Raw genomic sequence first — 57,671 nt, forward strand, 5'->3', positions numbered from 1 at the left:
GTGACGTCAGAGCTGAAGACCGCGTTTCAGATTGGGTTTATGCTGTTCCTGCCATTTTTGGTTATCGATCTGGTGGTCGCCTCGGTATTGATGGCCATGGGTATGATGATGTTGTCGCCAATGATCGTGTCTTTGCCGTTTAAGATTATGCTGTTCGTGTTGGTGGATGGCTGGAGCCTAGTGATGGGAACCCTTGCCGGCAGTTTTGGAATATAGCCATGACTCCTGAAGCTTTTGTTGATCTGTTTCGCCACGCCCTCTACACCATTTTGATCATCGTATCCGCCATCATTGTTCCTGGACTGGTGATCGGTTTGGTGGTGGCGGTGTTTCAGGCGGCCACCTCCATTAACGAACAAACCTTGTCCTTCCTACCGCGCCTGTTGGTGACCCTATTGACCTTGGCTTTCTTAGGCCATTGGTTGGTTCAAACCTTGATGGAATTTACCTTTGAGCTGGTGGAGCGCATTCCGGCGGTCATTGGCTGATGGAGTTGCCTCTAGACGTCATCTTCAGTTGGATGCGCAACCTGTTGTGGCCCCTGTGCCGCATTAGCGCCATGCTGATGGTGATGGTTACCATTGGGGGAAACTCTACGCCAGCACAGATTCGATTGGGGCTGGCGGTTGCGATTACCGTTGCCGTAGCGCCGGTATTGCCTCCGGCGCCGGATGTCGCCATGTTTTCGGCCGAGGGGGTTTTAATCACAGCCCATGAGGTGATTATTGGCATCAGCACCGGCTTTGTGTCCCTGCTGGTGCTCAACGTTTTTATCCTTGCGGGGCAGATCATCGGCATGCAGACTTCGTTGGGGTTTGCGTCCATGGTGGATCCCAGTAATGGCCAGCAGGTTCCCTTGGTCGGTCAGCTGTTTCTGTTGTTATCGACGTTGATTTTCTTCTTGGTTGATGGCCATTTAATGATGATTCGCATGTTGGTTGCGAGCTTCACTACCTTGCCCATTGGCCAAGGAATGCTTCCTGACAATTACTGGCAATTGGCCAACTGGGGCAGCTACATGTTTGCTGGCGCCTTGACCATGGCGCTGTCGGCTGCGACCGCACTGCTGTTAATCAACTTCTCGTTTGGAGTGATGACCCGCGCCGCGCCGCAGCTCAATATCTTCGCCATCGGTTTTCCTATCACCATGCTGTCTGGGCTACTGATTTTGTGGTTATCCCTCAGTGGATTTATGCCCCACTTTGAAGCCGCTTGGGCGGAAGGTCAAAACCAGATCTGTTCCATCCTACAACTGCCGTGTGAGGTGCCGTAATGGCAGAGAACAGCAGCGATCAGGAAAAAACAGAAGAACCCACGGAGAAACGAAAACAGCAGGCCAGAGAGAAAGGCCAAGTTCCCCGCTCGAAAGAGTTGGGCACCGCCTCGGTGCTGTTGGGAGCCGCCATCGCCATGATGATATTCGGTCAATCCATGGCGGAGAGCATCCAGTTGGTGGCTAAGGCGCTGTTTTCCCGCAGCCGTGCACAGGTGTTTGATGAGAGCCAGATGACTCACGTTTTTGGGGATATCCTCTGGGCCGTTGGTCTGCCGGTTTTGGGGTTTATTGTGTTCTTAGCGGTAGCGGCGTTTCTGGGCAATATCGCCCTTGGAGGCATGAGCTTTAGTTGGTCAGCTGCCGCGCCAAAGCTAAATAAATTTAGCCCCTTAAAAGGCTTCAAACGCATGTTTGGGATTCAGGCGTTGGTTGAACTGGTAAAAGCGGTGGCCAAATTCAGTGTGGTGGCGCTGTTCGCCTGGATGCTACTCAGTTTCTATTTCGACGACATGTTGCAGCTTTCAACGGGAACCGCGCTGACGGCCATTGCCAGTTCTGTCACCTTGCTCAATAAGTTATTTATCTTTCTCTGCTGCTCACTGATGTTGATCGTTGTGATCGATGTGCCATATCAGCTTTGGAATCACAACAAAGAGTTGAAGATGACGAAGCAAGAGATCAAAGATGAGCACAAAGACAGTGAAGGGCGCCCTGAAGTGAAAGGGCGGATCCGTCAATTGCAGCGGGAGATGTCGCAGCGGCGGATGATGAGTGAAGTGCCTCAGGCGGATGTGGTGGTGGTCAACCCAACCCACTACTCCGTGGCTCTGAAGTACGACAAAGAGAAAGCTCGGGCACCAATTGTGGTGGCCAAAGGCACCGATGAGATCGCTCTGAAAATTCGAGAGATCGCTCGGGAATACGAAGTGCCGGTGATCAGCTGTCCGCAACTGGCGCGAGCGGTGTATTACTCCACTAAGTTAGATAAACAGATCCCCGATGGCTTGTTTACTGCCGTCGCTCAGATTCTGGCTTACGTATTCCAGCTGAAACAGTTCCGCAAAGGCCGAGGTCGAAGACCGATACCTTTACCGGATCAGTTACCCATCCCTGATGAACTGCGCGTAGACAACAATGGCCAAGCCTACGATGCTGATTTGTAAAGCGGTTTTCCATAAGGCATGAAATTTGCTTTTAGCCGTAAATCACCACGCTTGGCGTCAATAATCAGTCGAATAAATGAATCTACAACTGACACTGAATAACTTCTTTTCCAAATATGGCGTTTTCCTAAAGGGCGCTGGTACGCCGGTGATGGTCTTGGCTGCCTTGGCGATGGTGACCTTGCCAATGCCTGCGCTGCTGTTGGACATGCTGTTCTCCTTTAACATCGCGTTGGCGTTGGTGGTGTTGCTGGTTTCCATCTATACCATGCGTCCACTGGATTTCGCTGCATTTCCTACCGTGCTGCTGATTGCCACATTACTCAGGTTGGCGCTCAACGTGGCGTCGACTCGATTGGTGCTGCTGGAAGGTCACAATGGTGGCGATGCGGCCGGTAAGGTGATTGAAGCCTTTGGCTCGGTGGTGATTGGCGGTAACTACGCCGTGGGTCTGGTGGTGTTTTTGATCCTAGTGATCATCAACTTCGTTGTGGTGACCAAAGGTGCCGGTCGTATCTCTGAGGTCACCGCACGTTTTACCTTGGACGCCATGCCAGGTAAGCAGATGGCCATCGATGCCGACCTGAATGCAGGTCTCATCAACCAGGAGCAGGCCCGAGAGCGCCGCGGCGAAGTGGCCAAAGAGGCAGACTTTTATGGTGCGATGGATGGTGCGTCCAAGTTCGTAAAGGGGGATGCCATTGCCGGTATCTTGATCCTCTTTATTAACATCCTTGGCGGTTTCGTCATCGGCATGAGCCAACATGGATTGGGGTTTGCCCAAGCTCTTGAGATCTACACCTTGTTGACCATCGGTGATGGTTTGGTGGCGCAGATCCCTGGGCTGCTGCTCTCCATTGCTGCGGCGATCATTATTACCCGTCAAAACGAATCTCAAAAAATGGGTGAGACCGTTGTCACCCAGATGTTTGCCGATCCCAAAGTGATGATGGTGACCTCCGGCGTACTGGTGGTCATGGGCTTGGTGCCGGGCATGCCGAAGTTGGCATTTTTGGGCTTTGGTTTATGCGGCGCAGCGCTGACCTATTTCACCTACAAGCGACGCCAAAAGGCCACGGAACTGGCAGCCGTCGAAGAGGAAGCGGCGCAGACCGAGCGTATTGAATCGGAAAGTAAGGATCTCAGTTGGGAAGACGTTAATCAGGTCGACACCATCGGCTTGGAGGTTGGCTACAGACTCATTCCGCTTGTCGATAAAGCTCAGCAGGGTGAACTGTTGTCTCGAATCAAAGGGGTTCGAAAGAAGCTGTCCCAGGAGCTGGGATTTTTGGTACCGCCAGTGCACATCAGGGATAACCTCGATTTGGCGCCCAACGCCTATCGAATCAGCATGATGGGGGTGGCCATTGGCTCGGCGGAGATTCGCCATGATTGCGAGCTGGCCATCAACCCCGGCCAGGTATTTGGTCAGCTTGAGGGCCAACAAACCACGGATCCCGCTTTTGGGCTGCAAGCGGTTTGGATTGAGCCTGAGCGTCGAGATCACGCGCAAACCTTAGGGTATACCGTGGTGGACTCCGCCACGGTGGTGGCCACACACCTAAGCCAGCTATTGAGCAACAACGCCGCTCAGCTATTGGGCTATGAAGAGGTTCAGCAACTGCTTGATATTCTCTCCAAAGAGTCGCCTAAGTTGGTGGACGGTCTGGTACCGGACATTCTGTCGTTGGGCGTTGTGGTTAAGGTGATGCAAAACCTGATGAATGAGGGCGTGTCAGTAAAAGACATCCGCACCATAGTTCAAACCTTGGTTGAGTATGGCCCTAAAAGCCAAGATGCAGACGTGTTGACTGCAGCGGTGCGAATCGCCCTGAAGCGCTTGATTGTGCAAGAGATTAACGGCTCTGAATCGGAGATTCCCGTCATAACCTTGTCACCAGAGCTGGAACAGATATTGCATCAGTCGTTGCAATCAAGTAACGGTGAAAATACCGGACTGGAGCCAGGGCTTGCAGAGCGATTGCAGAAATCGCTGTCAGAGTCGGCTCAGAAACAAGAGATGGTGGGTGAGCCCGCCGTATTATTAACCTCAGGGGTGCTCAGAACCACCTTGAGTCGTTTTGTAAAACACACGATTCCATCCCTGAGAGTACTGTCCTATCAAGAGGTGCCGGATGATAAGCAGATCAGAATTGTTCACTCTGTGGGGCAGTAACTCAAAGCGTGGGAGTGATCTGAAGTGAAGATTAAACGATTCTTTGCCAAGGATATGCGCAGTGCGTTGGCCGAGGTCAAAGAGACATTGGGCAACGATGCCGTCATCATGTCCAACAAGAAAGTCAGTGGTGGTGTCGAAATTGTGGCAGCGGTGGACTTCGATGAGAAGTCGAGCGTCAGTAATCCGTCACAAACCGTTCCAAATCAGATGCCATCTGCCCCGCAAATGGCAAAACCGGCGATGCCTCGGACGTTGTCCGAGGATACCGTCACATTAGGGCAACCCCGTCCTTCCAGTTTGGCAGCTCTAGGCATTGGCAGTGAACACAGCCAGCCTCAGTTAAATCGCCGTCCCGCCCCAGCTCAGCCACAACCTGCCGCTCCCAGTGACAGTTTACGTGGCCTTCTTGAGCGTCAGCAGAAGCGGATGCAGCAAAACAGCTTTCAGGAAGAGACACCAAAGCGACTTGAGCCTCAGCCAATGCGTCGCCGTGAAGAGGCGCTGCCTGAGTGGGCGAAAGAAGCTTTTGGCCAACCGAAAGAGAAGCCGCAGCGAGAAACGCCTCAACCTCGAAGAATGGAGACTCGCGGTCGCAGTACCGGCGGTGCCAAAGAGGAACTGCAAGCGGTTCGGGATGAGATGGCGTCCATTCGTCAACTGCTGGAACATCAGGTATCCAACTTGATGGATCAGGATCTGGCTCGCCGAGAACCAGTGAGGGCACTGTTAGTCGATAAGCTTCGTGACAGCGGCTTTCACCGCAGTGTGGCAGAGCATTTTGCCTCATTAGTGCCAGAACACTTGGATCTTCATGACGCTTTGGCTCAACTTCCTCGCTTAATTGCCGATGAACTAACACAGACATCGGAAGAAACCCTGAGTCAGGGGGGCGTAATTGCACTGGTGGGACCAACCGGTGTCGGGAAAACCACCACGGTGGCTAAGTTGGCCGCCCGATTTGCCGCCCGATATGGCGTTGACCAGGTGGCGTTGATTACCACGGATAACTATCGAATTGGCGCCAAAGAGCAGTTGGCAACTTACGGCAAGATCATGGGCTGTCCTGTACGTGGCGCCAGCAATGTTAAAGAGCTGGAAAATGTACTTTATCAGCTTCGCAGTCGCCGCTTGATTCTGATTGATACCGCAGGCATGGGCCAACGAGACATGCGTTTAGTGGAGCAGTTAGACAACTTGGTGGCGGCAACTCGGTTGCCTATTCGTCCCTATTTGGTGTTGTCCTCCACCGCTCAGTATCGAGTGTTAGAGGAGACCGTAGAACAGTTTAAAAGAATCTCTCTAGCTGGTTGTATTTTCACTAAGTTAGACGAGGCTCATAACATCGGCGAGGCATTAAGCGTTTTGATTCAAAACTCTTTACCGATCAGTTACCTTACTGACGGACAACGGGTACCGGAAGATCTACGTATCGCCGAGCCAGAATACTTGGCTCGCCGAGCGGTGATGCTAGAGAAGCAACAGGTTTCAGCACCTGCCCAACGAATGGCAGGTAGCTATGAATAGATGGTTTTTGCAAGATCAGGCAAGCGGACTTAGAAAGATGGCACAGCAAAAGCAAAAGATGGTCAAAGTCATCGCCGTTACCGGTGGTAAGGGTGGTGTGGGTAAAACCAATGTGTCCATTAATCTGGCGGCATCTTTGGCCCAGAAAGGGCAGAAGGTGTTGGTGCTCGATGGAGACTTAGGTCTGGCCAACGTCGATGTGCTTTTAGGGCTGAGAGTTAAGTACAACCTGTCTCACGTGTTGAGTGGTGAGCGAACTTTGCAAGAGGTGTTGGTTGAGGGCCCTGAAGGGGTGTTCATCGTGCCTGCGGCCTCTGGCACTCAAGAGATGGTGGAATTGACGCCAGCCCAACATGCCGGACTAATTCGCGCCTTTAGTGAGCTTGAGCAAGAGTTTGACGTTCTTATTGTCGACACTGCTGCGGGCATCTCAGAGATGGTACTCAGTTACTCCCGCGCAGCTCAGGAAGTGATGGTCGTTGTGTGCGATGAGCCCACTTCCATTACGGACGCTTACGCCCTTATCAAAATTCTGTCTCGAGAGCACGGCGTGTTCCGTTTCCGAATTGTCGCCAACATGGTGCGAAGCCTTCGAGAGGGGATGGAGCTATTTGCCAAACTCTCCAAAGTGACCGACCGTTTCCTCGACGTGGCCTTGGAGTTGGTGGCAACGGTTCCTTTCGATGAGAACGTTCGTCAAGCGGTGCGAAAACAGCGTGTGGTTGTGGAAGCTTACCCGCGTGCTCCGGCTTCAATTGCTTACCAAGGCTTGGCCAACAAGGTTCTGAGCTGGCCAACGCCGGATAATCCGGGTGGCCACCTGGAGTTCTTTGTAGAGCGATTGGTTCGACGCAACATGTATGGAGAAGCGGTTGGTGAATAAAACTGCGGCCTATGCCCAGTTTGACAACCGGGTGTCCCTTGTGGAGCGATATGCTCCCTTGGTAAAACGCATTGCCCATCATTTGATGGCCCGATTACCCGCAAGCGTGCAATTGGATGATCTTCTTCAGTCTGGCATGCTTGGCCTGCTCGAAGCATCAAAGAACTTTGATGGCAGCAAAGGTGCCAGTTTTGAGACCTTTGCTGGCATCCGCATTCGAGGCGCCATGCTCGACGAAATTCGTCGAGGAGACTGGGTGCCTCGTTCTGTACATCGAAATTACCGCCAGGTCACCAGCGCCATCGCCGAATTGGAGAGTCGTTTAGGACGAGATCCAAGGGAGAGTGAAGTCGCAGAACACCTTGATCTGTCACTGGCTGAATATCAGCAGATGCTAAATGATGCCAGCATGGGTAAAATGGTCGGAATTGAAGATTTAGGGGTGAGTCTGGACTCCTTTGAGGATGATGGCTCCCAGCAGCGCAACTTCGAACAGGTTGCACAAGAGCGATTTCAGCGGGCTTTGGCGGAAGCAATTAAGACATTGCCCGAAAGAGAAGCCCTAGTTTTGTCGCTCTATTATGATGAAGAGTTGAACTTGAAAGAGATTGGTCAGGTGATTGGAGTTAGTGAGTCCAGAGTGAGCCAGATCAATAGCCAAGCAATGCTTCGACTTAAATCTCGCCTATCTAGTTGGCAACAATAATATTTTAGTTTAATAATGCTGGCAGCAGCGTTTCATTGGCAACGTCCAATTGGAGGATGATTTGAACACTAATATGAAGATTCTGATTGTTGATGACTTTTCAACAATGCGTCGGATCATCAAAAATCTGCTTCGTGACTTGGGCTTTAACAACACCTTGGAAGCAGACGACGGCAACACCGCGTTACCAATGTTGAAAGACGGTGACTTCGATTTCGTAGTGACCGACTGGAACATGCCTGGTATGCAGGGCATTGATCTGCTTCGTGCAATTCGAGCAGATGACAACCTTAAGCACCTTCCTGTGCTGATGGTTACTGCCGAAGCTAAACGCGAGCAGATCGTGATGGCCGCCGAGGCTGGTGTTAACGGCTATGTAGTTAAGCCTTTCACGGCCGCAACCTTGAAAGAAAAATTAGAAAAGATTTTTGAGCGACTGAATTAAGCCGCGGGGAGCCCCCATGCAGCAAGATGCATTTATCTCGTTGGAGGACGCCCGAGAGCTTGTGGCGTTACTTGAACAGGGACAAATTGAACAGGCCAATCAGATTGTACAGATGGCCACTGCGCCGCTTAGTCAACAACTATTTGATGAAGTGGGCAAGCTGACACGTCAGCTTCACGATGCCTTACAAGATTTCCACCTCGACGATCGCATTTCCGACCTAGCGAAACACGATATTCCAGATGCTAAAGAGCGCCTTAATTATGTGATTGAGCGTACCGAGCAAGCGGCGAACCGCACCATGGATGCCTTAGATGAGACTCTGCCATTGGTGCAGCGTATGCAATCGCGCATCCAAGAGGTTAATCCTGCTTGGCAAAAATTGATGGAGAAGCAGATTGAACTGACTGAGTTCAAATCTCTTTGCCATGAGTTAGATGACATACTTAAGACCTCCGCCGAAGACTCCTCTCAAGTGACCGACCTATTGACCCAGATCATGATGGCGCAAGACTTCCAAGATCTGACCGGTCAGGTAATTCGCAAGGTTATTGAACTGGTTCGTGAAGTCGAAGAGAGCTTGGTGTCTATGCTGACCGTGTTTGGTGAGCGCGCAGAAGTTAACCGCGAGGTTGACGCTGCCGTTGCGGAAGGACCGGTTGTGGCGAAAGAGAATAAAGCGGAAGTGGTGAATGGCCAAGATGAGGTTGATGATCTGCTTTCCAGCCTGGGTTTCTAGGAGTTAGACGATGGGTTTTGACATAGATGACGAGATTCTGCAGGACTTTTTAGTTGAAGCAGGCGAAATTCTAGAGCAACTGCAGGAGCAGTTGGTTGATCTAGAGAATAATCCTACAGACTCAGATCTGTTGAATGCGATTTTTCGGGGCTTTCATACCGTCAAAGGTGGCGCAGGCTTTTTGAGCTTGACCCATCTTGTGGATGCGTGTCACGGCGCGGAGAACGTTTTCGATAAGCTGAGAAATGGTGAGCTGGCGGTGACTTCCGAGCTGATGGACGTCATCTTGCAAACCCTTGATACTGTGAACGACATGTTCAGTACTGTTCAGGCTGGCGAGGAGTTGACTGAGCCTGCACCACCTGAGCTACTGGCTAAACTGGAACAGTTCCTAAATCCTGAAGCCATGGCGGCGACACCTGAGCCGGAGCCGGTTGCTGAACCTGAACCGGTGATTGAGGCTGTAGAGCCAGCTGCCCCTGCGGCTCAAGATACCTTGACCTCTGGTGGCGGCATTGACAGCCTTAATCAAGGTGAATTCGAACTGTTGGTATCGGGTCTTGACGGCCAAGCCACTCAGGCAGAGGAAGTGGCGCAAGCTGCACCTGCAGATGGTGACGATATCAGTGACGATGAGTTTGAGGCGTTACTGGACGACCTTCACGGTAAAGGCAAGTTTGGTGGTGCGGTTGAAGCGGCGCCTGAGCCTAAAGGCGATCTGATCTCCGATGACGAGTTTGAGAACCTGTTGGACGAGCTACACGGCAAAGGTGGTGCGCCAGGTAAGAGCGCACCAGCCATCGCCGAGCCTGAGTCTGATGAAATCACCGATGACGAATTTGAAGCTCTTCTGGATCAACTTCACGGCAAAGGCCAAGCACCTAAACCGGTGACTCAGCAGCCACCTAAAGTTGATGAAGAGATGAGTGCCAAGGTGGCGGCTGCTAAGGCGAAGGCCAAAGCGGATGAGCCGAAGCCAGCCGCACCGGCGAAACCGGCAGAACCTAAGCCAGCGGCGCCGGCTGCAGCGGCAAAAGCGCCAGCTAAAGCCAAACCTCAGGCCTCAGCTGACACCACAGTTCGCGTGGACACCGCTCGACTTGATGACATCATGAATATGGTGGGCGAGCTGGTATTGGTTCGAAATCGCTTGGTCAGCCTCGGGGTTGAGCGAGACGATGAAGCCATGAGCAAAGCCGTGGCTAACCTCGATCTGGTTACCGCCGACCTTCAAGGCGCGGTGATGAAAACTCGCATGCAACCGATCAAGAAGGTGTTTGGTCGCTTCCCTCGAGTGGTTCGAGATTTGGCCCGTAGCCTGCAAAAAGACATCGCCTTGACCATGGAGGGTGAAGAAACCGATCTGGATAAGAACCTGGTTGAAGCGCTGTCCGATCCTCTGGTTCACCTTGTGCGTAACTCCGTTGATCACGGCATCGAGATGCCTGATGACCGAGAAGCCGCAGGCAAACCTCGCCAAGGTAATATTTTGCTATCGGCGTCCCAAGAGGGTGATCATATCCTGCTGTGCATCCGTGATGACGGTGCCGGTATGGATGCTGAGAAGCTTAAAGGCATTGCGATTGGGCGCGGTATTCTCGATGAGGATGGCGCCGCTCGCATGACCGATCAGGAAGCTTATAACCTGATCTTCGCTCCGGGCTTTTCCACTAAGACTGAGATCTCTGATATCTCCGGTCGTGGTGTAGGCATGGACGTAGTGAAAACCCGAATTACCCAATTGAATGGCTCGGTTCATATTGACTCTGAGAAGGGCAAAGGCACCGTACTTGAGATTAAAGTACCGCTGACTCTGGCGATCATGCCAACGCTGATGGTTGAAGTTGGCCAGCAGGTCTTCGCTCTGCCTCTCTCTTGCATCAATGAAATTTTCCACCTTGATCTGAGTAAGACCAATGTGGTGGACGGCCAACTAACAGTCACTGTGCGCGAAAAGGCGATTCCGCTGTTCTATTTGGACAAGTGGTTGAAACAGGGACCGGGCCGCACCGAACGAGAAGATCAGGGGCACGTTGTTATTGTCCACATCGGCACCCTTCAGGTGGGCTTCGTGGTCGATGGCCTGATCGGTCAGGAAGAAGTTGTAATTAAACCATTGGGATCTCTGCTGCACGGCACGCCAGGAATGGCAGGTGCCACAATCACCTCTGACGGTGGTTGCGCACTGATTCTCGATGTGCCGGGATTACTGAAGCATTACGCGAAACGCCAGTAGTCTCTGCTGATTAAAGGAAAGGTATGTCGATCAAAGTATTAGTGGTAGATGATTCCAGTTTTTTTCGTCGCCGCGTTTCAGAAATAATTAATGCTGATCCACTACTGGAAGTAGTGGGTACCGCAGCCAATGGCAAAGAGGCCATTGAGCAGGTTCGACGTTTGCGCCCTCAAGTTGTCACCATGGACATCGAGATGCCTCAGATGAATGGCATCGACGCAGTTCGTGAGATTATGCGCACTAACCCAGTGCCAGTGCTGATGTTTTCTTCACTGACCTATGAAGGTGCGCGTTCGACTCTAGAGGCGTTAGAGGCAGGAGCCGCAGACTTTCTCCCTAAACGGTTTGAAGACATCGCGAACGACAAGGCTCACGCCATAGCTTTACTGCAGCAACGGGTTCGAGCCATCGCTTCCCGTCGTACTAGTTTAGCGTCTACGCGAACCACCGCGACTCGCCCGACCACCACCGCGACAACCTCAGTGTCCAAGCCGACCTTGAACACGCAGTTCTCCTCTTCACGTCCGGCGGTTAAGCCTGCCAGTGACGTGGGAGCGGTGAAGATGCCTCCTCGAGCGTCCGGAAAACAGTACCGTTTGTTGGCGATCGGTACCTCTACCGGTGGTCCGGTGGCACTGCAACGCATCTTGACCCAGCTGCCAGCTAATTTCCCGCTGCCCATTGTGTTGATTCAGCACATGCCCGCAGCCTTTACCCCAGCCTTTGCCCAGCGCCTCGACAGTTTGTGTCAAATTAACGTCAAAGAGGCCGCGGGAGGCGAAATATTGAAGCCTGGTTGCGCGTACTTGGCTCCAGGTGGCAAGCAGATGCTTATCGATGGCAGCAGTCGTTCACCTAAGCTCACCATTCGAGATGGTGGCGAGCAGTTGAATTATAAGCCGTCCGTGGATGTAACGTTTGGCTCAGCGGCACGCATCTTCAAAGGGGATGTGCTGGCTGTTGTGCTTACTGGCATGGGGGCTGACGGCCGTGAAGGCGCGCGCATGCTCCAGAAAGAGGGAGCCAATATCTGGGCTCAAGATGAAGCCAGTTGTGTGGTTTATGGTATGCCTCAAGCGGTTGCCGCCGCAGGTATCTCCAGTTATTCAATCCCTCTTGAAAAGATGGCTGAGTGCCTGAAGAAAGAAATCTTACGATGATGGCATCTGGCTTGAGCACTCAACTAAAAACCTACTTGTTGGCTTTAATGACCACAGTGACCTGCATCAGCCTATTTTGGGCAATTGACAAGCATCACTGGGCATTAGAGCTGCAGCAGGATTTAGTGAATGAACAAGCTAAGTCCACCCAGCAGCAACAGCAACTTGAGTCTCTTGCCGGTGAGTTAAAACAGTGGCGAGAGCTGGAAAAAAAGCGTCAGGCTTTGCGAGATAAGCACCAAAAAGCACTGAGTAGCGGCCAGCCGCAAGTCATTCATACCGATGCTGATGGTGTCACCACTCTGGCTACGCCTAGTGGTGGTATTAAAATCACCGGCGCGCCTTTGGAAGGCTAGGGGCTGGGTATGCAAGTCTGGACGGTATCTAACCAAAAGGGTGGCGTAGGTAAGACGACAACGGTGATTACCTTAGCTGGCTTACTGGTAAAGCGTGGTTATCGCGTCCTTGTGGTGGATGTCGACCCTCAAGCCTCCCTAGGCTATTACTTGGGCGTTGACCCTGATGAGCTTCCTGGCTCTCTGTTTGATCTGTTTCATCATCATGAACAGCTCGACAGCGATAAGGTCGAGTCTGTCATCGTGCCAACTGGGGTGGCGCAACTGGATCTGTTACCTGCGACGACTGCTCTGGCGACTTTAGACAGAACCCTAGGCACGCAAGGGGGAATGGGGCTGATATTAAAGCGCGTGCTGAGCATGGTGAGTCATCGCTATGATGCGGTGTTGGTTGATTGCCCTCCGGTGCTTGGTGTGTTGATGATAAACGCTTTGGCGGCTTGCGATCGTCTGATTGTGCCGGTTCAAACTGAGTTTTTGGCTCTGAAAGGCTTAGATCGCATGGTGAGAACCTTGGATATGGTGGGGCGCTCCCGAGGGACTCAATATCCCTACCTAATCGTTCCAACCATGTTCGATAAACGCACACGTGCTTCGCTTCAGGCTTTGACTTCGCTTACACAAAAGTACCCGAAGCAACTGTGGCATTCGGTGATTCCTGTGGATACTCGATTTCGTGATGCCAGTCAGGCACACTTGCCGCCTAGCCACTTTAACCCGAGTAGCCGAGGCGTCTTAGCCTATGATCAGCTTTTAGATGCTCTGTTAGAGCCTCAGGGGGCCGGTCATGTCTAAGGCGGCAGAACAAGCATTGATGGATTACTTCGAGGTGATGCTGACCCCCGAAGAGCCGAAAATCGATCCCATCGCTCAGGATGGGTTGCAGAAGTTATTTGAGCAGGCTTTAGAGGAAGAGGCCGCATTTGACGCGCGGCAACAGGTCCTAGAAGCTGAACCCGTGCAGCAGCAAGTGGACGTTGTGGCGACGGATGAGGCCCAAGAGGTATTGACGGCTCCGGCCACGCAGCCAGAAGATTGGACGCAGCAACTGGAAGATGTATTTCAATGTCTCTACTTTGAAGTTGCGAACTTGGTTATTGCGGTGCCTTTGCTTACACTGGGGGGCATTAAGCGCATCGGTAAGCTGAGTCAGCTCCCTGGAAGCCCGGAATGGGTGTTAGGCGTTCAGTTAGATGCTCAAGATGGCAAACTGAATGTGGTGGACAGTGGTCGTTGGTTTATGCCAGAACGTACCGAGGTTGACCGAGAAGATTATCATTATCTTGTCAGGCTTGGGGATAGCCCTTGGACATTGGCCTGTGAATCGCTTTTAGACGCAGAGCCCCTGTCAAAGTCTGAAGTAAACTGGCAAACCAATGGCAACAAGCGGCCATGGTTGGCAGGCATAGTTAGAGAAAAAAAATGTGTCGTACTCAATGTTCCAGCATTGATAGACATGTTGGATACTGGATTGGATATTACCGTTAAGGAGTCCTGAAAGGATGAGTGAATTACGAGCAGCCGTGGCTGATACCACCGAAGGTGAAGACAAGGTATTACAGTGGGTGACGTTCCATCTGGACAACGAAACCTACGGTGTGAATGTGATGCAGGTTCGAGAGGTTCTGCGCTTTAGTGATATCGCTCCAGTTCCTGGTGCGCCTCACTACGTGCTGGGCATCATTAACTTGCGTGGTAACGTGGTTACCGTAATCGATACCCGTTCACGCTTCGCGCTTCCGCAAGCGGATGTGACTGACACTACTCGTATTGTGATTATTGAAACCGAAAACCAAGTGGTTGGTATTTTGGTTGATAGTGTTGCCGAAGTGGTTTACCTCAAATCGTCTGAAATCGACACTGCTCCTAATGTGGGCACAGAAGAAAGCGCTAAATTTATCCAAGGCGTAAGCCATCGCGATGATGAGTTGCTGATTTTGGTTGATCTGAACAAACTGCTGACCGACGAAGAGTGGCAGGAGATCTCCGAACTGTGATCGCCTGGATTCTCGCTGCCGTCGCATCAGCAGTGAGCCTTGCTGCCTTTTGGTTTGCCTGGTCGAGTCGCAAGCAGGTGGAGCAGGTCGATAGGCGCTGTGAAGCCTTGACGCTGCTACTCAAAGAGGGCGACCGACAGCGAGATTCTTTGCGTCGTGAGCTCAATGAGCTTCGCAGTGGAGCCTTAGGGGTCGGGCGCAAAGTAAAAGCGTTAGAGGAGAGGCTGTCTTTGACGCAAGCTCGTCAAGATGAACTTCAGCATAACGATCCCGATGCTCGTTTGTACAGTCGTGCCATGAAAATGGTGGAACTGGGAGCCGGCGTCGAGGAGATTGTTAGCGAATGTGAGATCCCCATGGCTGAAGCTCAGTTGTTGGTGACCTTGCACAAAGCGCCAAAAAAATCAGCAAATTAAAAAAGGGGAGCAGTAGCTCCCTTTTTTGTACTAGTTCGAAAAAACCTATCCCATCTCGAGCTGTGGCCTTAGCGATAAAAACCTTGTATGGCTGTGCCAGGCTTGGACTAGCCCATTTTAAATGGCGATACCTCTCGGTTTACTTTGGTTGTTCCCTTCATATGCTTGTGCCAATCTTGCTCGGCAATAGAGGTCGAATGGAATCGATTATGCAGGGTAACGGCAAGGGGCGGTTATTAACGACGCTTTCGTTAATGGTGATGGCAGTGATGCTGCTTCAGAAGCATTATGACAGCAGTCAGTTGCAGCAGCAGTTATATCAGTTGGAGCTGGAGCTGGAAACGACTCAACGTCAACTACAGCGGCTGCAGACGTTAAATAATGTGGCTGGAAAGGTTAGGTAGAGTCGCCCCTCTTGCGCGTCAAGAGGGGCTGAGTAATGCCTAGTTAACCGACGTAGGCGGGGCCGAAGCCGAGATTCCATAGAATCACCGTCGATGCAAGGATGCCGACCAATAGCACCAGTCCACAGGTAACCAGTGAGCTGGCGTAGATGAAGCCTCGCTCCTCCGGGATGTTCATGATGATTGGCACACCGGAATAGAGCAGATATACCGAGTAGGCGATGCCTGCTAACCCCACCATCATCACAAACCACAGCTCTGGATAGAGGGTTGCAAATCCCACCATAAACAGTGGCGTTGCGGTGTAGGCGGCCAGTTCAACCGATTGGGTGAAATCTGGTGTGGCACCGAAGGTTTTTGCCATCCAATGAGATAGATAGGCCAGTAGGAAAACTCCAGCAATCAGAGCAAAGTACATGGCAAATGCCATCTTTACCGCGCTGCTCTGGGTGAGTTTGATGGGCTCGCCGGCACCGATGCTCCAGCCAATGTAGCTGCTGGCAAAGAAACCACAAATCGATGGTATTAATGCGATGACCAGAATGTGCGTCAGACTCGCACCCATGCCTTCATGGGTACGCTCAATATCCTGCCATTCTTGGCGTGGATGGGCATAAAGGCCCCATAAGTGATTGAGTATCATAGTTATTATCCCCTGCTAAACGTTGCTTTAGGCTAGTCGTCGATACTTCAGACGATACAACTACTTACCCTTCTAGTTATTAGGGAATATCGTCCTCGAGTCAAGGGGGAAATTGATCTGCGTCACAAAAATGCTGAGTGGTTGACTAGCGCGATCAGCTTTTGGGTAACGCTTGGCTGGAGAGTTTGCAGGACTCAGGCGTGATCAATAGCACGCTGTCTTGATGGTACCAGTCGCCGACCACAACTCGTTGTAGACCCTCTGGTAGCTCATGAATATAGGGTTTGTGGGTATGACCGTGGATCATACGAACGGTCTGACTTTGCTTTAGTAGCCGCTCTACTGCAGAAGGGGTCACGTCCATGATCGACATCGATTTGGTTTGCGTGTGCTGTTTACTTTTATTGCGGGCACGACGAGCTAAATTCTGACGCAGCTTTAAAGGGAGGGATAACAGCAGTAAACGGAACCAAGGTTTGTTTCGCAAGCGCCGGAAGCGTTGATAATCGAGATCCTCGGTACAGAGGCTATCGCCGTGCAGGATCACCGTGGGAGTGCCGTAAAGGTTCACCGTGTCCACTTCGGGCAGCAGGGTCATGCCGCAGCGCTGGGCATAATCGGCGCCAAGTAGAAAGTCTCGATTGCCCTGAATGTAGAAGATCGGCGTGCTTTGAGCGGCTTGGTGAATCAGTGCGGCCACATGGCGATTGAAGGGAGTGAGGTTATCGTCGCCAATCCAGGCTTCAAACAGATCCCCGAGAATGTAGAGAGCGTCAGCGCCAGGAACTTCGCTTACGAGGAATCGCTCGAACGCTTGGGTGATGTCAGGGCGCTCATCTGAGAGATGGAGATCGCCAATAAACAGAGTGCGAGGGCCGTCATTGACGACCCTCTGAAGATTATCAGTCTTCAATTTTGGCGCTCTCGATTACCACTGATTCCAGCGGTACATCTTGATGCATGCCGTGGTTACCGGTTTTCACGCCTTTGATTTTCTCAACCACGTCCATACCTTCAACCACTTTACCGAATACGCAGTAACCCCAACCCTGCATGGATTCATTTTTGAAATCCAGGAAGGTGTTGTTGTTCACGTTAATAAAGAACTGAGCGGTGGCTGAGTGTGGATCTGGAGTACGGGCCATGGCGATGGTGCCAGTTTCGTTAGACAGGCCGTTGCTGGCTTCGTTCTTGATGCCTTCGCCATTGTCTTTTTGCTGCATATCAGGGGTGAAGCCACCACCTTGAATCATGAAGCCATCGATTACACGGTGGAAGATGGTGTTGTCGTAGAAACCTTCTTTAACGTAGTTCAAGAAGTTTTCTACTGTGATAGGGGCCTTATCAGCATACAGCTCCAGCTTGATGTCGCCGAAGTTAGTGGTCAATGTCACCATGGGAGGGACCTCGTTATGGATTGATTGTGGAATAGTACCCTAACTCGTTGAAGCTAGGAAGGTGAAGCCTGAGCGCCTGCCTTGTAACTAACCGACAAAAAGCCAATTTCCGGCCTTTCTCTAGCAGTGAGTCGTGATAGACTACAAGTTCGCAATTTTAAGCCGTATCAAAGAGTATAACGAGCGTATCGATGCTAAAGATATTTAACACCCTGACCCGACAGAAAGAGACTTTTACCCCAATCGTAGCCAATAAGGTTGGCATGTATGTGTGTGGGGTAACCATCTATGACTACTGTCACATCGGTCACGGTCGTACCTATGTGGCATTTGATATTGCGGTTCGTTACCTGCGCTCTCTGGGTATGGACGTTACTTACGTACGTAACATCACCGATGTGGATGACAAAATCATTCGCCGCGCCGCAGAGAATGGCGAGAGCTGTGAAGCGTTGGTGGCCCGCTTTACCGAAGCCATGTACCAAGACTTTGATGCTCTGGGGCTACTGCGTCCAGACATCACGCCAACGGTAACTGGTCACATGGGCGAGATCATCGCCATGATCGAGACCTTGGTGAACAAGGGCCATGCCTATGTGTCTGATGCTGGTGACGTTTGGTTTGAAGTAAAAACCTTTGACGATTATGGCAAGCTGTCCAAGCAAGATCTGGAGCAGCTGCAAGCTGGCGCTCGAGTGGATGTGGAAGAAGCTAAGCGTAACCCAATGGACTTCGCCCTGTGGAAGAGCGCTAAGCCCGGTGAGCCGAGCTGGGATTCCCCGTGGGGTAAAGGCCGTCCAGGTTGGCACATTGAGTGTTCTGCAATGAATGAGAAGCACCTAGGCAAGGTGTTTGATATTCATGGCGGCGGTTCCGATCTGATGTTCCCCCACCATGAAAACGAAGTGGCCCAAAGTTGCTGTGCCAATGACAACAACTACGTTAATTACTGGATGCACTCCGGTATGGTGCAGGTGAATAAAGAGAAGATGTCCAAGTCCTTGGGTAACTTCTTCACCATTCGTGATGTACTCAATGAATACAATGGCGAATCGGTGCGTTACTTCTTGCTGTCCAGTCACTACCGTAGCCAACTGAACTACTCGGAAGAGAACCTGGATCAAGCCCATGCCTCCATGGAGCGTTTGTACACCGCCTTGCGCGGGGCGCCAGAAGGTGGCGACGCGGTAGCAAGCTACATCGAGCGTTTCCAAGAGGCGATGAACGATGATCTGAATACTGCAGAAGCGGTATCGGTACTGTTTGACTTGGCTCGCGAGCTGAACATCGCCAAAGAGCAAGATCAGACTCTGGCCGCCAATTTGGCCGCCACCATTACCCACATCGGTGCGATTTTGGGTATTTTGCAGTCCGATCCTGAGCAGTTCCTGCAGGGCGGCGGCGATGATGACGAAGTGGCTCAGATTGAGGCGCTTATTAAACAGCGTAACGACGCTCGAGCAGCCAAAGATTGGGGCAAAGCGGATGAAGCCCGTGATGCACTGACGGCCATGGGCATCGTGCTGGAAGATGGCGCTGGCGGCACCACTTGGCGCCGTAAGTAAATCGCGGTTAGCTACAAACAAGAAAGCCCGCATTGAGCGGGCTTTTTTGTGTGCGATTTTTACTAATTGATGTCCAATTAGCTATGGTACTGCTCGCAGGCAAATAGGGTGTTTTGCAGCAGGCAGGCGATGGTCATTGGGCCAACGCCACCGGGTACTGGGGTGATGTGGCCAGCACGTTCGCAGGCTTTATCGAACTCAACGTCACCCACTAGCTTGCCCGTATCTAAACGGTTGATGCCGACATCGATAACGATGGCTCCGGGCTTAATCCACTCCCCAGGAATGAAGTTAGGCTTACCTACGGCCACCACCAACAGATCCGCTTGCTCCACGTGATGGCGCAGATCTTGGGTAAAACGGTGGCAGGTGGTGGTGGTGCAGCCTCGCAGGAGCAGCTCCAGTGTCATTGGACGTCCCACGATGTTGGAGGCGCCAACGATAACCGCGTGCATACCTTGGGTTTTCAGCCCCGTTGATTGCACCAGGTGCATGATCCCCAATGGCGTACAGGGGCGCAGCACTGGGATTCGCTGCGCAAGACGACCGACATTATAGGGATGAAAACCATCCACATCTTTGTCAGGGCGAATGCGCTCAATAACAGTGGATGAGTCTATGTGATCCGGCAGTGGCAGCTGAACTAAAATGCCGTCGATGCTGGGGTCTTCGTTAAGCGCATCGATGTGGGCAAGAAGCTCGGATTGAGTGGTGGAGGCGTCGAGGTCGACACTTTTGGATATAAAGCCAACCTGTTCGCAGGCTTTGCGTTTGTTGCCCACGTAGACTTGCGAGGCAGGATCTGCTCCAACAAGTATTACGGCGAGCCCGGGGGCGCGAAGGCCTTGGTTAATGCGTTGTTCTACTTTGGTGGCGATGTTCTGCCTAATGGACGCGGCATGAGATTTGCCGTCTATTATTGATGCTGTCATCTCTACAAACTTCCCTTGTATGGCCATGGGTCACATTGATTTATCGACTCATAATGACTAGCGTAAAACTCCCAATTCTGCTTGGCTTTATGGGGTGGTAGGGCACCTAGCGTCGACATAAAGCGGATCTTATTTTGGGCGTTTTGGTCTGAATTCTGAGACGGAATAAATCGCAACCGATGTGAGATAGGTTGACGCTGGACGCATTTTGCCAGTAAACATCGGATATGTCATGATTTTAGTCGGTACGCGCTTAGGTTTTGCCCAAAAGGATCTAAACTTCAAAAAAGTGATTGACGACTTTGGTAACCATAGTTAATATTCGCCTCCGTTGAATCGCTGGGGCAACCTAAAGCGTGGTAACGAATTTGTCGATGATTAGTGAAACCAAGTAGCTCATCTCGATTTTGGAATTAGCGGACCAGAGGAACCCTCTGGGTAAAGATGCTAACCCAAGTAAAATAACCCTGTCGGTGATTAGCGCAGCCTGGTAGCGCATCTGGTTTGGGACCAGAGGGTCAGAGGTTCGAATCCTCTATCACCGACCACTTTTTTAAGTACACCGGATAGGTTGTATTCTGCGCCCGTAGCTCAGTTGGATAGAGCAGCTGCCTTCTAAGCAGCTGGTCGCAGGTTCGAATCCTGCCGGGTGCGCCATATTTAGTGGTGGCTGTAGCTCAGTTGGTAGAGTCCCGGATTGTGATTCCGGTTGTCGTGGGTTCAAATCCCATCAGCCACCCCATATTTAAGATTAAAGCCCTGTTTATACAGGGCTTTTTTTGTATCTGTCCGCCAGTCGATTTCATTGGCAATTCTCCATCTTTGCGCAATATTTCTCTGCTAATCTGCCAGCACTTTGTTAGCAGATATTGATCTTATTCCTCCTTTGTAAACCCCGTCTCGACTCTGCTGATACCTATGGCTATAATGGCGCGTCCTACTATTGGCTTAGGCAGGTAGTGACAGGTACTCCATGGGGCTAGCCCCGGGTTTCGTAAAGCCCTTTGGACGAATTCCGAAGACGGAGATTTCGACCTGATTTCACTCCTGATACACGCGGCGTTTGATTTTTGTCGCGCACTATTTTTTGCTGATCTTAATGATGAGGTCGGCCACAAGAACACGAGTACTTGAGGTAACGTAATGCAAGTTTCTTTAGAAACCCTTGAAGGCCTGGAGCGCCGCCTGACTATTACCGTTGAGGCTGCTGAATTTGAGCCTAAAGTCACTGACAAAATGAAGGCTGAAGCCAAGAACATCCGTCTGGATGGTTTCCGTAAGGGTAAAGTGCCTGTTTCTGTAATTAAGAAGCGCTACGGCAAAGCCATCCGTCAAGAAGCCATGGGTGAAACCATGCAGCAGAAATTCTTCGAAGCAGTAGTAGAGCAGAAGCTGAACCCAGCTGGCGCTCCTCGCTTTGAAGTTGTAAACAGCAAAGACGGTGAAGATCTGCAGTTTGCTGCTCTGTTCGAAGTTTACCCAGAAGTTGAACTGCAAGGTCTGGCTGACATCGAAATCGAAAAGCCAGTTTGCGACGTAACTGACGCTGACGTTGACACCATGATCGAAACTCTGCGCAAGCAGCACGCAACTTTCGAAGCTGCGGATCGTGAAGCTGCTGACAGCGACAAAGTTAAGATGGACTTCGAAGGCTCCATCGACGGCGAAGTATTCGAAGGTGGCAAGTCTGAAGGTTTTGAACTGGTAATCGGTTCTGGCCGCATGATCCCAGGTTTCGAAGACGGCATCCTAGGTAAGAAAGCTGGCGAAGAGTTCACCATCGAAGTGACCTTCCCAGAAGAGTACCACGCGGAAAACTTGAAAGGTAAAGCCGCTCAGTTCGCCATCAAACTGCACAGCGTAGAAGCCCAGGTTCTGCCTGAGCTGAACGATGAGTTCGTTGCTAAGTTTGGCATCGAAGAGGGCGGTCTGGACGCTCTGAAAGCGGAAATCCGTAAGAACATGGAGCGTGAACTGTCTCAAGCTCTGAAAGCGAAGGTAAAAGAGCAAGCTCTGGAAGGTCTGCTGAAGGCCAACGAGATCAACGTTCCTAAGCCACTGGTTGAAGGCGAAATCAACGTTCTGCGTCAGCAGGCGATGCAGCGCTTCGGTCAGCAGCAAGCCAACAACATGCCTGAGCTGCCAGCTGAGCTGTTCACTGAGCAAGCTGAGCGCCGCGTACGCATCGGTCTGCTGCTGGGTGAAGTAATCAAGCAGAAAGAGCTGAAAGTAGAAGAAGAGCGCGTTGCAGCTCTGATCGACTCCATGGCGTCTGCATACGAAGATCCGAAAGAAGTTGTTGAGTACTACAACAACAACCAAGAGATGATGCAGAACATGCGTAACGTTGCCTTGGAAGAACAAGCAGTTGACGCCCTGATGGCGGATGCTAAAGTTTCTGAAAAGGAAGTGAACTTCCAAGAGTTCATGAATCAACAGCAGCCTACTGCCTAAGTTGATTTGACTTGGCCCTTGTGGCCAATCATATTATGGCTCGTATGGGATTGTTCTCATGCGAGCCATTTTGTTAGGAAACGGACTGAATATGCAGCACTTGCTTGAATCTCCACTCAATGCTCTGGTCCCTATGGTAGTGGAACAAACTGCCAAGGGAGAGCGTTCCTACGACATCTATTCTCGTCTTCTGAAAGAGCGAGTGATCTTCTTGACCGGTCAGGTTGAAGATCACATGGCCAACCTGGTGGTTGCCCAGTTGCTGTTTTTGGAGTCTGAGAATCCAGATAAAGACATCTATCTGTACATCAACTCTCCGGGCGGTTCGGTAACAGCGGGTATGTCGATCTACGACACCATGCAGTTCATTAAGCCGGATGTGAGCACCGTGTGCATGGGGCAAGCGGCCTCGATGGGCGCCTTCCTGTTAGCAGGTGGAGCCAAAGGTAAGCGCCATGTTCTGCCGAATTCTCGAGTGATGATTCACCAGCCTCTGGGCGGCTTCCAAGGCCAAGCCTCAGACATCGCGATTCACGCTCAAGAGATCATTGGCATCAAGCAGAAGCTGAACCTGTTGCTGGCGGAGCACACTGGCCAACCGCTAGAAGTAATCGAGCGTGATACCGATCGTGACAACTTCATGAGCGCAAAAGACGCGGTCGAGTATGGTTTGGTGGACTCTGTTCTAACCAAGCGCGGCGCAGAATAATCCTCAAACCGCTATCTACTCAAGGTGACTGATAAAGTCAGGCCGTTGGAATATTAAACATTTCTTCGGCTTGTGGCGCCTTTCTATAAGATGCTACTGTCATAGGTAGACACATTGAGTAAATATTTGTTTGTATAGGTTTAAAGCAAAGCTAGCTATAGTGGCGTACACTTAGGTGTGGTCTTCAAGCTAAGTACAGCGACGAGGTAGCTGAATGAGTGATATTTCAAAGGGCGACGGCGAAAACAGCAAACTTCTGTATTGTTCTTTCTGTGGAAAGAGTCAGCACGAAGTTCGTAAGCTGATCGCGGGCCCTTCTGTTTATATCTGTGATGAGTGTGTCGATCTCTGTAACGACATCATTCGTGAAGAGGTAAAAGAGCTAATCCCGAAACGGGACAGTGACAGCTTGCCGACCCCTCACGAAATTCGCGCTCATCTGGATGACTATGTAATTGGCCAAACTCAGGCGAAAAAGGTGTTATCGGTAGCGGTGTATAACCACTACAAGCGCCTACGTCACGGTGGTGACAACGCTGAGGTTGAGCTGGGTAAAAGTAACATTTTGCTGATTGGTCCAACTGGCTCAGGTAAAACCCTGCTGGCTGAGACCCTAGCGCGCCTTCTGGACGTGCCATTCACCATGGCAGACGCCACCACCCTGACCGAAGCGGGTTACGTGGGTGAGGATGTGGAAAACATCATCCAGAAGCTGTTGCAAAAGTGCGATTACGACGTTGAGAAAGCGCAGCGCGGTATCGTATATATCGACGAGATCGACAAGATCAGCCGTAAGTCCGATAATCCATCCATCACCCGAGATGTCTCCGGTGAGGGGGTTCAGCAGGCACTGCTGAAACTTATCGAAGGTACGGTTGCTGCAGTACCACCTCAAGGTGGTCGTAAGCATCCTCAACAGGAGTTCCTGCAGGTTGATACCTCCAAGATCCTGTTTATCTGTGGCGGTGCATTTGCTGGCCTAGATAAGGTGATTGAGCAGCGAGCTCTGACTGGAACCGGCATCGGTTTTGGTGCAGAGGTGCGTGGCAAGAATGAAAACCAATCCCTAACCGAGACCTTTAAGCAAGTTGAGCCTGAAGATCTGGTGAAGTACGGTTTGATTCCTGAATTTATCGGTCGTCTTCCTGTGGTTGCCACCTTGGGCGAGCTGGATGAAGACGCGTTGATTCAGATCTTGCAAGAGCCTAAGAACTCTCTGACTAAGCAGTATGGCGCTTTGTTTGCGCTGGAAGATGTTGAGCTTGAGTTCCGTGACGACGCCTTGCGCGCCATTGCTGGTAAAGCGATGGATCGTAAGACCGGTGCTCGTGGCCTGCGCTCCATTGTGGAAGCGGTGTTGCTCGATACCATGTATGACCTGCCTTCCATTGATAATGTCAGCAAAGTCGTTATTGATGAGTCAGTGATTAAAGGGGAATCTGCCCCAATCATGATCTACGAAGGGAATGATGCTCAGGCGGCTTCCGCCGAGTAATATTCATCTAGATTGTTGAAAAAGGAGCCAAAATTGGCTCCTTTTTTCTTTTAAATGGTCATTGAAACTCATCGCATTGCCCCCATATACTGAGATCAAGATCGTCTGCATCTGTCGCGGGCGTGTAGCTAAAATGGAATAGAGCCATGACAATAGAGCGCTCCGACCTTGTCCATATCCCGGTTTTGCCATTACGGGACGTGGTGGTCTACCCCCATATGGTGATCCCCCTATTCGTTGGTCGTCAAAAGTCCATCAGTTGCCTCGAAGCAGCAATGGAACAGGATAAGCAGGTTCTGCTGGTTGCTCAGAAAGAGGCTGACCAGGATGATCCTTCTATCGATGACATCTATCCAGTTGGCACCATCGCCTCAATCCTGCAATTGCTGAAACTGCCCGATGGCACCGTGAAGGTGTTGGTGGAAGGCAGTCAGCGAGCTCGCATTGAAAACTTCATCGATGAAGACCCCTATGTGGTTGCAGAAGCGAAGTTTATTGAAACGGCTCCTATGACTGAGCGTGAAGAGGAGGTGCTGGTTCGCACCGCCATCGGCCAGTTTGAGGGCTACATCAAGCTGAACAAAAAGATTCCGCCTGAGGTGCTGACCTCCTTAAACGGCATCGACGAGGCGGCTCGTCTTGCGGATACCATGGCAGCCCACATGCCCCTGAAGCTGGAAGAGAAGCAAGCGGTTCTGGAGATGGGTGACATCACCGAGCGCCTTGAGTATCTGATGGCGATGATGGAGTCAGAGATCGACATTCTTCAGGTTGAGAAGAAGATCCGCTCCCGCGTTAAGAAGCAGATGGAGAAAAGCCAGCGCGAGTACTACCTCAACGAGCAGATGAAAGCCATCCAAAAAGAGCTGGGTGAGCTGGATGATGTGCCCGATGAGTTTGAAGCGCTGTCTAAGAAGATTGAAGACGCAGGCATGCCTGCGGAAGCCAAGCAAAAAACTGAGGCCGAGCTCAATAAGCTGAAGATGATGTCACCGATGTCAGCGGAAGCGACCGTGGTTCGCAGCTACATCGATTGGATGGTAAGCGTGCCTTGGACCAAGCGCAGTAAGGTTAAAAAAGACATCGCTCGTGCCCAAGAGATTCTAGATGCCGATCACCATGGCTTAGAGAAGGTTAAAGAGCGCATCCTTGAGTACCTCGCGGTTCAATCTCGGGTACGTCAGCTTAAAGGGCCAATCTTGTGCCTAGTGGGACCACCAGGGGTAGGAAAAACCTCTCTGGGTCAATCCATTGCTAAGGCGACCGGCCGTAAATACGTGCGTATGGCGCTCGGTGGTGTGCGCGATGAGGCGGAGATCCGCGGTCACCGCCGTACTTACATCGGCTCATTGCCAGGCAAGTTGATCCAGAAAATGGCCAAGGTCGAGGTGAAAAACCCACTGTTCCTGTTGGATGAGATCGATAAGATGAGCTCCGACATGCGCGGAGACCCATCTTCGGCTCTGCTGGAAGTGTTGGATCCTGAGCAGAACAACGCCTTTAACGACCATTATTTGGAAGTGGATTACGATCTGTCAGACGTCATGTTCGTTGCGACCTCCAACTCCATGAACATTCCAGGCCCGCTTCTGGACCGTATGGAGGTGATTCGTCTTTCTGGTTACACCGAAGATGAGAAGCTGAATATCGCCACCCAGCACCTATTGGCCAAGCAGATTAAGCGCAATGGCCTTAAGAAGGGCGAAGTGGTTATTGAAGACAGCGCCATCATCGGCATTATCCGCTACTACACCCGTGAAGCGGGCGTGCGTAGCCTAGAGCGCGAAATCTCCAAGATCTGTCGTAAGGCGGTGAAGAAATTACTGCTGGATAAGAGTCAGAAGTCGGTGACCGTTAACGATGAGAACCTCAAAGAGTACTTGGGAGTTCAGCGTTTTGATTACGGTAAGGCAGAGAAGAACAATCAGGTAGGTCAAGTGGTTGGCCTTGCGTGGACCGAGGTTGGTGGTGACTTACTTACCATTGAAGCCACGTCGGTTCCGGGTAAGGGCAAATTGACCTACACCGGTTCTCTCGGGGATGTGATGCAGGAGTCGATTCAAGCCGCGATGACCGTGGTTCGTTCTCGCACGGAAAAGCTGCGCATCAATGACGATTTCCATGAGAAGCGTGACATTCACGTTCACGTTCCTGAAGGGGCGACGCCAAAAGATGGCCCTTCAGCGGGTATCGCCATGTGCACCACTTTGGTGTCCAGCTTAACCGGAAATCCAGTGAAAGCGGATGTAGCCATGACTGGGGAAATTACCCTTCGCGGCGAAGTGCTTCCAATTGGTGGATTGAAGGAAAAACTGTTGGCGGCTCACCGAGGTGGCATCAAAACGGTGCTGATTCCGAAAGACAATGAACGTGATTTGGAAGAAATTCCTGATAACGTGAAGCAGGATTTGGCTATCCATCCAGTACAGTGGATCGACGAAGTCCTTAATCTAGCGCTGGAAAATCCACCAGAAGGATTCGTTTCAGTGGCCTAAAAACGGGCGTTTACCGAAAAAAATGCGCTTTTTTATGAGCGCATTTTGGTTTTCGGCCGAAAAACCGCAAAAAGGGCTTTTCAATTCAAAAAAGCCTGTGTAGTGTATGTTTTGAACCGAGGGCCGTAGTGCTCAAAAGCCCAGCATGGCGGGGCTTTGAGCGGTATCCAATTTTGGAAATTACGGTTCCAACGAATGCTTGAACTTTGATTTTAAGCTTGATATAAAACTCTCCGCAGACCGAGCTAGCGATGGAATGGCGTCGGCGCAAAAAATAGAACTGAAGGGGATGACATGAACAAATCTCAACTGATCGATCAGATTGCTTCTGGTGCTGATATCTCTAAAGCTGCTGCAAGCCGCGCTTTGGATTCTTTCATTGAAGCTATCACCGATACTCTGAAAGAAGGCGACAAGATCTCTCTGGTTGGTTTCGGCACTTTTGAAGTACGTGAGCGTGCCGAGCGTACCGGTCGTAACCCACAGACTGGCGCAGAGATCAAAATCGCTGCTGCTAAGATCCCAGCTTTCAAAGCGGGTAAAGCGCTGAAAGAAGCGGTAAACTAAATTACTTAAAAGCGCTCAGCGTCTAAGTGTGAGCGTTTTTTAGTTTCGGAGTGGTAGTTCAGTTGGTTAGAATACCGGCCTGTCACGCCGGGGGTCGCGGGTTCGAGTCCCGTCCACTCCGCCAGTTTTGATAAAGGCGCATCACACAGATGCGCTTTTTTTTTATTACCCCCTAGGGGGAATTCATAGTTCTAGCTCGAACGAATAAAGAGACGTCAGATGTTAGAGAAGATTAGAGAAGGGTCACAGGGTGGTGCCGCCAAGATTATCTTGGGTGCCGTGATTCTTTCTTTCGCCCTTTCCGGAGTATATAGCTACCTAGGCTCAGGTGGTCAGGTTAACGCCGCTTCGGTAAACGGTGAAGACATCACCCGCTACGATTTGGAAAAAGAGCTGCAGAACGAACAGAACCGCATGCGCCAACAGATGGGCGAGATGTTTGATTCTCTAGCTTCCAATACCGCTTACATGAACCAGGTGCGCACCGCCGTACTTGAGCGCATGATTGCTGAACGTCTGATTGACCAAAAAGCAAAAGAGCTGGGATTGCGCGTATCTGCTGAGCAGATCAAACAGGCGATCGTATCGATGCCTGAGTTCCAGGTCGAAGGTAAGTTTGACAATGACCGCTATCAAGCGATTCTGCGTCAGGTCAATATGACCGCCGACCAGCTGGCTAACATGCTTTCTCGCGATATGGTTCGTCAGCAACTGATGCGCTCCCTGCTGGGCACTGACATTGTGACCACCGAAGAAGCGATGAGCATTCTGGCTCTGCAACAGCAGCAGCGTGAATTTAGCTACACCACGGTATCCAAGTCTGACTTTACTGACAGCATTGAGATTGCCGACAGCGAAGTTCAAAGCTTCTACAACAAGAATATGGATCGCTTTGCCACTCCAGAGCAGGTTGCTTTGGAGTACGTAGAGCTGAACGTTGCCGACATGGCCAAAGACGTCGCAGTCACCGATGAAGAAGTTCAGAGTTACTACGATGCGCATTCTGCTTCCTACCAGATGCCTGAGCGCCGTTTGGCCGCCATGATTCTGATTGAAGGCGATGATCGTGCCAAAGCGGAAGCGGTATTGGCTCGCCTGAATGCAGGCGAAGACTTCGCTACCGTTGCCAAAGAGGCCTCCGATGACTTCTCTGCGGAGAATGGCGGAGAGCTAGATTGGTTTGAAGCTGGTGCCATGGGGGGCGACTTCGATGCGGCTCTGTTTGGCCAAGAAAAAGGCCAGTATTCAGACATCATCGACTCCGACTTCGGATTCCAGATCATCCTGACGAAAGACATCGAGTCCGGCAGTGCCGCACCTCTGTCTGACGTTCGTGATGAGATTGTGGCTGCGGTACAAAACGAGTTGGCTCAAGAGCGTTTTTACGAACTGCAGCAATTGCTGGCTGACGTAAGCTTCCAGGTTCCTGAAAACCTAGACGATGCCGCCGGCGAAGTTGGCGCAGAAGTGAAAACCACTGAACTGTTTAGCCGCTTTAATGCCCCTGCTGCGGTAAACAATCAACGCGTAATTAATGCGGCGTTCTCTGATGCGGTGATTCTGGACAACATGAACAGTGACATCATCGAGTTGGACAGCGGCCACGTAATGGTTGTGCGTGCGAAAGAGCACAAAGCTGCGGGCACCATGCCTTTGGCTGAAGTGAGCGAGCAGATTAAAGCGCAACTGGTTGCCGAAGCGGCTTCTGAAAAAGCCAAAGTGGCGGCGGATGAGAAGCTGGCTCAGCTGAAATCCGGCACCGCCCTTGAAGGCATGACCTTGGTGGCAGCGGTAGGCCGTAATGGCACTCCTGAGCTAGACCCTCGTCTGGTTGGTGAAGTGTTTGCAATGCCTAAGCCAGTAAACGGCGCCAGCAGTGCGGCGGTTGAGATGAGCAATGGCGACTACGCCATAGTGTCTCTAACCAAAGTGATTGCAGGCGAGCCGGAAGCGGCAATCGCCGATAGCTTGAAACTGCGTTTGGCGAATACCGCCAGCCAGTCTCAATATCAAGCGTTGATTGCCACCCTTCGCGCTGGCTCTGACGTCAGCTACCCTGTGGTGGCTGAGCAGTAATCACCGACTGTGAGTGATGACAGAAAAGCGCAGCCAACGAGCTGCGCTTTTTCATATTGGTCGGATCTGCCAGCTTTTCCTTTTCGATACCTGCAGATTTGGATAAGCTGGCGCAAACTTTGCTGATGTCGTCTTGAATCATGACGACAACAACCATAACAAGGGAATATTTGATGATCATTAAACCAAAGATTCGCGGATTTATCTGTACCACCACCCATCCTGTGGGCTGTGAGCAGAACGTTCGAGATCAGATCGCCTACACCCAAGCTCAGGGAGCGATTGAAAACGGACCGAAACGCGTATTGGTCATCGGCTCTTCAAGCGGTTATGGCTTGTCTTCGCGTATTGCCGCTGCCTTTGGTAGCAGCGCCGCCACCATTGGTGTGTTTTTTGAAAAGCCGGCTACTGAGAAAAAGCCGGGAACCGCAGGCTGGCACAATGCCGCCGCTTTTGACAAGCTGGCCCATGAAGCGGGCCTGTATGCTAAGAGCTTAAATGGCGATGCGTTCAGCCATGAGGCCAAGCAGAAGACCATCGACCTAATTAAACAGGATCTTGGCCAAGTGGACATGGTGGTGTACTCACTGGCCTCTCCAGTGCGCAAGATGCCTGACACCGGTGAAGTGATTCGCTCGGTACTAAAGCCTAAAGGCGAGACCTACACCGCGACTGCGGTTGATACCAACAAAGATACTCTGTTTGAAGCCTCCATCGAGCCTGCCACCGAGGAGGAGGTGCAAGCCACCAAGACCGTGATGGGTGGTGAAGATTGGGAGCTGTGGATCTCGGCTCTGAAAGAGGCCGGCGTGCTGGCTGAAGGTTGCAAGACCGTGGCTTACAGCTACATCGGCACCGAGATCACCTGGCCGATCTACTGGCACGGTGCCCTGGGCGATGCCAAGAAAGATCTGGATCGCGCCGCCGAGGCTCTGGACCGCGAACTTGGCAGCATTGGTGGTAGCGCCAACGTGGCGGTACTTAAGTCCGTTGTGACTCAGGCAAGCTCGGCCATTCCGGTTATGCCGCTGTACCTGTCGATGGTGTTCAAGAAGATGCGCGAAGAGGGCGTTCACGAAGGCTGCATGGAGCAGATCTACCGTATGTTCAGCCAGCGTCTGTATAAGGCCGATGGCAGCGCCGCCGAAGTGGATGAATCAAACCGTCTGCGCTTGGATGATTGGGAGCTGCGTGAGGACATTCAGAGCCACTGTCGTGAGCTTTGGGCCCAGTTGACCGACGATAACCTGAAACAGCTGACCGACTACCAGCTGTACAAAGATGAATTCTTGAAGCTGTTTGGTTTCGGCGTTGACGGGGTTGATTATGAAGCTGACGTTGAACCTCAAGTGAAATTCGACGTTATTGATATCTGATACTTCTATCGATGAATTAACAACGCCGCTAGCAATAGCGGCGTTTTTTTATGGTGCATGGTCAATCGAAACTACAAACGTTTAGCGTTAAGCCAGATGATCGAAGTGGGCATGATCTTGGCAGAAGTGCATCAGCATGCTGTCATCGATGGCCTTGGGCTGTCGCCGCTCATCGAGTTGATAGTCTTGGCCACAGTGGTTGGCGTTACGCACGCCATCTTCGGGAATTTCCATCCCGGAGTGGCGAAAATCGATGAGTAAGGCTTGCCACTCTACCCAGCTGTGGGATTGACCGGCCAGTGTGCCGCTGCAGAGTTGAGGCGATTCTCCGGCGTTGGTCAGAATGCTGTACACCAGATAGCTTAGGCGCTGGCTGTTGAGGCCGGAGGTCGGCAGGGCAAAGAGCTTAGAGAGCAGTTGTGCTGAGGTCATAATGCAAGACCGCCATAAAACAAACGGCCTTACATCATATCCACAAACCACGTTTATCACTACCCCTTAGGATTAAAGCCGATAGAACACACTGAGCCAGGCACTAAAATCGGGAGAGTTTTGCGAGTTACTTGGGCTGTCGTCGCTCCATCCGGCGCCAAGCTGGATCTTGGTGCCATCAAACTCAGGCAAGGCATCGAACGTCATGGCATCCAGTTCGATGAGATCCAAATCTAGGCGGTATAGTCCTAGGGTTTGTTTTTGTCCATGGGATTCGATCCGATAGTGACGGTACTGCAGCTTGGCAATGCCATAGCCTAGACCAAATTGGGTTCGTTCGAGCTTGTCACCACTGAGGTAACCGCGGGGCAGTGCGGCATCGTTCAGCTGACCACTGGCAAGCCAAGGGACATCGAGACTGGAGTCGATGCCGCCAAGTCGAAACTGGTGCCAGTAATTGGGCGTTTGCTGCAGTTGTTTGTGCTGATAGCCTGCGTTAACAGCCCATTCCCCCATGGTTATTGCGGTGTGTAGGCCAAGATCGTGGCGCTGCCAGTTACCGGCGTCGCTGCCCAGTTCAGTGGTGCCGCTGCTACTTCCAAGCCAAGACCGCCCAGTGAGACCGCCATAGAGGCCGTAGATTCCAGAACGCCATTGACCATTTAGATCACCAAAAAGGTAAGCGGAGGCGGACTCACCGTCATCGAGGTCCGGCTGTTGGCTCCAAATCGTGGTGGCACTGGCCCCTGCTCCAAGTTGCCAGTTGACGTTGGGGCCAACTTGACGCCGGTATTTTCCGCCAACATGACCACTTAACCAATGCTGGTCCCAGCTAGGCAACGCGGTCTCGTTAATGTCACCAAAGTCCTGTTGTTGATAGAGCAGATCGCCGGTAAGGGCAATGGGCCATCCTTGCCAGCGGGTGGTGGCAAGGATGCCATGGTCACTGCCATCAACAGCGGTATGAGTCAGCAGTTGCCAGCGCAACCGATTCACTGGATCGCCCCCTTTCACGCCAATCTCCAAAGAGTGTTGCCACGGCGTTAGCTGCCCACCAAAGGCGAGGCTGGTGTATTGGGGCCCTAGGCCATACGGCGTTGAGTTTGCCGTTGCGGCGATCTTAGGTTGTGGGGCGCTTAGCGTCACCTTCAAGGGTGTGGCTTTTGACAGGGCGACGGCGGTCATGGCTGCACCGTCACTGGTTGGGGCGATGGGGCTGGGCTGACGCAGTAGCCGCTGGCCTTGACTGGTGGTGTCTACCAAATAGAGCCAGGTGTCATCTGCGGTGGCGCCGCCGGCAACGGCCTCGAAACTGCTGAGTCGATACCGCTGTTTGTTATCCAGTTCAAGCTGATAGCTGGCCACGCCCTGCTGGTCACCTAAGGTGAGCAGCAGTGAGTCGGCACTTAGCCATGTTGGATAGCTTAAGTAGCTGACCGCCTCTTCAAACTGGATATTTATTGGCGCGTCTATCCCGATTTGCAGTTGCCAGTGTCCCTGACGGTGCAGCAGATAGCTGATGCGTCCGGATTGCGGTTGGTATTGAGGAAAGTCCACAATCTCGCCTTGGCGTCCCTCTCTTAATCGCGATAGCTTTCCTGTAGTCAGATCTATCTCAACAATATGGGTTGAGCTTTGCTTTCTCTGCAGTGCCAGCGCTCGTTTTCCGTCGGGGTGAGGGGATATTCGCCGTAACCCTGCCCCAGTGGTAAGGCGGGTTGTTTGGTTGGAACTCAGATCCCAACGGTAGAGATCGAAGGCCCAAAATCCATTTTGCTGGCGAGTCTGATGGCTAAACAGAATCTGCTGCTGGTTCAGCCAAGCGGGGTCAACCATGGTCCCTTGCTGATTGGGCAAACGTTTGAGTACTTTGGGGTTAAATACCTTAGGCTCGACGGCAGCGACATCGTCAGGGTCAGCTTTGATAAAGGCGCTTTGCTGTTGTTGCCATTGGGTCTTGGCATCCGTATTGGCCGCGGTCTCGAGCACCTGAAGCTGTTGCCGATAACGCTTTTGGTCGTAAGTGATGATGGCCAGTTGGTCGCCATTGGGTGACAGCGCTGGAGTAGACAGGCTCCAGTGGTGTGAAAACCACAACGTGGCAGGATTAACAGGCCAAGAGGTCTCATCGCTTATGGCCTGATGGCTGAGTTCGGCGCTGAATCGGCGGTACAGCTGCTGTGGTGATTGACCAAACACGCCGTCAAAGGCGTCGTCAAAGCTGCGAGATTCTACCGCAGTGAGCCGTGCCCACACTTTGGGCAGGCACTCTCCCTGGCAGCGCTGTTCAAGCCACAATAGATAGGCCGAGCCAGCCAAATAGGCCATGCTGTTGCCCAGATAAGCGTCGCTGTTGCCAGAGAGCTGCTGGTAGCTGGGCAGGTAACCCTCTCTGGCCCACTGTTTTAAGATGGCGTTGACCTTTGCATTGGCCGGTCGACCTTTGCCTGATTGACGGTGCTCAATGACGGTGGCGTATCCTTCGATGGCCCACCTGGGCACTGACATCAGATCTGGAAACAGCGCTTGCCACAGCTCTGAGGTGGCATTTCTGGAGGGGCGAGCCAGATGGTTGAGGTGCGCCAACTCATGGGTTAGCAGCAGCTCTCCCCAATCGTCCATGTGTCCCAGTACTGAATCTGACAGGGGCGGCGTGCTGTAAAATACGGTACGAGCCCGATGAACAAAGGGCAGGGCAAAGCCGTTGGCTTGATTCAGTGGGTCGCGAATTACGATGTCGACCGGGTAGGGGAATTGGTAATCAACCTGCTTGGCCACCTGTTGACCAATAGCATCGGCGCTTTTGCTTAACTGCTCAGCCCAAGGTCGGTTTTCCGGGGTGAAATGGATGCGGTAGAGCTTGGTTGTAATGGTTTGCCATTGATCGCTTGGCGCTTCGGCTATGGTGTAGGTGCTGAGCAGAAGTAGGCTTAAGAGCAGCGCCTTAAGCCTGAATATCAACTCCATGATGATCCCTATCTGTTTGAGTTTTCTCCAGACTATCCCCAAGCCAGATAGGGTTCAACTTTCGTTTAATGGGTCGTTAGGCTGCCCTGCTCTAACTGCTGCTCCACCTTTTGCAGCGTGACTGAGAGCAGATCCAGTTCCAGTGCCGTTAGCGCTTTGGTGATATAAGGCACCAGCAGATCCGCATCTGCTAAAGCGTCATCGCAGGCGGTGACGCCAACATGCAGTTGGTCTTGATAACTGAATAGGGTGATGTTGAGCGCTTGATCCGGCAGCAGTACCGAGTACGGCGTAATCGATTCAATCTCTGCATCCATAAAGTAGCGTTGATCTTTCGGCCCCGGCACGTTGGAGATCACCAGATTACAGGCGGTTGGTAGGTGCTTATCCAGCTTGAAAAAACCAATCAGCATCACTAACGCATTGGTGGCGATGGAGAGGTTCATGAATGCCGTGGGTGAAAAGGTCTTTGCCTCATGTTTGATCTGGCGACTGGAGATCATCACCTCTTTCAGCCGCTCCGTCGGTTGATGGTTACGCCGTCCTAACTCAATTAACGCCGGCGAAAACAGGTTGTCTTTCTCGGTTGCATCTTGCTTCATGTTTACCGGCATGATCGCCACCAGAGGTTTATTGCTGGGGCGCTTGTGGTCAATCAGGTATTGGTGCAGTGCCGCATCGCAGACGGTCAACACCACTTCATTGACCGACGCGCCGGTGTATTGGCCAATCCGTTTGATGGACTTAATCGGCAGAGTCCCTTGAGCGATCACCCGCGACTGTTTTGGGCGTTGGTTAAACAGGGTTTTCTCAGCGGTGAACGGAATCGGCAGTTTGCTAATGCTCGGATAGAGGGTGCGAGACAATAACTTACCGGTGAGTTTTGCCAAGTTGGGCAGCTCTTGAATTTGATGATAGAGCGCATTGGCAAAGTCGATGACCTGTTTGACTGGCGCGCGGCCACCACCTCGAGACTTAAAGTTGTTTTCCCAAAATGCGGGCACGCGCTCAGCGTTGGCTTCGGTGCCCAGCATGGTATTGAGCATATGGCTGAGCTTCACGCCATCGGCATACGCATGGTGAATCTTGATGTAGAGCCCCACACGCTGGCGCGGCGCATCATCGATAATGTGCACTTCCCACAGAGGCTTGCGGCGATCAAGTTGGCCGCTGTGCAATTGGGACACCAAGGCATGGACGTCATGGTTGTCGCCAATGCTGTGAAGGTGGATGTGGTTTTCGATGCGTACCTGCCGCGCTCGCTGCCAGCGAGGCCAGGAGGCGGGTGACTGCTTAATTAACTGGTCGAAAGGAGAGCAAAAGTCTTGGTGCTGCAATAGGGTGTCGAATAGCTCGTTGGCGAAATGCTGCCGCTGAGATTTTAAAATGAGTAGTCCTCCTACGTGCATGGGCGTAGTAGGCGTTTCAAACAGGGTAAAACAAGCGTCTATAAGAGACAAACGCGACATAATTCCTTCTCCCTCCCCCAGAAGCCATCATTCCATTGGCTTTATCGTTGAACTTTTAACCTATGCTCTAAAACTCATTAGATCAATGAAATAGAACAAGTTTTAAACGAAAACTCGGCTATACAGCCATAGAGTTTGGTTATCGCTTTACCTATAAAAGAATTGGATTCGCCAGTGATTTGAGTGGAAATCGAAAAAACCTTAGTTAAATTAGGGAATTTCCCCCTTGGTCGTATTGAACTCACATCACTGAAATGATGAAATTGCCTCGCAGGCGGAAGGGGTGTTTGCTTGTAGGAATTTAGGGAACAAGGAGTGGTAATGGACTGGTTAAAAGACCTCAGCATTGGACGCAAGCTAATTACGCTGAATTTGATGGCGGCGGTGTTGGTGTTGATGGGCGCGTTGTTTGCATTGGCAAGCCAAGTGAATGTGGTGCGCTACTATCAAGATTTCCTGCATCAGGATGTGGAGATTCGAGAGCAGGTTCTGCTGATTGAGGTAGACCTAAAGAGCCAGATCCAGGAGTGGAAAAACTTACTGCTTCGGGGGGATAATCTGGATGACCGAGAGAAGTACTGGCAGGCATTTTTGGATGATGAAGATAAAGTTCAGCAGCAATCCAAACAGGTCTTGTCTCGCCTAGGCAGCCTAAGCCCAGAATACGTTCAGGAACTGCAAACCTTCTTAAGCGAGCATCAGCAACTGGGCCAGAGTTATCGTGAGGGGTATGAGCTTTTCAACCGTAATGATGATGCCAAGGCCGCCGACGCCTTAGTTCGTGGCATTGACAGAGCGCCAGTAAAGCGTCTGGAATCCTTGGTTACGCGCATGACTAAAACTCAAGACCAAACGGCAATGGAGCATCAAAAGCAGGCTCAATTTGAGTTGCTAGAGGGATTGGCTGGCTTGGCGGTGGGCTTGTGTTTGAGCATTTTACTGTCGCGTTGGATTGGCCATCGAACCATGGTGGAGCCGATTCAGAACCTCGGGGTATTTCTGCACTTTTTGTCTGAGGGTAAAATTACCGCCAAACTGGATTTAACCCAGAAAGATGAGATAGGTAAGCTGGCGGATAACGCTCGAGAGCTGCAATCTCAACAGCTGCGAATCGTGACTCAATTGCGTGCTCTGTCTGATCAGATGGCAAGTCAATCGGAACAGCTTGGGGTACAGATGCACAGCTGTCAGGACGAAGTGATGGCGCAGAATGAGCAGAGTCAGTCGATTGCGGCAGCCATGGATCAGATGGTAGCGTCCATCAATCAGGTCAGTGCCAACGCTCAGGAAGCGGCGCAGCGGGTAGAACACAGCGATCATCAATTGCAGCAGGGCAAACACGAGGTTTCACAAACTCTGGATAACCTGATGAAGCTGCAGCAAAGCGTGACCCTCACCGAAACCGTGATGCAGCGTCTGGAGAAAGAGAGCACCGAAATCGGTGCCATTTTGGACGTGATTCGCAACATCGCCGAGCAAACTAATTTGTTGGCGCTTAACGCCGCCATTGAGGCCGCTCGAGCCGGCGAGCAAGGGCGAGGTTTTGCGGTGGTCGCCGATGAAGTGCGCTCTCTGGCGTCACGCTCTCAAAGCTCCACAGAGCAGATTCAGCAGATGATTGAACGCTTGCAAGCGGAGAGCAGCGAAGCGGCGCAGTCCATTGCCGAAGGGCGAGCTCACGCCGACCGCTGTGCGGAACAGGCGCAGCAGGTCGATAAGCTGCTGAGCGAAGTGAGTAATGAGGTCAGCGAAGTGAATCACATGAACACTGGCATTGCGGCGGCCTGTGAACAGCAGAGCTCGGTGTCTGAAGAGATTCTGGATAGTGCCGTGAAGATCAAAGAGGGCGGTCAAGCCGTGGCCCAGCAAGTTGACTTGTCTACCGAAATTGGCGATCAGGTGGCTCGCCAAGGGGAGCAGCTGCAGCAGGTGGTACGTCAATACCAGTTGTAGTGCCTGATGGCTGTAGTGGGCGCTTATTTTCTCAGCTAAGCGCCCATTTTATTTAGTGAGGTTATTTTTTAAACTAGCGTTCACCTTCTGACACTGCTGACAGGTTAATTTATTCTTAGTCCCTACGCTAATAAATTGATTTACTTGTTTAAATACTCGCTCATATCGCTCTGGTGTTAATTGCACCTTCCAATTAAACGCACTCATAATGGCGAGGATGCAGTCCATTTGCGCGCGATCTTTATTCTCCATTGGCAGCTTATTTATCAAGCGGCTTTCGTATGCGGTAGTTTGTCCATAGAGTTGAAAATAGATCAGTTGCGATAACAGCAATAGACGTTCATCCGATTCATTGAGCATGCCCGATTGTTGAGCTGACTTTGCCTGCTCCATAATCAGATCGAAAAATCGGTTCGCACGAACTTTAAACCGCTGTACCTTTTCGCAAGAGGCAAGAGTCCACACCTTACTGTTCACCGATACCGAGCGCAGCGCCGTAAAACTGGGGCTTTTGGTGATCACCGCATAGGTCATGAGGATTGGAACCAAGAAGCGCTCCGCGTCATCCAACTCTGGATGGATATCTAAAAAGTCGGGGATGCAGTTGGAGGTTGCACTGCGAAGAAATAGGCAAATAAGTACATCTTCTTTACTTTCAAAGAATTTATACACTGATCCTGTGGAGCAGTTTGCGACTTTTGCGATATCGGAAAATTTAAAAGAGATAACCCCTTGCTCTTCAATTAATGTTTCCGCTGCATTAAGAAGAATTTGACATCGATTTTCAGCCTGTGGGGTTTTGGGACAGTACATTTAGATCTCCTGATGAACCGCAGTTTAACTCTACTTGAAGCACAAAAATTTGTTGTGAAGCGCATCAATAAATTTCTATAGGCGGTATTTGTTCGCTTCAGCAAATCAACGATAAAACTCACAGAAAATAAAAGTTCGCGAACTGACTCATGAAAGAGTTTACCTACAAAAATTGGCTGTGATCTGGCTCTCCTTAGTCTCTGTGTATTGTCCTCATAGTGTTGATACGACCTAAGGCTAAATGCCATTTGCCAAGGCACAGTGATGCCTCATGCCAATGCAATTAACGCCCATGGTTGTCTGAAACCGCTTATCGAACATGGCACAGAGGTGACGATGACGATGGCGTTAACGATGGCGCTTACTACGAGTAATACAGTATGACTACCAATATCTCTCGACGCTCCACCCTAAAAAAGCTGGGAGCGTTAGGCTTAACTGGCGCGGCCGTGCCTTTTACCGCCGGTGCGGTGACGTGCGAGTCTAAAGACAAAGTAACTTGGAACCAGAGCTACGACATTATCTGCGTCGGCTCGGGTTTTACCGGTCTTGCGGCCGCGATTGAGGCCAAGCGAAAAGGCGCGAACTCAATTTTAGTGATTGAGAAGATGCCCTATTGCGGTGGTAATGGCGTAATTAACGCCGGCCAGGGGTGTTTCGCAAACACGCCTCTGCAGCATAAGTTGGGCATCAAAGATTCCGCAGAGTTGATGGTGAGCGATCAGATGAAGGCGGGTCGCGGCATTGCCAACAAAGCACTACTGACTCACATCGCGAACCTAGGTCCCTATGCGTTTAAGATGACCCAGGAGTGTGGTGCGGTGTATCTCGATTTCTGTCAGCAACCAGGTGGCCACAGCGCTCCCCGCAGCCACCAGGTGGTCGAACGCTCCGGCGCTGGCATTATTCGCCCCATGCTGGCGGAGTGTGAAAAGCTGGGTATCGAAGTACGCACACGAGTGAAATTTGACGATCTGGTGTTTGATGATGACCAGCGCGTGGTTGGCATCAAGGTAACCGAAGGTCACTATCATGACCGTCCTAAATTAGGTAAGGCAGCGGCGTATCGAGCTACCAAAGGGGTGGTGATGGCAACCGGTGGCTTTACTCAAAATCTGCGTCTGCGCATGGCTCAAGACCCAACGTTGACCGATGAGGTGGTCAGTACCAATGCGCCCGGCGCCACCGGTGATGGCCTCGTCTCCATGATGAAGGCGGGGGCTAACCCTGTGCATCTGGCCCACATCCAATCTGGCCCTTGGGCCTCACCTGATGAAGGTGGATTTGGTTATGCACCCAACTACGCCATCTTTAACTTCCCTCACTCTATCGCCATCGATCGCATGACCGGTCGCCGCTTTATGAATGAGCTTGGGGATCGTAAAGAGCGAGCCGACGCTGAGCTTGAACGTCGCGACGCTAAGGGCAATCCATTGCCGGCGATCTTGTTGACCAGTAAGGCACACTCCAGTTTGAACCAACACAGCTTGGATAATGTGCTTGAAGCCAAGATTGGTTGGGAGTTTGAATCCTTGGAAGCGGTGGCTAAGCATTTTGATATTCCATACCAGCCTCTTAAGCAGCAGGTGGAGGAGTGGAACCGCTATGTGAAAGCGGGCAAAGACAGTCAATTTGGCAAACCGATGGATCTGGTGAAAGACAAAGTGATGCAAGCGCCATTTAGTGTCATTCGCCTGTGGCCGAAGGTGCATTACTGCATGGGTGGGGTGCAGATTGATACCAAAGCACAAGTGCTCTGCGCTCAGACTGGTGAGCCCATTAAAGGGCTGTATGCCGGTGGCGAGGTTGCCGGAGGGGTGCATGGTGTAAGTCGTTTAGGTGGCTGCTCCATTCCCGATTGTTTAGCCATGGGCATTACCGCTGCCCGCTCCATTATGACTGCTTGAGGTTCGCCATGAAGATTACTAAAACCTTAATCCTTTTGCTGGCTCTGGGACTGGCGACCACCGCATCGGCATCCAGTTTGGAAAAGATGGGGGCTAAACAGGGACGCAGCTTCCATCAGATGAATTATGACCAGGGCTGCAAAAGCTGTCATGATCAAGGCATGCGCCAACCGCCCAGTGATGGCCAATGTTTGGTGTGCCACGATAAGACTGACTTGATCGAGGCCACCTCAGAGCAAAAGAAGAAGTGGATGAATCCACATAATAATATGCACTATGGCGATAAAGTTCCCTGCATCGAATGTCATGGTGAGCATAAGGCTAAGGCGCCATTGTGCGCCGATTGTCACAACTTTGACTTTGATGGCTTTCAACAAGATTGATCTTAATTGATACTAATTAAAGACCCTGCGGGGTCTTTTTTTGTTTCTCATATGGATAAAATAAAAACCTCGATCAAATCCCAAATTCATAGACTTCATGATGATGATCATGAAACTTTATCCCAACGCTAGGTCAACGTGATCCACGGCGCATTTTACTTTTATTCATCCATTAATAATTAAATCCAACAAGAAAACAAACCGGATGATAAATCAATTATCGGAGTTATAATGATGAAAACTAATATTGCTATTACACTGACTGCATTAATTGCTTCCGCTCCTATGTTGGCAACAGCCCATGAGCGTATGCCAATCCCAACGCCTTTGCACAGTTCTACATTTACCCCACAGTGGGAGATGCCTGAGCAGTGTAAAGATCCGTTAGCAGAAAAGTATATTGCAGGCCTTCAGTCTGGCAAATATACCCTAGCTAATATTCCATCTGACGATACCATTCCAAGTAATAAGCAATACTGGCTGACCTTTGATGACAGTGGCAAAAACGTGGTTGAGTGCAAAGATGGCGACATCAAGAACTCACCCGCTAACTACTGCTGGAAAGAGCTGTCCGATTCTCCAAGTGTAATTGGCATTGTGGCCATGGGTAAGACTGACCATGCTCCACACTTCCATGCAGAGCACGAGTGTTACTACATCGCTTCTGGTAAAACAGAAACTCTGGCTGATGGTCAAATGATGTCTATTGAGAAAGGGCAGTATTTCTACATTAATGACTACGCCATCCATAATATTCCTAACTTGAATAAAGAAGATTTGACCATTTTCTACTGGTACCCAGGAATCGCAAACTGGAGCAAATTCAAGTACTACTGGAAGGATGATGTGAAGAATCACATGCCTGCCGAAGCCGCTTTCGATAAAGTGGATGAAATTCGTAAAGCGGCCTGGGGATTTGGTCCTTACGGCACAGTGGATATGAAGTGAATTAATAAAGGTTGGCTGGCTCGAAATTAATCATCCAATTTTGAGTCAGGTGATAAATCTAACTTTAATGAAGAAAGCTATTTTCTAATAATCAATTTCCTTTTGACTTTTTATTATTTGGAATTTAGCTTTGTGCTTTATTGGTCAGGAACGAAATGAATAAATTTAAATTATTGGGTGCTGCCGTTGCGGTACAGCTGGCGCTATTACCATCGGCATTCGCTGCAGTGAATGGCGATCTGGCTTTAGGTGGCTTTGTGCGCGCCAACTACAGCTTGGTCGATTACAGCGATTCTTCTAAAGATAAAGGTGGTGACGCCGCGTTCGACGCATTTGCCGTGACTTTCGATGGCAAAATTGACGACATCGGCATCAGCGTCGATTACCGTTTTGCCAGTGGCTTCAATTACATCAAACGCGGTTACGGCTACTACGACTTCAACGACAACACCCAGCTGCAACTGGGTATCGTTAAAGTGCCTTTCGGTAAGGAAGGCTTCCTCTCCAACAGCTACTGGTTCAGCACCAACTACTACCTAGGTTTCGAAGATAACTACGACACCGGTGCCAAGCTGGTATGGAACAAAGACAACTGGCACTTGGATTTCGCCTTCATCAAAGGCGCCGAGTACGGCAATGACACCACCGAGCGTTACGGCGCTGACATCATCGGGGCTCACGAAGAGATGAATCAGGTTAACGCCCGTGCCGTCTACACCATCCCGATGAACGATGGCCACCTAAAACTGGGCGCCTCCGTTGAAGCCGGTCAACTCTACTTCAGCGAAGCAGGCTCCGAGTTTGATGGCAAAGACGACAGCCGTTACGCCTACGCCACCCACGCCGACCTGCAACTGGGCGCGTGGAACTTCCAGGCTCAAGTAACCAACTACAAGTACAACACCATTGATGGTGCTGACACCTTAACCGTGGGTGTGGTTGGCGCCGCTTACGACATCGCCGCTGAAGCCTACGGCTACAACTTCAACGTCGCCCGCGCCTTCGACATGGGTTGGGGTACCATCACCGTATATAACGACTACGGCTTGGTGACACCTGAGGGTAAGGGTCAGGATGACTCCATGCAGAACGTCACCGGCGTTAGCATCTCTCGTGGTCCTATTTTTACCTACATCGACTACATCATCGGCGACAACATGACTTTTGCTGGCGGTCCTGGCGTAGGTCTGGATAACGACAACACCGACAACGAAAGCCGTCTGAACATCAACTTCGGCTTTTACTTCTAATCGTCATCTTTGAAGCGACTGTTTTCGTTTCACCCCTGTATTGTTGTGATGTTAAGCGGCTCCTGACGGCCGCTTTTTTTTGCCTGTTTGGGCTGCAATCATCTGTGTTGCCAGAGTGACTGCTGTTTTGGGAGGTTTGCTTAAACGGAAAGGGGAGACGTTGGGTGACATTTTATTAGAGAAATTGGTGGTTGATGCTGTGGATATCTGATACTGTTATTTATGTTACATGGTAACATTTGGTTTGCACAGACCAAATCATACTGGAGCTGCCTAGTTCACTGGGAAGCAGCTCTTTAGGCGGTTCTTCGGAACCGCTATTTTTTTGCCTGTCATCTGAATCCCCTCAATTCGCATTTTCGGTTAACATTCGCTAGCATACTGTTTATCCATACAGTCATTTGTCGAATCAGTGAGTCATGAAACTCTACATTGCCGAAAAACCCAGTCTAGGACGTGCCATTGCTGCGGTTTTGCCTAAACCCCATAAGAAACAGGAAGGCTATATCGAGCTTGGAAATGGCGATTGCGTCAGTTGGTGTGTGGGGCATCTACTGGAGCAAGCTGAGCCCGGTGATTACAACGACAGTTGGCAGCAGTGGCGTGAAGAGAGCTTGCCCATGGTGCCTGAGCAGTGGCGGCTGAAAACCCGCAAGGGCTGCCACAAGCAGCTGATGGTGCTAAAAAAACTGATTGGACAATCCCAGCAGCTGGTGCACGCTGGCGATCCGGACAGAGAGGGGCAACTGTTGGTGGATGAGGTGATTCATCACCTTAAGGTGCCAAAAACCAAACAGCAGGCAATGCAGCGCCTGTTGGTCAGCGATCTCACCCCAGCTGCGGTTACTAAAGCGCTGTCAGCACTGCGCCCTAACAGTGAGTTTAGTTCGCTGTCGGTATCGGCTTTGGCCCGCTCCCGCGCAGACTGGCTCTATGGCCTTAACATGACTCGAGCGTACACATTGCAGGGACGCAAGGTAAATTACTCTGGTGTGCTCAGTGTCGGCCGAGTGCAGACTCCCTTGCTTGGCTTGGTGGTTCGTCGTGACAAAGCCATTGAACAGTTTCAATCAAAGGCGTTCTTTGAGGTGTTAGCGCATCTACAGACGCAAGACAAAGAGCCTTTCAGTGCCAAGTGGTGCCCTAGTGAAGCGTGTCAGCCCTACATGGATGAAGAGGGCAGAGTGTTAGTGCGCAAATTGGCTGAAACCGTGGTGCGCCGCATCGACAATCAGCCTGGCAAGGTGACTAAGGTCGACCGCAAGCGCAAATCTCAAGGGGCTCCTTTGCCCTATAATCTATCTTCGCTTCAGATCGATGCCGCTAAGCGTTTTGGCTTCAGTGCTCAGCAGGTACTGGACATAGCTCAGAGCCTGTATGAACGCCATAACCTCATCACCTACCCACGTTCTGACAGTCGCCATCTTCCTAAGCAGCAACATGGGGATGCGCCTCAAGTTGGGGCGGCCATTGGCAATCACTGTTCTGAGTTGTCTCAAGGAGTGACCAATGCCGATTTTAGCCGTCGAAATCGCGCCTGGAATGACAGTAAAGTAGAAGCACACCATGCCATCATTCCAACCAGTAAAGGCGGCAGTGCCAAGCTCAGTGCCGATGAAGCTAAGCTATATCAGCAGATTGCCCGTCAGTATCTGCTGCAGTTTTACAGCGATTATCGCTTTGATGAGACCAAAGTTGAGGTTGAGGTCGCTGGGGGGAAGTTTGCGGCTCAGTCTAAGGTGCCGGTGGATCTTGGCTGGAAGCAGTTAATGCCTCAGAAAAAGCAACCAGATTCAGCATCAACCAGCAATAAGCCAGGGGAGGCTGCAGAGGAGCAAAGCCGCGAACACCAGACCCAACTGCCGCACTTGGAGGTAGGGCAATCTCTGCACTGTTTGGGCGGAGAGATTCTCGATAAACAAACCCAACCCCCCAAGCACTTTACCGATGCCACGTTGCTGGCGGCGATGACCAACATCGCCAGCCACGTCAGCGATCCAAAGATTAAAGCCATCCTTAAGGAGACCGATGGCCTCGGTACCGAAGCTACCCGTGCGGGCATCATTGAGCTTTTGTTTAAGCGAGGCTTTTTGATTCGTCAGGGCAAACAGATTCGAGCCAGTGACAGTGGTCGCGGCCTGATTGACAGCCTGCCTGAGATCGCAACCACACCGGATATGACCGCCAGTTGGGAGTCTAACCTCGAAGCCATGGTGGCTCGTCAATTCAGTTATCAACAGTTCATGGGGCAATTGGAACAGACGTTGTCGCAGCTGGTTATCGAAGCCAAAGGACACATACCGGAATCTTTGCGTGGTGTGAAAGCCCCAACAAAACGAAAATTCAAAGGGGGGGCAAAGCGCAAGGGGCGAAGTAAAACGTCAGCGGGAACGAAGGCAGGAGGTAAAGGAAAAAGCTAGGTGACAGTGGTTTATTCTCGCATTCTAATAGTTTGCGAAGCGCACTCTAGAGTGCGATTTCTGCTCTTCTTGTCAGGGATGTGTGATCTGGCTAACGAATCCCAGACCAGAGCGCATTTGAGCAGCGCCCTTAGATGCAAGAGTGAGTAGACTCAGAATCAGAAATAGTCTGATGAATTCCACTCGGGTGATCCCATGACGCAGTTCGAGCAGTTACAACAACACGCCCTCGCTCACATTACCAATCCTCGTTTAACCACCAGCCAAAAGCAGTTGTTGCTATCTCAACTGCTTGAGGCCAATCTGCCAAAAAATGATTTCTCTCCTCGAGTGGCTGAGGCGGTAGAGAGTGGGTTATTGCACGACATGTTTGAGAGCCCGTCGCCGTTTAAGCCTCGTTATGTGTTGCCTGATTACCAAAAAGCCCTTAAGCAAGGCAGTGAGTTTCTGGAACTGGATTCGCCAGCGGATCTGGATGAAGCACTGAATTTCCTCGCAATCTTGTATCAACAGGTGCCTTCGGTGACCACCTATCCGGTTTACCTCGGCCAACTGGATACTCTGCTTGAGCCTTTTGTGGACGATAACCTGACGGACGCTCAGCTGCATAAGAAGCTAACCCTGTTTTGGCAACTTCTGGATCGCACCCTGCCTGACTCGTTCGTGCACGCCAATGTCGGCCCTCAAGACAGCCGCGTGGGACGAATGATCTTGACCGTGGACGCCGAGCTTAAGCAGTCGGTGCCCAATCTTACCTATCGCTATGATGCCAGCATCAGTAGCGACGCCATGCTGCAGCAGGCGGTGGATGGCATCATCGCCTGTAACAAGCCTCATATTGCCAATCATCAGGCCATTGCCGCCGATTTCAGCGGTGATTATGGGGTGGCCAGTTGCTACAACGCGCTGCCATTAGGGGGCGGAGCCCACACCTTGATGCGCCTTAATCTGGCCAATAGCTTCGCTTACTGTGATGGTAGTCTTGAGGATTACCTAGAGCGCAGCGTTGAGATATGCACCGAACTGATGGTGGAGGCGATGAGTCACCGTATCAACTTCTTGGTTGAGCAGTCGCAGTTTTTCCAAACCCACTTCCTGTGCCAGGAAGGGGTCATCGCACTGGAAAACTTTACCGCCATGTTTGGTATCTACGGGCTGGCGGAGTTGGTGAATCAGTTGATGGACGCCCAAGGTAAATCCGGCCGCTACGGTTTGGATGAGCAAGCCAATCAAGTGGGGCTGCAAATTGTGGCGGCCTATCAACAGCGAGTGGCTAAGGTGAAGATGAAGCACTGCGCCGATGAGCGGTTGGCCTTCCACTCTCAGTCAGGGATCTCCTGCGATAAGGAGGAGACCGCCGGTACTCGCATTCCAACCGGTATGGAGCCCGATACCCTAAGCCACATCAAAGCCTGCGCGCCCATGCACCAGTATTTTGATAGTGGCATCAGTGACATCTTTGGGTTAGAGCCCACCATTCGCAACAACCCTCAAGCACTGACCCGATTGGTCAAAGGTGGTTTTGGGTTAGGCCTTAAGATGTTCACTGCAAACCTGTCAGACAACGATCTGGTGCGAGTGACCGGCTTTATGGTGAAAAAGTCCGATATTGATAAGTTCCGCCAACAGAATGAGCGTCATAACTCCACCTGCCTTGGGGCAGAAGCGGTCGATGTGGTCAAGATTCTGGAGCGTCAAGCTCGAGTGGTGAATCTGGAGCAGCACCCATCGAGCCTATGGAAATAACGCCATAGATGCCGATCTCTTCAATCCGGCCTTTGGGCAAAACAGAGACAACAGCAGCGACGCTTACGGCGTCGCTGTCGCGTATTCTGCCATTCAGTTGTGTGGATGGTCCTGGCAGCCGTATGGTGTTGTTTTTCCAGGGCTGCAACATGAACTGTGGCAGTTGCCACAATCCGCAAACCATTGGGTTGTGCAATCATTGTGGCGATTGCGTTAGCCATTGCCAGCACGGTGCCCTTAGCCTCATTCGAGGCGTCGGTCAGCGTAAACGACTGGAGTGCGACGCCAGCCTCTGCCAAAGCTGCGATGCCTGCATCGAGCATTGCAGTCGCAGTGGTAACCCAAGTGCAAAAAGGTTGCGTGTCGATGAGGTGGTCGACAAGGTGCGGGACAATGCGCCATTGCTTGACGGCATCACCTTCTCTGGCGGCGAGGCCAGCTTGCAGCGCCGCTTTATCGTCGCGTTATGTCGAAAGCTTAAACAGGATCCTGAGTGCCAGCACCTTGGTCGCCTACTCGACTCCAATGGCCTACTTGCTGTGCAGCATTGGCCAGAGCTCATGAGCCATTGTGATGGGGTGATGCTGGACATCAAAGCCATCGATGATTCGCTGCATCGCACCTTAACAGGACGAAGTAATCATCAAGTTCTGGCGTCTGCTCGATGGCTCGCGGATAACAACAAGCTTACTGAGCTTCGCTGGTTAGTCATCGAAGGGGTTAACGACAGTCAGGCGGAACTGGACGGGATCATAGCGCTTTATGAAAAGTTGTCGGCGCGAATGGAAGCTACGCTGCCACTGCGGTTAAACGCGTTTCGCCACCATGGCGTTCGTACGGAGTTTGCCGCAACCTACCGCGCCACCTCAGACGAGCGCATGGCGCAAATCACGGCCAAGCTGGCTGAGGCGGGCGTGTACTGCTACTCCACAACCGATTAGTTTGTGGCTGGCAAGGGTGGTTTAAACGCCGAGATCGGAAAAATCTTCAATCCCTTTTGGTACTTCGCAGAAGCGCTCAATGTAAGCAACAACTCCGACGCCAACGCTAAGAACGGTGACTGCAGTAAGTAAGAAATGCACGATAGCGGTGATGGCAACAGGCATGGTGACCTCCAAAACGTAAATTGATGCCGTTTCGCAGAGCCGATATCGTCCTGACAGGGCTTCCATCCAATGATGCGATGACGGAATATTTTGTTCATGGTTAGAATATCGCCAAGATTTAGATAAAACACTCTAAATCGACGAGAGCGAGGTCACGTTTTGAACAATAAATTCACAAGGGTCTGTTGATCTTTTGGGGTGAAATTTTGGTCTAGGATAACGGCTTTTAATCAAGGAAAACGATTGAAGGCATAGTGGTTCTACGTCGAAATCGTTTGACGCAGAGTAGAAGCCGTTAGCCAGACCCCGCAGGGCGCCTAGCAACCTTTTTTTCGCTATCTACATGATGCACTCTGTTAGATTCAGAATGAAAGGCCAATTTGTAGCGCAAAAATAAGCATGAAAGGTCAACAGACCCTAGTAAGAGAATTACTTAATGAACCCAGATAAAACCTTGGCCATGGTTCCGGCAGATACCCTAGTGGTATTGGATTTTGAGACCACCGGGCTCTCACCTAACATGGGCGATCGCGCCATTGAGATCGGGGCAGTGAAGCTTGAGCGAGGGCAGGTGATTGATCGCTTCAGCCAACTGATGAATCCGGGATTTCGGGTCAGCCGCTTTATTGAAGATTACACCGGCATCAGTAACGCCATGTTGGCCGAGGCGCCCAGTTGCGCCGAGGTGATGTCCCAGTTTGCTCAGTTTATCGATGGCTGCAATTTAGTGGCCCATAACGCCTCATTTGATAAGCGCTTTTTAGACGCAGAGCTCGATTACATCGGTAGCGGATATTCTGGGGAGTTTGTCTGTTCCCTATTGGTGGCTCGCCGTCTTTACCCAGAAGCGCCCAGTCACAAATTGGGCGAGTTGGTTGCCTATAAAAATCTCACCCACGATGGTGTGTTCCACCGTGCATTGGCGGACTCAGAGATGACCGCGCAGCTGTGGTTAGCGATGCTGGCGGATACCCAAAAGCCACAGCTGAGTTTTGCTCAGATTCATAAGCTGTCCAAAACCCCCAAGGCCAAAGTTCCCTTATATCTGTCAACTTTGTAACACTTATGGGCTGTAACTAAGTTCAGAATTTACGCTATGCTGGGGTGTGATTAAAATTAGCTCAATCAACGATTTGGGGGAGAAAGATGGATTTTAAAGGCTTACTCAATCAAGTACTTGCGTCCGGTGGTGATCTGGCTAAACAAGCCCAGCAGGGCTTGGGGCAAGGGAGCAGTAGCTACGGCGCAACAAAAAATACCAGTCAAACAGGCGGCATGTCAGACATGACTAAAGGCGCGATCGGTGGCGCCGTTGGCGGCAGCCTATTGACCATGCTGATTGGCTCTAAAAAGGGTAAGAAGGTGGGTAAGAAGGTGGCCAAGTTTGGCGGTGCTGCTGCCCTAGGTGCGTTGGCGCTGAAGGTGTTTAATGACTATCAAGCCAAGCAGGGGCAACCGGTTCAGGAGGCTACTGCGCCAGCCGCTGCGCCTGTGCAATCTGAGCCCCAGCTGCTGCCGCGCTCCACCAGTTTGGACGCCAACCAGCACTCGATGGTGGTATTAAAAGCGATGATCGCCGCGGCCAAGGCCGATGGCCATGTGGATAACGATGAGCGTCAGCGGATCCATCAAGCAATGCAAGCCATCGGTGGCAGCGCCGAGTTGACCCAATTTGTGGAGAATGAACTGAATCAGCCGCTGGACCCTGCGGATATCGCCAAAGGCGTGCAGAGCCAAGAGGAAGCCGCTGAGGTTTATCTGGCCTCGGTGCTGATGGTGGACGAGCAGAATTTCATGGAGAAAAGTTACTTGGAAGAGTTGGCGCGTCAGCTAAATATTGCACCGGATCTTGCGATGCAGCTTCAGGCGCAGGTGGTGGCTTAATTCAGGCAGCACAATCGCTCCCTAGTTGCGTTTTTAGTGGACGAAGCCATGGGCGATGGTTAAGATTTTAGCCGTTGGCAGCCTCAATAGAGGGCAATTTAGGAGTAGCCATGATCTCATCCATTAACTCTGGCATGTCGGTAATTCAGCAGTCACAGCAGAGTGTTAATAAAGCCGCATCAACTCTGGCCAGCGCCGAGGTCGCCAATGGCCCGACACCTGAACAGCCTCAAGCCACGTCCTTGCATGAGCCTCTGGTTGACTTGGTTCAGGCAGAGACATACAGCCGAGCGGGGACCAAAGTGATTGAGACCAGCAATGAGATGTTGGGCAGCTTGCTGGACATTAAAGTCTAGCGTGGTCACAGCCATGAAACATAAAGAGCCTCCTTCATCGGAGGCTCTTTGCTTTTATGCCGCGTTATAAACTGGCGGGAAGGCCCATGCAACTGGCGTAGTAGCTGGTCGTGGCGGGCCAGTCAGAGAACACCCCGATAACGCCAACCTCTTTTGCCAGAACGTCCAGCAACGTTAGCATGTCGCCATCGTTATTGGTGATATCGGTTACCGATTGATAGTACCAGCCACCGCCATTGGCCAGGGGGCCAGAGCGTTCAAGAGTCCAAGTGATGATCTGCAGCCCAGCGGCGGTGGCGACTTTGGCATACTCAGAGGGCTCTGGTTGACCGTCGCTGCCGGTTTGCACCAATACCCAGAGTGGTGGAGCGATGACTTTAACGCCAGAGTCGACCAGCTCGGCCATAGAGGGAGACCAGCTGTTAGCATCTTGAGGATTAAAGTTTGCCTCAGCATATCGGCCATCCAGATAGACTGCCTGCTTGCCAAAGCTTGGGTGCTGGGCGATCCAATGTTCCACATCCGTTAAATTAAAGGACTGCGGCCAGACTCGACTGGCATCCACCCCCGCAGCTTGGTATTCGGCGATCAGTTTGTCGGCGTAGTCTTGCTGACTAAAGCCGTTGAAGGGCATCTCCACCTGAGGGGATTTGAGCTCTGGCGTCATCTTGGCACCTAGGCTTTTAAACAGCTCGATACTCTCAGCGTGAGTCATCAAGGTGGCGCTGCCGGTATAGAGGTCGGTACGCCAGCTGGCGGTGCCGTCTAGGTATTCGGCCACGGTGGTCGCCTTGGGATTGAAAGCGTCCATCTTGCCTTTGAGGGTTTTAAACTGCGCCAGAGTGATGTCGCTGGTGCAGCACTGCGCACTGGCTGGGGTGTCGGTGGCAGCATCAAATGGGGTAAAAGGCTGCCGACATTGACTGGCTAACTCAGTTTCTAAGATGTTGGTGGTGGTGTGGAGATCGCATTGAGAGTGGCGGCACACCAGTGCCTGATCCTGAGTAAAGGTGACATCACATTCTAATATGCCGGCGCCCATGCGGTGGGCTGCTAGGTAGGACTCTTTGGTGTGCTCTGGATATTGCATGGGAGCACCGCGGTGGCCAATGGAGAAATCGGTGCGGTAAAAGGGGCCTTGCTCGCAGGCTTTCAGTGCGGCTTTTAACTCGCCCTCGTCCATGTTGTTTACCAGAAACTCCGGCCTTGGCCCCAGCTCGACGTTATCGGCTCTGCCGTGGGGCACTTCAACGATCACTGGCACCTCGATGGTTTCTACTGTGGTGCGTTCGACCGTCTTTTCCACTTCAACCACTTCGACTGAGTCATCATCGCAAGCGGTCAAAAGTAGTGCTGCCAGTGTTATCCCTAACTTTACTTTCATCGTTGTTGTCCTTAATCGGTGCTGTTGGTGCTTTGTGTTATGCCAACAGCTCGAGAGGTAAATATACTCGTCTGCGCGATTGCGATAATAAGCAATGGGCTTCGGGCTTGTTTTAAAGCCTGACTGTGGTTTCCAAAGTGTCATCAGCAACAATAAGCAGACCCTAGTGGCAGCGACAACCTAGTCAACTCCTGTGTCTTTTGCATGAAGCTTGGATGAATATCAGTACCATGATGCTATCGCTTTTTCGGTTTCTTTGAACAATAAAGCGACGGAACACAGGCAAAATGGTCTGACAAGTGAACAGGATCACAATCACTCATAAAAAAATCACTAATTTCGACAAATTGCCCGGATTGTTGATTTAGCTGAAATTTTCGCGTTTACCCTTCTTTTATAGTAAAACCGCACGTCAATTCTGACCCCACGTGTAAATAACAAAAGGAAAGGCTCTAGAGCTAGGCGCTTAGGAGCCTGAATGGAGATCTTAATGATGAAGAAGTTTGGTTTATCTCTCGCTGCACTGGCATTGCTGCCAACTTTTGCGAACGCAGAAATCTATTGGACTGATCAAAGCTTATCCCTGCTTTACGGTGATAACTTTGAGGTTGATCCTGCTGAGCAAACCACTTTAACTTTCGAAACTGCCGGTGGCTGGAGCTACGGTGACTGGTTTGCGTTCTACGATCATGTTGTGTTTAGAGATGCGCAACCTAATGAGCTGGAAACCGCGAACTACGCTGAGATTGGTACCCGTTTTAGTGCTGGTAAGATTTTCGGTAAGGATCTGTCACTTGGCCCTATCACTGACGTTTCGTTGGCACTTCAATACGAAACCGGTGATGCCGCTGCTGAGACCTTCCTCTATGGTGTTGGTACCGATTGGAAAGTCCCAGGTTTTACCTTCTTAAGCGTGAATCTATACAAGCGCAGCAATACGGACGGCGACGCCAATGAAGGCTGGCAGTTGACTCCAGTATGGCGCATGGATTTCCCTGTTGGTAATTCAAACATCGTGTTTGATGGCTTTATCGATTGGGTATTCAGTCAAGATAACGATGATGAAGAGCACTTCCACTTTAACCCACAGCTAAAATACGATTTGGGTATGGCTGTTATGGGTAAAGATAAGGCCAACAAGCTATTCGTTGGTATCGAGTACGATTACTGGACCAACAAGTACGGTATCCCTGATGTCGTGCCTTTTGAAGTGGATCAGAGCGCGCTGTCGTTCATGGTGAAGTACCACTTCTAATTCGCGCTCCCGAATAGTAACAACCCACGCCATGCGTGGGTTGTTTGTTTTTGAGCTGGTGACGTTTCTATAACTCTTGCTTTAGGCGATACAGCAGTTCGTGAGCCTGACGAGGGGTTAGGTTATCTGGGTCGAGCTGCTCTAGTGTCTCCAGCACTGGATGAGCCTCTTCTGGCGTGCTGATTGGCAGAGTCATTTGCAGCTCCTCGCCGCCTTGACGCTCCTGAGCTTCCAATTGCGCCAACTTCGATTTTGCTTGGCGAATTACCCCTTTCGGCACCCCTGCCAATGCGGCCACTTGCAGGCCATAGCTCTTACTTGCCGGTCCCTCTTGCACCGCATGCATAAAGGCGATGGTGTCGCCGTGTTCGATGGCATCCAGATGCACATTGATGGCGCCAGCTTGGGTCTGCGGCAGCTGGGTCAACTCAAAGTAGTGGGTGGCAAACAGAGTCAGCGATCGGCTCTTTTCCGCCAAATGGGTGGCCGCCGCCCACGCCAATGACAGGCCATCGTAGGTGGAGGTGCCGCGGCCAATCTCATCCATCAGCACCAAGCTGTTGGCGGTGGCGTTATTCAGAATGTTGGCGGTCTCGGTCATCTCCACCATAAAGGTCGAGCGCCCAGAGGCCAGATCATCCGACGCGCCGATGCGGGTAAAGATGCGATCCAGATGACCCAGACGGGCGTTATCTGCAGGCACAAAACAGCCGATGTGCGCCAGCAGGGCAATCAGCGCGGTTTGGCGCATGTAGGTCGACTTACCGCCCATGTTGGGGCCGGTCAGGATCAGCATGCGACGCTCCGGTGCCAGTGTCACAGGGTTGGCGATGAAGGGTTCACTTAGAACCTGCTCAACCACAGGGTGGCGACCGCCTTGAATGTCGATGCCAATGCCATCGTGCAGCTCTGGACGGCAGTAGTTTAAGGCGTCGGCACGTTCGGCAAAGTTTTGCAGCACGTCGAGCTCGGCGCAGGCGAAGCCAAATTGCTGCAGCGCTTCCAACTTTGGCATCAGTTTGTCGAACAGCTCTTCAAACAGCTGCTTCTCAATGGCCAGCGCTTTGCCCTGACTGGTTAGCACTTTATCTTCATGCTCTTTCAGCTCAGGAATGATAAAGCGCTCGTTGTTTTTCAGAGTTTGGCGACGCACGTAGCTGGCGGGTACCAAACCGGATTGAGCACGGCTAACTTCGATAAAGTAGCCGTGTACCTTGTTGTAGCCCACCTTCAAGGTGGCAATGCCGGTCGCTTCCCGTTCGCGCTGCTCCAGCTCGGCCAGATAATCAGTGGCGCCTTGGGATAGGTCGCGCCAGTAATCCAGATCGCTGTTGTAACCCGGAGCAATCACGCCGCCATCTCGAATCAGCACTGGCGGGTTATCGATGATGGCATTTTCCAGCAGCTCAACTTCGTCAGGGAAGTCGCCAAGAGCGGAGTAGAGCTGTTGAATTCTCGGGGATTGGCAGGCCTCTAGGGTGGCTTTGAGCTCTGGCAGTTGCTGCAAACCATGACGCAGACGGGTGAAGTCTCGTGGCCGAGCACTGCGAATTGCTAAGCGAGCCAATACACGCTCGATGTCACCAATGCCTTTAAGTAGTTGGTGCAGATCTGGGCTTAGGCCTTCATCAAGCAGCTCTTCCACCGCATCCAATCGACCGTTCAGCACGGTCCGGTCAGTCAGAGGCTGATGCAACCAGCGCTGCAACTGGCGAGAGCCCATGGCGGTGGCGCTGCGATCTAAGACCGAAGCCAGGGTATTGTCGATGCCGCCACTTAGGTTTTGGGTGAGCTCCAAATTCTTACGGGTGGCCGCGTCGAGGATAATGCAGTCGTCGCTCATCTGGCGGCTGATGCCACGGATGTGCGGCAGCGCAGTGCGCTGGGTATCTTTTACGTATTGCAGTAGGCAACCGGCGGCGCTTAGACCTAGGGTGGCGTTGTCGACGCCAAAGCCAGCGAGATCTCGGGTACCAAACTGATCGGTGAGCTGCTTGCGGGCGGTGGCTAGGTCGAACTCCCACTCTGGGCGGCGGCGCAGGCCTTGGTAATTGTCAATAAGTCCCATGCTGCAGAATGATTCTGGGTAGAGCAGCTCCGCTGGAGAGACACGCATCAGTTCAGCAGCAAAGGCTTCGTCGTCATTCAGTTCATTTAGGAAAAAGCGCCCAGAGGTGACATCCAGAGCCGCCAAGCCGTAGCGGCCTTGGTGTTCACAGACGGCGACCACTAAGTTATCGCGGCGTTCATTCAGTAGTGCTTCGTCAGTTACCGTTCCCGGGGTAACAATGCGCACCACTTTTCGCTCTACCGGTCCTTTGCTGGTGGCAGGATCGCCAACCTGTTCACAGATCGCCACCGATTCGCCCATCTGCACCAAGCGAGCCAGATACCCTTCTACCGCATGATAGGGAACCCCAGCCATCGGGATGGGCTCGCCACCGCTTTTGCCACGAGCGGTGAGAGTGATGTCCAAAAGCTGGGCGGTGCGTTTGGCATCGTCGTAAAACAGCTCGTAGAAATCGCCCATGCGATAGAACAGGATCACGTCCTGATGTTCGGCTTTGAGAGTAAGGTATTGCTGCATCATGGGCGTATGCTGGGCGAAAGAGGCGGACTGGGTGCTCACGGGAATCCTGACTGGCTAACTAACAAAGGCGTTATGATACCTTTTAATGAAATTTGCCTCCATACAGTAAACAGTTCTTGATACTGTATGACCATACAGTATACTGGGTGCAGTTAACGACAACCGTTTTATCGAATTTAAGAGTGGAGCTTGCAATGGATAACAACAAACAGCGTGCATTAAGCGCTGCCCTTGGGCAGATTGAGAAGCAATTTGGCAAAGGGTCGATCATGCGTTTGGGCGACGCCACCGCGATGGATATCGAAGCGATTTCCACCGGTGTTCTGGGGCTGGACGTGGCTCTGGGTATCGGCGGTCTGCCAGCGGGTCGAGTTGTTGAGATTTACGGTCCGGAATCGTCAGGTAAAACCACGTTGACGCTGCAGGTGATTGCCGAAGCGCAGAAGGTAGGTAAAACCTGTGCTTTCGTGGATGCGGAACACGCACTGGACCCTATCTACGCTGAAAAGCTGGGTGTAAACGTAAAAGAGCTGCTGGTGTCTCAGCCAGATACTGGTGAACAGGCCCTTGAGATCTGTGACATGCTGGTTCGTTCCGGCGCCGTTGACGTAGTGATTGTTGACTCCGTAGCCGCTCTGACGCCAAAAGCAGAAATTGAAGGTGAGATGGGTGACTCCCACGTTGGTCTGCAAGCTCGTCTGATGTCTCAGGCTTTGCGTAAGCTGACCGCCAACATCAAGCGTTCCAACACCCTGTGTATCTTCATTAACCAAATCCGTATGAAGATTGGTGTGATGTTTGGTAACCCAGAGACCACCACCGGTGGTAACGCTCTGAAGTTCTACTCTTCCGTTCGTTTGGACATTCGCCGCACCGGTGCCATCAAAGATGGTGACGAGGTGGTGGGTAACGAAACTCGAGTGAAAGTCGTGAAGAATAAGGTTGCGCCTCCATTTAAACAGGCGGAATTCCAGATTCTGTATGGTGAAGGTAGCTCTAAAGAGGGTGAACTGATTGACCTTGGCGTGAAGCACAAGCTGGTTGAGAAATCCGGTGCGTGGTACAGCTACAAGGGCGATAAGATCGGCCAAGGTAAAGCCAACAGCATCCGCTTCATGAAAGAGAACGTGGAAGTTGCTCAAGAGATTGAAGCTCAGCTACGCGCTATGTTGCTGGTGAAAGCCGAGCCACAGGCCGATGAGTTTGAAGGCGTTGAAGAAGAAGCCTAACTCTTGTCAGTGATTCAAACGGCGGTGGGAATTCTCAGCCGCCGTGACCACTCGAAAGCCGAGCTGAAGCAGAAACTGCATCAGCGCGGCTTTTCTGTTTCTGAGATAGAGGAATCGGTCGCTCAGTGTGATGAGTGGGGCTATCTGGATGATGGCCGCTTTGCCATGGGGTACGCACGAAGTCGAGCCCTATCAGGCCAAGGGCCGCAGAAGATTCGCCAAGAGTTAAAACTAAAGAGGGTAGCGCCGCACTTGATTGAAGCCGCACTGAATCAATCAGAACTCGACTGGTGGCAGTTGTGCGGGGATCTGGCCGAGCGTCGTGCTCATAAGTTTGACCTCTGTGATTACCATGGACGACAAAAAGCGTTTCGCTTTCTGATGGG

General features: G+C 51.5%; 51 protein-coding genes and 4 tRNA genes (2 of these 55 only partly in view). 44 read left to right on the forward strand and 11 right to left on the reverse strand.

Annotation, left to right across the window (positions count from 1 at the left end):
* The 18 genes from fliP to FCL42_RS00395 form a co-directional block, all read left to right on the forward strand.
* Positions 1 to 216: the 3' portion of a flagellar type III secretion system pore protein FliP gene (gene fliP, locus FCL42_RS00310; RefSeq protein ID WP_136861389.1), read on the forward strand. Its footprint begins 531 nt before the window's first position; 216 of the gene's 747 nt are visible here — the last part of the coding sequence; its start codon lies off the left edge, out of view; it ends in the stop codon at positions 214 to 216.
* A gap of 2 nt (positions 217 to 218) precedes the next feature.
* Positions 219 to 488 (forward strand): flagellar biosynthesis protein FliQ, encoded by a 270-nt coding sequence (fliQ, locus tag FCL42_RS00315; protein ID WP_136861390.1) that lies wholly within the window; start codon positions 219 to 221, stop codon positions 486 to 488.
* Positions 488 to 1,273 (forward strand): flagellar biosynthetic protein FliR, encoded by a 786-nt coding sequence (fliR, locus tag FCL42_RS00320; protein ID WP_136861391.1) that lies wholly within the window; start codon positions 488 to 490, stop codon positions 1,271 to 1,273. The genes fliQ and fliR overlap by 1 nt, the downstream gene beginning before the upstream one ends.
* Positions 1,273 to 2,439 (forward strand): flagellar biosynthesis protein FlhB, encoded by a 1,167-nt coding sequence (flhB, locus tag FCL42_RS00325; RefSeq protein ID WP_136861392.1) that lies wholly within the window; start codon positions 1,273 to 1,275, stop codon positions 2,437 to 2,439. The genes fliR and flhB overlap by 1 nt, the downstream gene beginning before the upstream one ends.
* A gap of 76 nt (positions 2,440 to 2,515) precedes the next feature.
* Entirely contained in the window at positions 2,516 to 4,615 is a 2,100-nt protein-coding gene (flhA, locus tag FCL42_RS00330) for a flagellar biosynthesis protein FlhA (RefSeq protein WP_136861393.1), read from the forward strand.
* 24 nt (positions 4,616 to 4,639) lie between these two features.
* On the forward strand, positions 4,640 to 6,142 hold the full coding sequence (gene flhF, locus FCL42_RS00335; protein WP_136861394.1) for a flagellar biosynthesis protein FlhF: 1,503 nt from the start codon (positions 4,640 to 4,642) through the stop codon (positions 6,140 to 6,142).
* Positions 6,135 to 7,025 (forward strand): MinD/ParA family protein, encoded by an 891-nt coding sequence (locus tag FCL42_RS00340; RefSeq protein ID WP_136861395.1) that lies wholly within the window; start codon positions 6,135 to 6,137, stop codon positions 7,023 to 7,025. Before flhF ends, FCL42_RS00340 begins: the two co-directional genes overlap by 8 nt.
* Positions 7,018 to 7,731 (forward strand): RNA polymerase sigma factor FliA, encoded by a 714-nt coding sequence (locus FCL42_RS00345; RefSeq protein WP_136861396.1) that lies wholly within the window; start codon positions 7,018 to 7,020, stop codon positions 7,729 to 7,731. Before FCL42_RS00340 ends, FCL42_RS00345 begins: the two co-directional genes overlap by 8 nt.
* A 61-nt stretch (positions 7,732 to 7,792) precedes the next feature.
* Positions 7,793 to 8,176, forward strand: a complete 384-nt coding sequence (cheY, locus tag FCL42_RS00350; protein ID WP_136861397.1) for a chemotaxis response regulator CheY — start codon at positions 7,793 to 7,795, stop codon at positions 8,174 to 8,176.
* Positions 8,177 to 8,192: 16 nt separating this feature from the next.
* Positions 8,193 to 8,915, forward strand: a complete 723-nt coding sequence (locus FCL42_RS00355) for a protein phosphatase CheZ (protein ID WP_136861398.1) — start codon at positions 8,193 to 8,195, stop codon at positions 8,913 to 8,915.
* A 10-nt stretch (positions 8,916 to 8,925) separates the two neighbouring features.
* The gene (locus FCL42_RS00360; RefSeq protein WP_136861399.1) at positions 8,926 to 11,151 is read left to right on the forward strand and encodes a chemotaxis protein CheA; all 2,226 of its coding nucleotides are present in this window, start codon (positions 8,926 to 8,928) and stop codon (positions 11,149 to 11,151) included.
* A 23-nt stretch (positions 11,152 to 11,174) separates the two neighbouring features.
* A complete protein-coding gene (locus FCL42_RS00365; protein WP_136861400.1) occupies positions 11,175 to 12,311 on the forward strand; it encodes a protein-glutamate methylesterase/protein-glutamine glutaminase in 1,137 nt (378 codons plus the stop codon).
* An 11-nt stretch (positions 12,312 to 12,322) separates the two neighbouring features.
* Positions 12,323 to 12,667, forward strand: a complete 345-nt coding sequence (locus FCL42_RS00370; protein ID WP_136861401.1) for a hypothetical protein — start codon at positions 12,323 to 12,325, stop codon at positions 12,665 to 12,667.
* Between the two features lie 9 nt (positions 12,668 to 12,676).
* On the forward strand, positions 12,677 to 13,462 hold the full coding sequence (locus tag FCL42_RS00375) for a ParA family protein (RefSeq protein ID WP_136861402.1): 786 nt from the start codon (positions 12,677 to 12,679) through the stop codon (positions 13,460 to 13,462).
* Positions 13,455 to 14,165 carry a chemotaxis protein CheW gene (locus FCL42_RS00380; protein ID WP_136861403.1) on the forward strand — a complete coding sequence of 237 codons (711 nt, stop codon included), beginning with the start codon at positions 13,455 to 13,457 and terminating at the stop codon, positions 14,163 to 14,165. Before FCL42_RS00375 ends, FCL42_RS00380 begins: the two co-directional genes overlap by 8 nt.
* Positions 14,166 to 14,169: 4 nt before the next feature.
* On the forward strand, positions 14,170 to 14,664 hold the full coding sequence (locus FCL42_RS00385; RefSeq protein WP_136861404.1) for a chemotaxis protein CheW: 495 nt from the start codon (positions 14,170 to 14,172) through the stop codon (positions 14,662 to 14,664).
* A complete protein-coding gene (locus FCL42_RS00390; protein ID WP_136861405.1) occupies positions 14,661 to 15,080 on the forward strand; it encodes a DUF2802 domain-containing protein in 420 nt (139 codons plus the stop codon). Before FCL42_RS00385 ends, FCL42_RS00390 begins: the two co-directional genes overlap by 4 nt.
* Positions 15,081 to 15,277: 197 nt before the next feature.
* Positions 15,278 to 15,484 (forward strand): hypothetical protein, encoded by a 207-nt coding sequence (locus FCL42_RS00395; RefSeq protein WP_136861406.1) that lies wholly within the window; start codon positions 15,278 to 15,280, stop codon positions 15,482 to 15,484.
* Positions 15,485 to 15,527: 43 nt separating this feature from the next.
* Here the strand turns inward: FCL42_RS00395 and FCL42_RS00400 are convergent, their stop codons facing one another.
* The 3 genes from FCL42_RS00400 to FCL42_RS00410 all read right to left on the reverse strand — a co-directional run bounded on the left by FCL42_RS00400 (position 15,528) and on the right by FCL42_RS00410 (position 17,524).
* On the reverse strand, positions 15,528 to 16,127 hold the full coding sequence (locus tag FCL42_RS00400; RefSeq protein WP_136861407.1) for a Yip1 family protein: 600 nt from the start codon (positions 16,125 to 16,127) through the stop codon (positions 15,528 to 15,530).
* A 154-nt stretch (positions 16,128 to 16,281) separates the two neighbouring features.
* Complete coding sequence (locus FCL42_RS00405) at positions 16,282 to 17,040, reverse strand: UDP-2,3-diacylglucosamine diphosphatase (protein WP_136861408.1); 759 nt, start codon at positions 17,038 to 17,040, stop codon at positions 16,282 to 16,284.
* The gene (locus FCL42_RS00410; protein ID WP_136861409.1) at positions 17,030 to 17,524 is read right to left on the reverse strand and encodes a peptidylprolyl isomerase; all 495 of its coding nucleotides are present in this window, start codon (positions 17,522 to 17,524) and stop codon (positions 17,030 to 17,032) included. Before FCL42_RS00410 ends, FCL42_RS00405 begins: the two co-directional genes overlap by 11 nt.
* A 191-nt stretch (positions 17,525 to 17,715) precedes the next feature.
* Here FCL42_RS00410 and cysS point away from each other — a divergent pair, with 191 nt between their 5' ends.
* Positions 17,716 to 19,089, forward strand: coding sequence for a cysteine--tRNA ligase (cysS, locus tag FCL42_RS00415; RefSeq protein WP_136861410.1), 1,374 nt, complete (start codon positions 17,716 to 17,718; stop codon positions 19,087 to 19,089).
* A gap of 77 nt (positions 19,090 to 19,166) precedes the next feature.
* Here cysS and folD read toward each other — a convergent pair whose 3' ends face one another.
* Positions 19,167 to 20,021, reverse strand: coding sequence for a bifunctional methylenetetrahydrofolate dehydrogenase/methenyltetrahydrofolate cyclohydrolase FolD (folD, locus tag FCL42_RS00420; protein ID WP_136861411.1), 855 nt, complete (start codon positions 20,019 to 20,021; stop codon positions 19,167 to 19,169).
* Positions 20,022 to 20,492: 471 nt separating this feature from the next.
* Here folD and FCL42_RS00425 point away from each other — a divergent pair.
* From FCL42_RS00425 to fabV, 11 genes are all read left to right on the forward strand, one after another.
* Positions 20,493 to 20,569: transfer RNA gene (locus FCL42_RS00425), tRNA-Pro, on the forward strand.
* A 32-nt stretch (positions 20,570 to 20,601) separates the two neighbouring features.
* A tRNA-Arg gene (locus tag FCL42_RS00430) sits at positions 20,602 to 20,678 on the forward strand.
* Between the two features lie 9 nt (positions 20,679 to 20,687).
* Positions 20,688 to 20,763, forward strand: a tRNA-His gene (locus FCL42_RS00435).
* Between the two features lie 401 nt (positions 20,764 to 21,164).
* Positions 21,165 to 22,475 carry a trigger factor gene (tig, locus tag FCL42_RS00440; RefSeq protein WP_136861412.1) on the forward strand — a complete coding sequence of 437 codons (1,311 nt, stop codon included), beginning with the start codon at positions 21,165 to 21,167 and terminating at the stop codon, positions 22,473 to 22,475.
* Positions 22,476 to 22,566: 91 nt separating this feature from the next.
* The gene (gene clpP / locus FCL42_RS00445) at positions 22,567 to 23,184 is read left to right on the forward strand and encodes an ATP-dependent Clp endopeptidase proteolytic subunit ClpP (protein WP_136861867.1); all 618 of its coding nucleotides are present in this window, start codon (positions 22,567 to 22,569) and stop codon (positions 23,182 to 23,184) included.
* A 214-nt stretch (positions 23,185 to 23,398) separates the two neighbouring features.
* Complete coding sequence (gene clpX, locus FCL42_RS00450; protein WP_136861413.1) at positions 23,399 to 24,679, forward strand: ATP-dependent protease ATP-binding subunit ClpX; 1,281 nt, start codon at positions 23,399 to 23,401, stop codon at positions 24,677 to 24,679.
* A 146-nt stretch (positions 24,680 to 24,825) separates the two neighbouring features.
* Positions 24,826 to 27,174: an endopeptidase La gene (gene lon, locus FCL42_RS00455; RefSeq protein WP_136861414.1), complete on the forward strand. Its 2,349-nt coding sequence runs from the start codon at positions 24,826 to 24,828 to the stop codon at positions 27,172 to 27,174.
* Between the two features lie 294 nt (positions 27,175 to 27,468).
* Positions 27,469 to 27,741, forward strand: coding sequence for an HU family DNA-binding protein (locus tag FCL42_RS00460; RefSeq protein WP_136861415.1), 273 nt, complete (start codon positions 27,469 to 27,471; stop codon positions 27,739 to 27,741).
* A 47-nt stretch (positions 27,742 to 27,788) separates the two neighbouring features.
* Positions 27,789 to 27,865 (forward strand) — tRNA-Asp (locus tag FCL42_RS00465).
* Between the two features lie 95 nt (positions 27,866 to 27,960).
* Complete coding sequence (locus tag FCL42_RS00470; protein ID WP_136861416.1) at positions 27,961 to 29,817, forward strand: SurA N-terminal domain-containing protein; 1,857 nt, start codon at positions 27,961 to 27,963, stop codon at positions 29,815 to 29,817.
* Positions 29,818 to 29,990: 173 nt separating this feature from the next.
* Positions 29,991 to 31,193, forward strand: coding sequence for an enoyl-ACP reductase FabV (gene fabV, locus FCL42_RS00475; RefSeq protein ID WP_136861417.1), 1,203 nt, complete (start codon positions 29,991 to 29,993; stop codon positions 31,191 to 31,193).
* Between the two features lie 87 nt (positions 31,194 to 31,280).
* On the opposite strand, the gene FCL42_RS00480 is transcribed toward fabV, so the two are convergent.
* From FCL42_RS00480 to FCL42_RS00490, 3 genes are all read right to left on the reverse strand, one after another.
* A complete protein-coding gene (locus FCL42_RS00480; protein ID WP_136861418.1) occupies positions 31,281 to 31,625 on the reverse strand; it encodes a hypothetical protein in 345 nt (114 codons plus the stop codon).
* Between the two features lie 72 nt (positions 31,626 to 31,697).
* Positions 31,698 to 34,592 carry a TolB family protein gene (locus tag FCL42_RS00485; protein ID WP_136861419.1) on the reverse strand — a complete coding sequence of 965 codons (2,895 nt, stop codon included), beginning with the start codon at positions 34,590 to 34,592 and terminating at the stop codon, positions 31,698 to 31,700.
* Positions 34,593 to 34,657: 65 nt separating this feature from the next.
* Positions 34,658 to 36,061 (reverse strand): wax ester/triacylglycerol synthase family O-acyltransferase, encoded by a 1,404-nt coding sequence (locus tag FCL42_RS00490; RefSeq protein ID WP_136861420.1) that lies wholly within the window; start codon positions 36,059 to 36,061, stop codon positions 34,658 to 34,660.
* A gap of 321 nt (positions 36,062 to 36,382) precedes the next feature.
* Here FCL42_RS00490 and FCL42_RS00495 point away from each other — a divergent pair, with 321 nt between their 5' ends.
* Entirely contained in the window at positions 36,383 to 38,014 is a 1,632-nt protein-coding gene (locus tag FCL42_RS00495) for a methyl-accepting chemotaxis protein (protein WP_169308231.1), read from the forward strand.
* 48 nt (positions 38,015 to 38,062) lie between these two features.
* On the opposite strand, the gene FCL42_RS00500 is transcribed toward FCL42_RS00495, so the two are convergent.
* A complete protein-coding gene (locus tag FCL42_RS00500; protein ID WP_136861421.1) occupies positions 38,063 to 38,827 on the reverse strand; it encodes a TetR/AcrR family transcriptional regulator in 765 nt (254 codons plus the stop codon).
* Positions 38,828 to 39,207: 380 nt separating this feature from the next.
* On the opposite strand from FCL42_RS00500, the gene FCL42_RS00505 reads away from it, so the two are divergent.
* The 7 genes from FCL42_RS00505 (at position 39,208) to FCL42_RS00535 (ending at position 48,422) form a co-directional block, all read left to right on the forward strand.
* Positions 39,208 to 40,734 carry a flavocytochrome c gene (locus FCL42_RS00505; protein ID WP_136861422.1) on the forward strand — a complete coding sequence of 509 codons (1,527 nt, stop codon included), beginning with the start codon at positions 39,208 to 39,210 and terminating at the stop codon, positions 40,732 to 40,734.
* Positions 40,735 to 40,742: 8 nt separating this feature from the next.
* The gene (locus FCL42_RS00510; protein WP_136861423.1) at positions 40,743 to 41,117 is read left to right on the forward strand and encodes a cytochrome c3 family protein; all 375 of its coding nucleotides are present in this window, start codon (positions 40,743 to 40,745) and stop codon (positions 41,115 to 41,117) included.
* A 231-nt stretch (positions 41,118 to 41,348) separates the two neighbouring features.
* Positions 41,349 to 42,065 carry a cupin domain-containing protein gene (locus FCL42_RS00515; protein ID WP_136861424.1) on the forward strand — a complete coding sequence of 239 codons (717 nt, stop codon included), beginning with the start codon at positions 41,349 to 41,351 and terminating at the stop codon, positions 42,063 to 42,065.
* 155 nt (positions 42,066 to 42,220) lie between these two features.
* Positions 42,221 to 43,315, forward strand: coding sequence for a hypothetical protein (locus FCL42_RS00520; RefSeq protein WP_136861425.1), 1,095 nt, complete (start codon positions 42,221 to 42,223; stop codon positions 43,313 to 43,315).
* Between the two features lie 419 nt (positions 43,316 to 43,734).
* Entirely contained in the window at positions 43,735 to 45,735 is a 2,001-nt protein-coding gene (locus FCL42_RS00525) for a DNA topoisomerase III (RefSeq protein ID WP_136861426.1), read from the forward strand.
* A gap of 195 nt (positions 45,736 to 45,930) precedes the next feature.
* Entirely contained in the window at positions 45,931 to 47,481 is a 1,551-nt protein-coding gene (locus FCL42_RS00530; RefSeq protein WP_136861427.1) for a YjjI family glycine radical enzyme, read from the forward strand.
* 8 nt (positions 47,482 to 47,489) lie between these two features.
* Entirely contained in the window at positions 47,490 to 48,422 is a 933-nt protein-coding gene (locus FCL42_RS00535) for a YjjW family glycine radical enzyme activase (RefSeq protein WP_136861428.1), read from the forward strand.
* 21 nt (positions 48,423 to 48,443) lie between these two features.
* On the opposite strand, the gene FCL42_RS21645 is transcribed toward FCL42_RS00535, so the two are convergent.
* Positions 48,444 to 48,587: a hypothetical protein gene (locus FCL42_RS21645; protein WP_169308233.1), complete on the reverse strand. Its 144-nt coding sequence runs from the start codon at positions 48,585 to 48,587 to the stop codon at positions 48,444 to 48,446.
* 436 nt (positions 48,588 to 49,023) lie between these two features.
* On the opposite strand from FCL42_RS21645, the gene FCL42_RS00540 reads away from it, so the two are divergent.
* From FCL42_RS00540 to FCL42_RS00550, 3 genes are all read left to right on the forward strand, one after another.
* Positions 49,024 to 49,647, forward strand: a complete 624-nt coding sequence (locus FCL42_RS00540; protein WP_136861429.1) for a 3'-5' exonuclease — start codon at positions 49,024 to 49,026, stop codon at positions 49,645 to 49,647.
* Positions 49,648 to 49,733: 86 nt separating this feature from the next.
* Positions 49,734 to 50,471, forward strand: a complete 738-nt coding sequence (locus FCL42_RS00545) for a tellurite resistance TerB family protein (RefSeq protein ID WP_136861430.1) — start codon at positions 49,734 to 49,736, stop codon at positions 50,469 to 50,471.
* A 110-nt stretch (positions 50,472 to 50,581) separates the two neighbouring features.
* Complete coding sequence (locus FCL42_RS00550; protein WP_136861431.1) at positions 50,582 to 50,827, forward strand: hypothetical protein; 246 nt, start codon at positions 50,582 to 50,584, stop codon at positions 50,825 to 50,827.
* 64 nt (positions 50,828 to 50,891) lie between these two features.
* Here FCL42_RS00550 and FCL42_RS00555 read toward each other — a convergent pair whose 3' ends face one another.
* On the reverse strand, positions 50,892 to 52,211 hold the full coding sequence (locus FCL42_RS00555; RefSeq protein ID WP_136861432.1) for a glycerophosphodiester phosphodiesterase family protein: 1,320 nt from the start codon (positions 52,209 to 52,211) through the stop codon (positions 50,892 to 50,894).
* A gap of 493 nt (positions 52,212 to 52,704) precedes the next feature.
* On the opposite strand from FCL42_RS00555, the gene FCL42_RS00560 reads away from it, so the two are divergent.
* Complete coding sequence (locus FCL42_RS00560) at positions 52,705 to 53,466, forward strand: outer membrane protein OmpK (RefSeq protein ID WP_136861869.1); 762 nt, start codon at positions 52,705 to 52,707, stop codon at positions 53,464 to 53,466.
* A gap of 67 nt (positions 53,467 to 53,533) precedes the next feature.
* Here FCL42_RS00560 and mutS read toward each other — a convergent pair whose 3' ends face one another.
* Entirely contained in the window at positions 53,534 to 56,056 is a 2,523-nt protein-coding gene (gene mutS / locus FCL42_RS00565; protein WP_205729208.1) for a DNA mismatch repair protein MutS, read from the reverse strand.
* A 194-nt stretch (positions 56,057 to 56,250) separates the two neighbouring features.
* Here mutS and recA point away from each other — a divergent pair, with 194 nt between their 5' ends.
* A complete protein-coding gene (gene recA, locus FCL42_RS00570) occupies positions 56,251 to 57,285 on the forward strand; it encodes a recombinase RecA (RefSeq protein WP_136861433.1) in 1,035 nt (344 codons plus the stop codon).
* A gap of 9 nt (positions 57,286 to 57,294) precedes the next feature.
* Positions 57,295 to 57,671, forward strand: partial view of a regulatory protein RecX gene (locus FCL42_RS00575; RefSeq protein WP_229359757.1) — the 5' portion only. The gene runs 58 nt beyond the window's last position; 377 of the gene's 435 nt are visible here — the first part of the coding sequence; it begins with the start codon at positions 57,295 to 57,297; the stop codon falls past the right edge of the window.

The sequence above is a fragment of the Ferrimonas aestuarii genome, from assembly GCF_005116665.1.
Classification (GTDB): domain Bacteria; phylum Pseudomonadota; class Gammaproteobacteria; order Enterobacterales; family Shewanellaceae; genus Ferrimonas; species Ferrimonas aestuarii.

Bases quoted from the DNA above. Each gene is read 5' to 3' on its own strand.
- fliQ (WP_136861390.1), top strand. From the start codon at position 219: ATGACTCCTGAAGCTTTTGTTGATCTGTTTCGCCACGCCCTCTACACC.
- fliR (WP_136861391.1), top strand. From the start codon at position 488: ATGGAGTTGCCTCTAGACGTCATCTTCAGTTGGATGCGCAACCTGTTG.
- flhB (WP_136861392.1), top strand. From the start codon at position 1,273: ATGGCAGAGAACAGCAGCGATCAGGAAAAAACAGAAGAACCCACGGAG.
- flhA (WP_136861393.1), top strand. From the start codon at position 2,516: ATGAATCTACAACTGACACTGAATAACTTCTTTTCCAAATATGGCGTT.
- FCL42_RS00340 (WP_136861395.1), top strand. From the start codon at position 6,135: ATGAATAGATGGTTTTTGCAAGATCAGGCAAGCGGACTTAGAAAGATG.
- FCL42_RS00355 (WP_136861398.1), top strand. From the start codon at position 8,193: ATGCAGCAAGATGCATTTATCTCGTTGGAGGACGCCCGAGAGCTTGTG.
- FCL42_RS00360 (WP_136861399.1), top strand. From the start codon at position 8,926: ATGGGTTTTGACATAGATGACGAGATTCTGCAGGACTTTTTAGTTGAA.
- FCL42_RS00365 (WP_136861400.1), top strand. From the start codon at position 11,175: ATGTCGATCAAAGTATTAGTGGTAGATGATTCCAGTTTTTTTCGTCGC.
- FCL42_RS00375 (WP_136861402.1), top strand. From the start codon at position 12,677: ATGCAAGTCTGGACGGTATCTAACCAAAAGGGTGGCGTAGGTAAGACG.
- FCL42_RS00380 (WP_136861403.1), top strand. From the start codon at position 13,455: ATGTCTAAGGCGGCAGAACAAGCATTGATGGATTACTTCGAGGTGATG.
- FCL42_RS00385 (WP_136861404.1), top strand. From the start codon at position 14,170: ATGAGTGAATTACGAGCAGCCGTGGCTGATACCACCGAAGGTGAAGAC.
- FCL42_RS00395 (WP_136861406.1), top strand. From the start codon at position 15,278: ATGGAATCGATTATGCAGGGTAACGGCAAGGGGCGGTTATTAACGACG.
- FCL42_RS00400 (WP_136861407.1), bottom strand. From the start codon at position 16,127: ATGATACTCAATCACTTATGGGGCCTTTATGCCCATCCACGCCAAGAA.
- FCL42_RS00410 (WP_136861409.1), bottom strand. From the start codon at position 17,524: ATGGTGACATTGACCACTAACTTCGGCGACATCAAGCTGGAGCTGTAT.
- cysS (WP_136861410.1), top strand. From the start codon at position 17,716: ATGCTAAAGATATTTAACACCCTGACCCGACAGAAAGAGACTTTTACC.
- folD (WP_136861411.1), bottom strand. From the start codon at position 20,021: ATGACAGCATCAATAATAGACGGCAAATCTCATGCCGCGTCCATTAGG.
- tig (WP_136861412.1), top strand. From the start codon at position 21,165: ATGCAAGTTTCTTTAGAAACCCTTGAAGGCCTGGAGCGCCGCCTGACT.
- clpP (WP_136861867.1), top strand. From the start codon at position 22,567: ATGCAGCACTTGCTTGAATCTCCACTCAATGCTCTGGTCCCTATGGTA.
- clpX (WP_136861413.1), top strand. From the start codon at position 23,399: ATGAGTGATATTTCAAAGGGCGACGGCGAAAACAGCAAACTTCTGTAT.
- lon (WP_136861414.1), top strand. From the start codon at position 24,826: ATGACAATAGAGCGCTCCGACCTTGTCCATATCCCGGTTTTGCCATTA.
- FCL42_RS00460 (WP_136861415.1), top strand. From the start codon at position 27,469: ATGAACAAATCTCAACTGATCGATCAGATTGCTTCTGGTGCTGATATC.
- FCL42_RS00470 (WP_136861416.1), top strand. From the start codon at position 27,961: ATGTTAGAGAAGATTAGAGAAGGGTCACAGGGTGGTGCCGCCAAGATT.
- fabV (WP_136861417.1), top strand. From the start codon at position 29,991: ATGATCATTAAACCAAAGATTCGCGGATTTATCTGTACCACCACCCAT.
- FCL42_RS00480 (WP_136861418.1), bottom strand. From the start codon at position 31,625: ATGACCTCAGCACAACTGCTCTCTAAGCTCTTTGCCCTGCCGACCTCC.
- FCL42_RS00485 (WP_136861419.1), bottom strand. From the start codon at position 34,592: ATGGAGTTGATATTCAGGCTTAAGGCGCTGCTCTTAAGCCTACTTCTG.
- FCL42_RS00490 (WP_136861420.1), bottom strand. From the start codon at position 36,061: ATGTCGCGTTTGTCTCTTATAGACGCTTGTTTTACCCTGTTTGAAACG.
- FCL42_RS00495 (WP_169308231.1), top strand. From the start codon at position 36,383: ATGGACTGGTTAAAAGACCTCAGCATTGGACGCAAGCTAATTACGCTG.
- FCL42_RS00500 (WP_136861421.1), bottom strand. From the start codon at position 38,827: ATGTACTGTCCCAAAACCCCACAGGCTGAAAATCGATGTCAAATTCTT.
- FCL42_RS00505 (WP_136861422.1), top strand. From the start codon at position 39,208: ATGACTACCAATATCTCTCGACGCTCCACCCTAAAAAAGCTGGGAGCG.
- FCL42_RS00510 (WP_136861423.1), top strand. From the start codon at position 40,743: ATGAAGATTACTAAAACCTTAATCCTTTTGCTGGCTCTGGGACTGGCG.
- FCL42_RS00515 (WP_136861424.1), top strand. From the start codon at position 41,349: ATGATGAAAACTAATATTGCTATTACACTGACTGCATTAATTGCTTCC.
- FCL42_RS00520 (WP_136861425.1), top strand. From the start codon at position 42,221: ATGAATAAATTTAAATTATTGGGTGCTGCCGTTGCGGTACAGCTGGCG.
- FCL42_RS00525 (WP_136861426.1), top strand. From the start codon at position 43,735: ATGAAACTCTACATTGCCGAAAAACCCAGTCTAGGACGTGCCATTGCT.
- FCL42_RS00530 (WP_136861427.1), top strand. From the start codon at position 45,931: ATGACGCAGTTCGAGCAGTTACAACAACACGCCCTCGCTCACATTACC.
- FCL42_RS00535 (WP_136861428.1), top strand. From the start codon at position 47,490: ATGCCGATCTCTTCAATCCGGCCTTTGGGCAAAACAGAGACAACAGCA.
- FCL42_RS21645 (WP_169308233.1), bottom strand. From the start codon at position 48,587: ATGCCTGTTGCCATCACCGCTATCGTGCATTTCTTACTTACTGCAGTC.
- FCL42_RS00540 (WP_136861429.1), top strand. From the start codon at position 49,024: ATGAACCCAGATAAAACCTTGGCCATGGTTCCGGCAGATACCCTAGTG.
- FCL42_RS00545 (WP_136861430.1), top strand. From the start codon at position 49,734: ATGGATTTTAAAGGCTTACTCAATCAAGTACTTGCGTCCGGTGGTGAT.
- FCL42_RS00550 (WP_136861431.1), top strand. From the start codon at position 50,582: ATGATCTCATCCATTAACTCTGGCATGTCGGTAATTCAGCAGTCACAG.
- FCL42_RS00555 (WP_136861432.1), bottom strand. From the start codon at position 52,211: ATGAAAGTAAAGTTAGGGATAACACTGGCAGCACTACTTTTGACCGCT.
- FCL42_RS00560 (WP_136861869.1), top strand. From the start codon at position 52,705: ATGAAGAAGTTTGGTTTATCTCTCGCTGCACTGGCATTGCTGCCAACT.
- mutS (WP_205729208.1), bottom strand. From the start codon at position 56,056: ATGATGCAGCAATACCTTACTCTCAAAGCCGAACATCAGGACGTGATC.
- recA (WP_136861433.1), top strand. From the start codon at position 56,251: ATGGATAACAACAAACAGCGTGCATTAAGCGCTGCCCTTGGGCAGATT.